General features: G+C 59.6%; 51 protein-coding genes and 1 pseudogene (1 of these 52 cut by a window edge). 16 read left to right on the top strand and 36 right to left on the bottom strand.

The window, feature by feature from the left end; genetic code table 11:
• From AB6803_RS27990 to AB6803_RS27980, 3 genes are all read right to left on the bottom strand, one after another.
• A protein-coding gene (locus tag AB6803_RS27990) for an ABC transporter permease (RefSeq protein WP_371111960.1) crosses the window boundary here: on the bottom strand, nucleotides 1-999 show its 5' portion. 123 nt of this gene lie to the left of the window's left edge; 999 of the gene's 1,122 nt are visible here — the first part of the coding sequence; it begins with the start codon at nucleotides 997-999; its stop codon lies off the left edge, out of view.
• A gap of 9 nt (nucleotides 1,000-1,008) precedes the next feature.
• A complete protein-coding gene (locus tag AB6803_RS27985) occupies nucleotides 1,009-1,995 on the bottom strand; it encodes an ABC transporter permease (RefSeq protein WP_007690398.1) in 987 nt (328 codons plus the stop codon).
• A gap of 129 nt (nucleotides 1,996-2,124) precedes the next feature.
• On the bottom strand, nucleotides 2,125-4,065 hold the full coding sequence (locus AB6803_RS27980) for an ABC transporter substrate-binding protein (RefSeq protein ID WP_371111959.1): 1,941 nt from the start codon (nucleotides 4,063-4,065) through the stop codon (nucleotides 2,125-2,127).
• 213 nt (nucleotides 4,066-4,278) lie between these two features.
• On the opposite strand from AB6803_RS27980, the gene AB6803_RS27975 reads away from it, so the two are divergent.
• The 7 genes from AB6803_RS27975 to AB6803_RS27945 all read left to right on the top strand — a co-directional run bounded on the left by AB6803_RS27975 (nucleotide 4,279) and on the right by AB6803_RS27945 (nucleotide 11,308).
• Complete coding sequence (locus tag AB6803_RS27975) at nucleotides 4,279-4,992, top strand: FadR/GntR family transcriptional regulator (RefSeq protein ID WP_371112005.1); 714 nt, start codon at nucleotides 4,279-4,281, stop codon at nucleotides 4,990-4,992.
• A gap of 98 nt (nucleotides 4,993-5,090) precedes the next feature.
• Nucleotides 5,091-5,990, top strand: a complete 900-nt coding sequence (locus AB6803_RS27970) for a dihydrodipicolinate synthase family protein (RefSeq protein ID WP_371111958.1) — start codon at nucleotides 5,091-5,093, stop codon at nucleotides 5,988-5,990.
• Nucleotides 5,991-6,067: 77 nt separating this feature from the next.
• Nucleotides 6,068-7,654 carry an ABC transporter substrate-binding protein gene (locus tag AB6803_RS27965; protein ID WP_371111957.1) on the top strand — a complete coding sequence of 529 codons (1,587 nt, stop codon included), beginning with the start codon at nucleotides 6,068-6,070 and terminating at the stop codon, nucleotides 7,652-7,654.
• A gap of 6 nt (nucleotides 7,655-7,660) precedes the next feature.
• Nucleotides 7,661-8,758: an ABC transporter permease gene (locus AB6803_RS27960; protein ID WP_371111956.1), complete on the top strand. Its 1,098-nt coding sequence runs from the start codon at nucleotides 7,661-7,663 to the stop codon at nucleotides 8,756-8,758.
• Nucleotides 8,759-8,763: 5 nt separating this feature from the next.
• Complete coding sequence (locus tag AB6803_RS27955) at nucleotides 8,764-9,699, top strand: ABC transporter permease (protein WP_371111955.1); 936 nt, start codon at nucleotides 8,764-8,766, stop codon at nucleotides 9,697-9,699.
• The gene (locus AB6803_RS27950) at nucleotides 9,696-10,553 is read left to right on the top strand and encodes an ABC transporter ATP-binding protein (protein ID WP_371111954.1); all 858 of its coding nucleotides are present in this window, start codon (nucleotides 9,696-9,698) and stop codon (nucleotides 10,551-10,553) included. Before AB6803_RS27955 ends, AB6803_RS27950 begins: the two co-directional genes overlap by 4 nt.
• On the top strand, nucleotides 10,550-11,308 hold the full coding sequence (locus tag AB6803_RS27945) for an ABC transporter ATP-binding protein (protein WP_371111953.1): 759 nt from the start codon (nucleotides 10,550-10,552) through the stop codon (nucleotides 11,306-11,308). Before AB6803_RS27950 ends, AB6803_RS27945 begins: the two co-directional genes overlap by 4 nt.
• A gap of 58 nt (nucleotides 11,309-11,366) precedes the next feature.
• Here AB6803_RS27945 and AB6803_RS27940 read toward each other — a convergent pair whose 3' ends face one another.
• From AB6803_RS27940 to AB6803_RS27915, 6 genes are all read right to left on the bottom strand, one after another.
• Nucleotides 11,367-12,155 carry an inositol monophosphatase family protein gene (locus AB6803_RS27940; protein ID WP_371112004.1) on the bottom strand — a complete coding sequence of 263 codons (789 nt, stop codon included), beginning with the start codon at nucleotides 12,153-12,155 and terminating at the stop codon, nucleotides 11,367-11,369.
• The gene (locus AB6803_RS27935) at nucleotides 12,155-13,027 is read right to left on the bottom strand and encodes a glycerophosphodiester phosphodiesterase family protein (protein ID WP_371111952.1); all 873 of its coding nucleotides are present in this window, start codon (nucleotides 13,025-13,027) and stop codon (nucleotides 12,155-12,157) included. Before AB6803_RS27935 ends, AB6803_RS27940 begins: the two co-directional genes overlap by 1 nt.
• Nucleotides 13,028-13,065: 38 nt before the next feature.
• Nucleotides 13,066-13,929, bottom strand: a complete 864-nt coding sequence (locus tag AB6803_RS27930; protein WP_371111951.1) for an ABC transporter permease — start codon at nucleotides 13,927-13,929, stop codon at nucleotides 13,066-13,068.
• Entirely contained in the window at nucleotides 13,929-14,783 is an 855-nt protein-coding gene (locus AB6803_RS27925; protein ID WP_371111950.1) for an ABC transporter permease, read from the bottom strand. Before AB6803_RS27925 ends, AB6803_RS27930 begins: the two co-directional genes overlap by 1 nt.
• Nucleotides 14,783-15,823 (bottom strand): ABC transporter ATP-binding protein, encoded by a 1,041-nt coding sequence (locus tag AB6803_RS27920; protein ID WP_371112003.1) that lies wholly within the window; start codon nucleotides 15,821-15,823, stop codon nucleotides 14,783-14,785. The genes AB6803_RS27925 and AB6803_RS27920 overlap by 1 nt, the downstream gene beginning before the upstream one ends.
• Nucleotides 15,824-15,898: 75 nt before the next feature.
• Entirely contained in the window at nucleotides 15,899-17,128 is a 1,230-nt protein-coding gene (locus tag AB6803_RS27915; protein ID WP_371111949.1) for an extracellular solute-binding protein, read from the bottom strand.
• 145 nt (nucleotides 17,129-17,273) lie between these two features.
• On the opposite strand from AB6803_RS27915, the gene AB6803_RS27910 reads away from it, so the two are divergent.
• Complete coding sequence (locus tag AB6803_RS27910) at nucleotides 17,274-18,422, top strand: ROK family transcriptional regulator (RefSeq protein ID WP_371111948.1); 1,149 nt, start codon at nucleotides 17,274-17,276, stop codon at nucleotides 18,420-18,422.
• A gap of 19 nt (nucleotides 18,423-18,441) precedes the next feature.
• On the opposite strand, the gene AB6803_RS27905 is transcribed toward AB6803_RS27910, so the two are convergent.
• From AB6803_RS27905 to AB6803_RS27885, 5 genes are all read right to left on the bottom strand, one after another.
• Nucleotides 18,442-20,529 (bottom strand): putative bifunctional diguanylate cyclase/phosphodiesterase, encoded by a 2,088-nt coding sequence (locus tag AB6803_RS27905; protein ID WP_371111947.1) that lies wholly within the window; start codon nucleotides 20,527-20,529, stop codon nucleotides 18,442-18,444.
• Nucleotides 20,530-21,213: 684 nt separating this feature from the next.
• Nucleotides 21,214-22,137: a diguanylate cyclase gene (locus AB6803_RS27900; protein ID WP_371112002.1), complete on the bottom strand. Its 924-nt coding sequence runs from the start codon at nucleotides 22,135-22,137 to the stop codon at nucleotides 21,214-21,216.
• A 5-nt stretch (nucleotides 22,138-22,142) separates the two neighbouring features.
• On the bottom strand, nucleotides 22,143-24,977 hold the full coding sequence (locus AB6803_RS27895) for a response regulator (protein WP_371111946.1): 2,835 nt from the start codon (nucleotides 24,975-24,977) through the stop codon (nucleotides 22,143-22,145).
• Nucleotides 24,977-25,360 carry a hypothetical protein gene (locus AB6803_RS27890; RefSeq protein ID WP_371111945.1) on the bottom strand — a complete coding sequence of 128 codons (384 nt, stop codon included), beginning with the start codon at nucleotides 25,358-25,360 and terminating at the stop codon, nucleotides 24,977-24,979. The genes AB6803_RS27895 and AB6803_RS27890 overlap by 1 nt, the downstream gene beginning before the upstream one ends.
• Before the next feature lie 142 nt (nucleotides 25,361-25,502).
• Complete coding sequence (locus AB6803_RS27885; RefSeq protein ID WP_371111944.1) at nucleotides 25,503-25,805, bottom strand: hypothetical protein; 303 nt, start codon at nucleotides 25,803-25,805, stop codon at nucleotides 25,503-25,505.
• A 589-nt stretch (nucleotides 25,806-26,394) separates the two neighbouring features.
• Here AB6803_RS27885 and AB6803_RS27880 point away from each other — a divergent pair.
• The gene (locus tag AB6803_RS27880; protein WP_371111943.1) at nucleotides 26,395-27,162 is read left to right on the top strand and encodes an SDR family NAD(P)-dependent oxidoreductase; all 768 of its coding nucleotides are present in this window, start codon (nucleotides 26,395-26,397) and stop codon (nucleotides 27,160-27,162) included.
• A 134-nt stretch (nucleotides 27,163-27,296) separates the two neighbouring features.
• Here AB6803_RS27880 and AB6803_RS27875 read toward each other — a convergent pair whose 3' ends face one another.
• From AB6803_RS27875 to AB6803_RS27850, 6 genes are all read right to left on the bottom strand, one after another.
• Nucleotides 27,297-28,367 (bottom strand): LLM class flavin-dependent oxidoreductase, encoded by a 1,071-nt coding sequence (locus tag AB6803_RS27875; RefSeq protein ID WP_371111942.1) that lies wholly within the window; start codon nucleotides 28,365-28,367, stop codon nucleotides 27,297-27,299.
• Between the two features lie 493 nt (nucleotides 28,368-28,860).
• Complete coding sequence (locus AB6803_RS27870; protein WP_371111941.1) at nucleotides 28,861-29,928, bottom strand: glycine betaine/L-proline ABC transporter ATP-binding protein; 1,068 nt, start codon at nucleotides 29,926-29,928, stop codon at nucleotides 28,861-28,863.
• Nucleotides 29,921-30,808 (bottom strand): ABC transporter permease, encoded by an 888-nt coding sequence (locus AB6803_RS27865; protein WP_371111940.1) that lies wholly within the window; start codon nucleotides 30,806-30,808, stop codon nucleotides 29,921-29,923. Before AB6803_RS27865 ends, AB6803_RS27870 begins: the two co-directional genes overlap by 8 nt.
• 99 nt (nucleotides 30,809-30,907) lie before the next feature.
• Nucleotides 30,908-31,909, bottom strand: coding sequence for an ABC transporter substrate-binding protein (locus AB6803_RS27860; RefSeq protein WP_371111939.1), 1,002 nt, complete (start codon nucleotides 31,907-31,909; stop codon nucleotides 30,908-30,910).
• A gap of 68 nt (nucleotides 31,910-31,977) precedes the next feature.
• Complete coding sequence (locus AB6803_RS27855) at nucleotides 31,978-32,772, bottom strand: pyrroline-5-carboxylate reductase family protein (protein ID WP_371111938.1); 795 nt, start codon at nucleotides 32,770-32,772, stop codon at nucleotides 31,978-31,980.
• A gap of 13 nt (nucleotides 32,773-32,785) precedes the next feature.
• A complete protein-coding gene (locus AB6803_RS27850; RefSeq protein ID WP_371111937.1) occupies nucleotides 32,786-33,415 on the bottom strand; it encodes a TetR/AcrR family transcriptional regulator in 630 nt (209 codons plus the stop codon).
• Nucleotides 33,416-33,561: 146 nt separating this feature from the next.
• On the opposite strand from AB6803_RS27850, the gene AB6803_RS27845 reads away from it, so the two are divergent.
• Both AB6803_RS27845 and AB6803_RS27840 read left to right on the top strand, forming a co-directional pair.
• Entirely contained in the window at nucleotides 33,562-35,598 is a 2,037-nt protein-coding gene (locus AB6803_RS27845) for an FAD-dependent oxidoreductase (RefSeq protein WP_371111936.1), read from the top strand.
• Nucleotides 35,599-35,646: 48 nt separating this feature from the next.
• Entirely contained in the window at nucleotides 35,647-36,249 is a 603-nt protein-coding gene (locus AB6803_RS27840; protein ID WP_371111935.1) for a dimethylsulfoniopropionate lyase, read from the top strand.
• Between the two features lie 151 nt (nucleotides 36,250-36,400).
• Here AB6803_RS27840 and lepB read toward each other — a convergent pair whose 3' ends face one another.
• From lepB to AB6803_RS27820, 4 genes are all read right to left on the bottom strand, one after another.
• Nucleotides 36,401-37,228, bottom strand: coding sequence for a signal peptidase I (lepB, locus tag AB6803_RS27835; protein ID WP_371111934.1), 828 nt, complete (start codon nucleotides 37,226-37,228; stop codon nucleotides 36,401-36,403).
• Nucleotides 37,229-37,419: 191 nt separating this feature from the next.
• Nucleotides 37,420-38,658: a phosphoglycerate dehydrogenase gene (serA, locus tag AB6803_RS27830; protein ID WP_371111933.1), complete on the bottom strand. Its 1,239-nt coding sequence runs from the start codon at nucleotides 38,656-38,658 to the stop codon at nucleotides 37,420-37,422.
• Between the two features lie 262 nt (nucleotides 38,659-38,920).
• Nucleotides 38,921-39,682 (bottom strand): EF-hand domain-containing protein, encoded by a 762-nt coding sequence (locus AB6803_RS27825; RefSeq protein WP_371111932.1) that lies wholly within the window; start codon nucleotides 39,680-39,682, stop codon nucleotides 38,921-38,923.
• A gap of 308 nt (nucleotides 39,683-39,990) precedes the next feature.
• Nucleotides 39,991-41,070 carry an ABC transporter substrate-binding protein gene (locus AB6803_RS27820; protein WP_371112001.1) on the bottom strand — a complete coding sequence of 360 codons (1,080 nt, stop codon included), beginning with the start codon at nucleotides 41,068-41,070 and terminating at the stop codon, nucleotides 39,991-39,993.
• A gap of 176 nt (nucleotides 41,071-41,246) precedes the next feature.
• On the opposite strand from AB6803_RS27820, the gene AB6803_RS27815 reads away from it, so the two are divergent.
• Entirely contained in the window at nucleotides 41,247-42,050 is an 804-nt protein-coding gene (locus AB6803_RS27815) for a methyltransferase domain-containing protein (RefSeq protein WP_371111931.1), read from the top strand.
• 67 nt (nucleotides 42,051-42,117) lie between these two features.
• On the opposite strand, the gene AB6803_RS27810 is transcribed toward AB6803_RS27815, so the two are convergent.
• From AB6803_RS27810 to AB6803_RS27765, 10 genes are all read right to left on the bottom strand, one after another.
• On the bottom strand, nucleotides 42,118-42,525 hold the full coding sequence (locus tag AB6803_RS27810; RefSeq protein WP_371111930.1) for a lysozyme inhibitor LprI family protein: 408 nt from the start codon (nucleotides 42,523-42,525) through the stop codon (nucleotides 42,118-42,120).
• 166 nt (nucleotides 42,526-42,691) lie between these two features.
• Nucleotides 42,692-42,853 carry a hypothetical protein gene (locus AB6803_RS27805; RefSeq protein ID WP_371111929.1) on the bottom strand — a complete coding sequence of 54 codons (162 nt, stop codon included), beginning with the start codon at nucleotides 42,851-42,853 and terminating at the stop codon, nucleotides 42,692-42,694.
• Between the two features lie 88 nt (nucleotides 42,854-42,941).
• Nucleotides 42,942-43,778 carry a helix-turn-helix domain-containing protein gene (locus AB6803_RS27800; RefSeq protein WP_371111928.1) on the bottom strand — a complete coding sequence of 279 codons (837 nt, stop codon included), beginning with the start codon at nucleotides 43,776-43,778 and terminating at the stop codon, nucleotides 42,942-42,944.
• A 57-nt stretch (nucleotides 43,779-43,835) separates the two neighbouring features.
• Nucleotides 43,836-44,057 carry a DUF1127 domain-containing protein gene (locus tag AB6803_RS27795; protein WP_371111927.1) on the bottom strand — a complete coding sequence of 74 codons (222 nt, stop codon included), beginning with the start codon at nucleotides 44,055-44,057 and terminating at the stop codon, nucleotides 43,836-43,838.
• 107 nt (nucleotides 44,058-44,164) lie between these two features.
• On the bottom strand, nucleotides 44,165-46,009 hold the full coding sequence (locus tag AB6803_RS27790) for a methyl-accepting chemotaxis protein (protein WP_371111926.1): 1,845 nt from the start codon (nucleotides 46,007-46,009) through the stop codon (nucleotides 44,165-44,167).
• A gap of 101 nt (nucleotides 46,010-46,110) precedes the next feature.
• Nucleotides 46,111-47,109: an ABC transporter permease gene (locus tag AB6803_RS27785; protein ID WP_371111925.1), complete on the bottom strand. Its 999-nt coding sequence runs from the start codon at nucleotides 47,107-47,109 to the stop codon at nucleotides 46,111-46,113.
• 2 nt (nucleotides 47,110-47,111) lie between these two features.
• Nucleotides 47,112-48,134 carry an ABC transporter permease gene (locus tag AB6803_RS27780; RefSeq protein ID WP_371111924.1) on the bottom strand — a complete coding sequence of 341 codons (1,023 nt, stop codon included), beginning with the start codon at nucleotides 48,132-48,134 and terminating at the stop codon, nucleotides 47,112-47,114.
• Nucleotides 48,124-49,674, bottom strand: coding sequence for a sugar ABC transporter ATP-binding protein (locus tag AB6803_RS27775; RefSeq protein WP_371111923.1), 1,551 nt, complete (start codon nucleotides 49,672-49,674; stop codon nucleotides 48,124-48,126). The genes AB6803_RS27780 and AB6803_RS27775 overlap by 11 nt, the downstream gene beginning before the upstream one ends.
• A 62-nt stretch (nucleotides 49,675-49,736) precedes the next feature.
• Nucleotides 49,737-50,741 carry a sugar ABC transporter substrate-binding protein gene (locus tag AB6803_RS27770; protein ID WP_371111922.1) on the bottom strand — a complete coding sequence of 335 codons (1,005 nt, stop codon included), beginning with the start codon at nucleotides 50,739-50,741 and terminating at the stop codon, nucleotides 49,737-49,739.
• A 175-nt stretch (nucleotides 50,742-50,916) separates the two neighbouring features.
• Nucleotides 50,917-51,195, bottom strand: a complete 279-nt coding sequence (locus AB6803_RS27765; RefSeq protein WP_371111921.1) for a DUF982 domain-containing protein — start codon at nucleotides 51,193-51,195, stop codon at nucleotides 50,917-50,919.
• A 472-nt stretch (nucleotides 51,196-51,667) separates the two neighbouring features.
• Here AB6803_RS27765 and AB6803_RS27760 point away from each other — a divergent pair, with 472 nt between their 5' ends.
• The 3 genes from AB6803_RS27760 (at nucleotide 51,668) to AB6803_RS27750 (ending at nucleotide 54,799) form a co-directional block, all read left to right on the top strand.
• Nucleotides 51,668-53,005 (top strand): MFS transporter, encoded by a 1,338-nt coding sequence (locus AB6803_RS27760; RefSeq protein ID WP_371111920.1) that lies wholly within the window; start codon nucleotides 51,668-51,670, stop codon nucleotides 53,003-53,005.
• Between the two features lie 129 nt (nucleotides 53,006-53,134).
• A complete protein-coding gene (locus AB6803_RS27755) occupies nucleotides 53,135-53,803 on the top strand; it encodes a TetR family transcriptional regulator (RefSeq protein ID WP_371111919.1) in 669 nt (222 codons plus the stop codon).
• Between the two features lie 126 nt (nucleotides 53,804-53,929).
• Nucleotides 53,930-54,799 carry a shikimate dehydrogenase gene (locus AB6803_RS27750; protein WP_371111918.1) on the top strand — a complete coding sequence of 290 codons (870 nt, stop codon included), beginning with the start codon at nucleotides 53,930-53,932 and terminating at the stop codon, nucleotides 54,797-54,799.
• Nucleotides 54,800-54,881: 82 nt separating this feature from the next.
• Here the strand turns inward: AB6803_RS27750 and AB6803_RS27745 are convergent.
• Nucleotides 54,882-55,782 (bottom strand): annotated as a pseudogene (locus AB6803_RS27745) (NAD(P)-dependent oxidoreductase); the annotation flags it as partial.
• A gap of 41 nt (nucleotides 55,783-55,823) precedes the next feature.
• The gene (locus AB6803_RS27740; RefSeq protein WP_371111917.1) at nucleotides 55,824-56,237 is read right to left on the bottom strand and encodes a VOC family protein; all 414 of its coding nucleotides are present in this window, start codon (nucleotides 56,235-56,237) and stop codon (nucleotides 55,824-55,826) included.
• Between the two features lie 97 nt (nucleotides 56,238-56,334).
• Between AB6803_RS27740 and AB6803_RS27735 the strand changes: the two genes are divergently transcribed.
• Nucleotides 56,335-57,060, top strand: coding sequence for a LysR family transcriptional regulator (locus tag AB6803_RS27735; protein WP_371112000.1), 726 nt, complete (start codon nucleotides 56,335-56,337; stop codon nucleotides 57,058-57,060).
• Nucleotides 57,061-57,187 lie beyond the last annotated feature (127 nt).

Below are 57,187 nucleotides of genomic sequence, written 5' to 3'. Positions count from 1 at the left end.
GTTCTGGGCCTCGCGCAGCAACACGCCCCAGGAGATCGTCGGTGGCTGCAGGCCGAGCCCCAGGAAAGACAGTGACGTTTCTGCTAGGATCATCGCCGGCACGGCGAGCGTGATCGACGCGATGATATGGCTGGCAAAGCTCGGCAGCATGTGACGAAAGATGATCCGGCTCTCACGGGCGCCGTCGAGCCTTGCCGCGGCCACGAATTCTTCCGTACGCAGCGACAGGAAGCGGCCCCGGACGACGCGGGCGAGCTGCGCCCAGCCGGTCAGCGACAGGATGATGGTGATCATCATGTATTGCAGTGCTGCCGGCCAGCCCTGCGGCAGGGCTGCCGCCATGGCGAGCCAGATCGGGATCGTCGGCAGCGACAGCACGAAATCGATCAGCCGCTGGATGAAGAAATCGAGCCGGCCGCCGTAATAGCCGGAGATGCCGCCAAGTACGATGCCGAGCAGCAGCGAGAAGAAGACGCCGACAAGGCCGATCGACAGCGAGATCTGCGAACCCTGTACCGTCCGGCTGAAGACATCGCGGCCAAGCCGGTCGGCGCCGAAGAGCAGGAGAGGGGTGGTTTTGTCGGATGAGGCAAGCAGATGGATGTTGGAGTTGAAAAGACCCAGCACCGAATATTCGTAGCCACGCCCGAACAGGCTGACATCGACCCGCTTCGTCCTGTCTTCCTTGAAGATGGCGGCCAGCGTTTCCGGGTCGCGGGTGAGCTTCAGCGGATAATAATGCAGGCCGAAGGAGAAGCCATTATCCGTATCGATGAAATGCAATTGCTGCGGCGGATGAAAGGTCGCCCGCGCATTTTGCAAAGTCGGGTCGTTGATGGCGAAGAAGCCCGGGATGATGGCGACGATATACATGATTACGGTGACGACGAGGGCCACCATGGCAAGCTTGTGCCTACGGAAGGCCCACCAGATCAGCTGCCATTGCGAGGCGACGGCGGCGCGGTCCGGCGGAATATTTGTGACGGCGATGTCGGCCATGGGCGGCTCCTATTCCAACCGGATGCGGGGATCGACCAGCGCGAGCAGGATGTCGCTGATCAGCGAGCCGATCAGCGTCAGCGCGCAGATCAACAGCACGAAGGCGCCGGCGAGATACATGTCCTGCGCCATCAGCGACTGCAGCAGCAGCGGTCCCGCCGTTGGCAGATTGAGGACGATCGCCACCACGACGGAGCCGGAAATCAGGTTGGGCAACAGCCAGGCAATCGTCGAGATGAAGGGATTGAGCGCGATCCTGAGAGGATATTTCACCAGCAGCCGGAACTCGGAAAGACCCTTCGCCCGCGCCGTCGTCACATAGGGCTTCGGCAGTTCGTCAAGCATGTTGGCGCGCATGACGCGGATGAGGCTTGCCGTCGAGGAGACGGCAAGGATGATGACAGGCAGCCATAGATGCGTGAGAAGGTCGAGCATCTTGGCGATGCTCCAGGGCGCGGTCTCGTATTCAGAGGAAAACAGGCCGCCAACGTCCTGGCCGAACTCCACGGCCGCGACATACATCAGCACCAGCGCCAGCAGGAAGGACGGAATGGCAAGGCCGAGGAAGGTGAAGGCGGTGAAGAGATAGTCGCCTATCGAATATTTCTTGACCGCGGAATAGACGCCGATCGGTAGCGCGATCCCCCAGGTGGCGATCAATGTCGCCAGCGCCAAAACCAAGGTCAGCGCCATGCGCTCCCAGATGAGGCCCGAGACCGGCTGTTGCCATTCGAAAGAGATGCCGAAATCGCCGCGCGACAGGATGCCCCATATCCATTTGATATATTGCACGATCATCGGCTGATCGAGGCCGAAGCGCTCGCGCAATTGCGCCGCTGTGTTCTGATCGACGACCTCGTTCGAGGAGGCGAGCGTGGCGATATAGGTCGTCACGTAGTCGCCCGGCGGCAGCTGGATCAGCACGAAGGCGAGAAAGCTGATCGCGAAGAGCGACGGGATCATCCACAGAAGGCGTTTGGTGATGAAGACCAGCATGAAGCGTCCCTATCCCTGCATTAAACGCCGCTCTTCGAAACTGGCAGGCCCAGGAAGGCCCATCATTGGCGTTGAGCGGCGCGCTTGAAAATGGCGCCGCCCGCGAGGGGCGGCGCTGGGTCGGCAAAATCAGCTTGTGAAGGTAAACTGCTGCGGCAGCGCCGGTCCCGGATTGGGCCATGACCAGCTGTCGGGCTGCTTCTCCGGCACATTGCGCAGATTGTTGCGGATGATGCCGAAGCCGCCGACGGCAAGGCACAGGCCGACGGTCTCGAATTCCTCTGCGGCGATATCGAAGATCTGCTTCATGGCCGCACCGCGCTTGTCGAGGTCGGCGGTTGATCGCGCTTCGTCGAAGAGCTTCATGCGCTTCTTCTGGCTCTCCGGCGGCTCCTCGCCCTGCTTGCCGTTCGACGTGTACCAGACCGACCATGGAATGGCGTAACGCGAGCCTTGCGGATGGAAGGCGAAGAAATCGCGTGGGTCGAGCATCGGATCGAGGCCGCCAGGCCCCGGCCAGACCTGCGCGTCATGGGCATTGTCGTCGCCGCGCGTATAGTAGAGCGCGCGCTCGATCGTGTTGACCTTCATGTCAATGCCGATCTGCGCCCAATGCGCCTTCACCAGTTCCAGCGCGTCGACGAGATCTGGATAGAGCGTCGGGATAACGTCGATGGCAAAGAAGATCTTCTGGCCGTCCGGCCTCAGTCGGAAACCGTTGCCGTCCTTCTTGTCGTAGCCTGCCTTGTCCAGCATCGCGCCCGCCTTGTCGGCATCATAGTCGGTGAACTGGCGCGCGAGTTTTTCGTGATACCAGGGATGTTCGGGACGCGGCCCGGCCTGATAGCCCTCGCTCTGGCCGAAATAGACGATGTCGATCACTTCCTGGCGGTTGATGCCGAGTGACAGCGCCTGCCGGAAGGACTTGTCCGCGAACATCTTGCGCATGGCCGGGTCTTTATGCGTGATGTTGAAGTAAATCTGGCATTGCTGCGAGGTGGAGGGCACGAGCGTCAAAAGGCGGTAATCGCCCTTCTTCATGTTCTGCGAGAGCGTCGGCTTGTTGGCCAACACGCTGATGTGGCGCTCCTGAATGTCGATCTTTCCCGAGATGACGTTGAGCATCAGGGATTCGACGTCCTGTGAAATGCCGAAGTTGATCTCGTCGATATAGGGAAGCTGGTTACCCTCGGTGTCGGCCTGCCAGAAATAGGGGTTGCGGGTCATGACGACGCGCGTGGCGCCACCGGTATAAGGCTCCTTCACGACCCAGGGGTCGAGTGTCGGCTTATCGACATTACCCCATCGCGACGGGATCTCGATATCGCCGCAGCGCGCGCGGAAAAGCTCGGGCCAACTGCTGACGCCCGCCTTCTTCGCGTCCTCGGCGACGTTCGGATTGTATTTCGGCAGGAACTGGCTGCAGTAATGTTTCGGAAACAGCGTCGGATGCTGGCCGAGCGGTGTTGCAAGGTTTTCCAGATAGAGCGCATTGGGTGCGGCAAAGGTGAATTTCACCGTGAAGTCGTCGATCTTCTCGACATTGACCACCTTGCCCGCGACCGACAACTGCGCAGGTGCTGCGCTGTAGAGATCTGTATTCTTGACGCAGTCTTCGATGGCGAAAACGACGTCGTCGGCGGTGAAGGGATGGCCGTCCGACCAGCGTGCGCCCTCGATCAGGTGGAAGGTGAATTGCGAGGCGTCGTCATTGACCTCCCAGCGCTCGGCAAGATTGGGCAGAACCTTGGTGAATTCCATGTTCCAGCGCACGAGGCTCTGATTGCCCACCATGCGCAGGATGCCGTTATGGTCCGACGAGCCTCGGAGGCCGCGGCGAAGGGTTCCGCCATAGGTGCCGACCTTTTCGAAAGGTGTCACGACCATCGGCTTTTTCGGCAGCCGGTCGGCGAGCGGCGGCAGCTTTCCGCCCTTGACGAGCTCGGCCAATGCGGGGGCTTCGCCGCCAGCGGCAGCGGCTCGGCCGGCAAGGGACAAGGCCGCAACGCCTGCCATGCCCCCGAGAACGGCGCGACGTGTCACGCCGCGAGACAGTATTTCATCGCGCATCCATATCCCTCCCGTTTGATGCCGGCATGACTTTGTCTGAACCGGCGCGACAGGCTCCCGACCCATCGCGAGGCGTCCTTTTGGCGCCGCGAGCAGACCATAGATACGTTCTCAGATAATTACAAGAGTTGACAGATATTAACAGATTTAGTAGCCCTGCCGCCTAGAAAATGGGTTGAACCTTGTCGCCGGGCGGCAAAACAAAGGATGATGATGACATTGTCGGCCGTCACTGCACCGGACGGGGGCGCAACGCGCTTCGGCGACATCATCTACGAGAAGATCGTGGGAATGATCGCGGACGGAAACTTCCCGGTGAACGAAAGATTGCCGTCGGAAGAAAAGCTTGCCGTCATGTTCGGGGCGTCGAGGCCGGTCATCCGCGAGGCGCTGGAGCGCCTGAGGGGTGACGGCCTGATCGTCTCGCGCAAGGGGTCTGGCTCCTATGTGCGGCAGCGGCCGGATTCGTCCGTGCTGAAGATGGTGCCGGTCGGCTCCCTGGCCGATGTGCAGCGGTTTTTCGAATTTCGCGCCGGCCTCGAGGCGGAAGCGGCCGAGCTTGCCGCACGCAACTGGCAGCCGGCGGACAAGGAACGAATTTCAGCCGCTCTTCTCAACATCGAGCAGTGCCTGAGCGACGGCAAGCTCGGCGCCGAAGAGGATCAGGCGCTGCACGATGCGATCGCTATGGCAACCGGAAACCAGTTTCACATCACGCTTCGCGAATGGTTCAAGCCGCATTTCGCCATCGGGCATTCCGTCACGCGAAGCCTGAGCCTCAAGCGCACGGCCGAACAGATACGCACCGTTCAGGACGAGCATGCGGTGATCGTCAAGGCGATCTTCGAACGGCAGGAAACCGAGGCGCATGACGCGATGAAGCGACACATATTGAACGCTCGCGCCCGCATGTTCCAGGGGGTCTGAGCAGCAGTGGGAGGAAGGGATGATGCGGCGACCGGCTATGACCGATGCTGCCGCCCTTCCATTTCGATCATCGGTGGAGAGCTAGCAAGGGGAAGAAGATGAGCATCGCAACCATACGCCAGGCGCTGAAAGGTGTGTCCGGTGTTCCCGTGACGGCCTATGACGATAGAGGCGAGGTCGAACCCCGGATCACCGCGAAGGTCTATAGCCGGGTCGCGGCTGCCGGCATCCACAATATTGTGGCTGCGGGAAATACCGGCGAGTTCTACGCCCTGACGCCAGAGGAAATCCGTCATGTCCACGAGGCGGCGGTTGCAGGCGTCGACGGCAAGGCACCGGTGACAGCGGCGATCGGCAGATCTCTGCGCGAGGCGATCGCAATGGCAAAGAATGCCGCTGTGATCGGTGCATCCGCGGTCATGTCGCATCAACCTGTCGATCCCTTTGCCGCACCCGCAGCCCAGATCGATTATTTCTGTGATCTTGCGGAGGCCTCGCCCTTGCCGCTGGTCGCCTATGTGCGCGCCGACGGCTTCAGTGTCGACGACATGGTGCGCCTTGCCGGCCACGCCAACATTGCCGGCATCAAGTTCGCGACGACGGATCTGATGCTGCTCTCCAGGGCCATAGCAGCCTCGGATCCGGCCGGCGCATTGTTCGTCTGTGGTCTCGCCGAGAGCTGGGCGCCGACCTTCACCGCCGCCGGTGCGCGCGGCTTTACCTCCGGTCTGGTCAATGTCGCGCCGCAATTGTCGCTCGCCGTCCTCGATGCGCTGGACAGGGGTGATTTTGCCGCGGCGCGTGCGATCGTCAACAAGCTCGAGCCGTTCGAACGCATGCGTACGAAATTCCGCAATGGCGCCAACGTCACGGTGGTGAAGGAGGCGGTGACCTATTCGGGTCTCAATGTCGGCCCCGTGCGCGTGCCGGGATTGCCGCAGCTCGATCGGAAGGACCGGGAGGAGCTGCATCGTCTGCTGAAGGACTGGGAGGGGTAAGCGTACCGAGCCTGTGCGCTGCTAGAGACTGCAAAGGCGTGGGCGCTGCCGGCGCGAAAAGATTGGGAGGTCTTGAAATGTTGAAGAGCTTGCTGACATCGGTGTCAATCGCCGCTGCCTTGATTGCTGCGCAGCCATCGTTAGCCGCATCGCCGCCGAACATGCTGGTGATCGGCACCAATCTGACCGGCATCCGCACACTCGACCCGGCGCAGAACAATGCACGCACGGTGTCCGAGCTGATCTCCAATCTCTACGACAATCTGGTGCAGCTCTCCCCGGACGACCTCCAGACGCTGAAGCCGATGCTCGCCACCAAATGGAGCGTCTCTCCCGACGGTAAGATCATCACCCTGACGTTGCGTGACGATGCGACCTTCCAGAGCGGCAATCCGGTGACGGCGGAAGATGCCGCATGGTCCATTCAGCGCGTCATCAAGATGGGGCAGGTCGGCTCGACCGATATCGCGCCCTGGGGCTTCACGGCCGGGAATGTCGACAAGCTGATCCGGGCCAAGGATGCTCACACGCTGGAGATCGAGCTGCCGCAGGCCGTCAATACCGATCTCGTGCTCTATTCGCTTGCCGGATCATCGATCGGTATCATCGACAAGAAGACGGCCATGTCGCATGAGGCCAACGGCGATTTCGGCGGTACATGGCTTTCCGCCAATTCGGCAGGCAGCGGGCCGTTCACACTGGCGCAGTGGCGGCCGAACGACGTCGCGATCTTCAATGCCCGCAAGAACTATTGGGGCGGCGCTCCGGCCATGACACGCGTCGTTGCCCGCCATATCCCGGAATCGGGCAATCTGCGCCTGCAGCTGGAGGCCGGTGACGTCGATATCGGGCAATATGTTTCAAGCGGCGATCTCGATGCGCTCGCCACCAACAAGGCGATGGTGATCGACAATGTTCCGGGCCTCGGCTTCTACTATATCGCGCTCAACCAGAAGGATCCGGATCTGCAGAAACCCAAGGTCCGCGAGGCGTTCCAGCATGCCTTCGACTGGAAGGCGATTTCCGACAACATCATGCGTTACACCGGCTTTCCCTGGCAATCGATGATCCCGAAGGGGATGATCGGGGCGCCGGAAAATGCGACATCGCGCTATGATTACGACCCGGCCAAGGCCAAGCAATTGCTGGCAGAGGCAGGCTATCCGAACGGGTTGAAGAAAGTGCTCAATCCATCGGCGGCGGCAACCTTGCCCTTTACTGAGGCGCTACAGGCAAGTGCCCGCGCAGCCGGGATCGATCTCGATCTGGTACCGGGCGAATTCATCCCCGCCTTTCGCGAGCGCAAATACCAGGTGCTCCTCGGCAATTCCGGCGCCCGGCTTCCCGATCCCTTCGCGGTTGCCACGCAATATGCCTACAATCCGGACAATAGCGACGAGGCGCGTCTCGGCAGCTATTATCTCTGGCGGGCCGGTATGAAGGTGGACGAGCTCAATACGCTCGTCGATCAGTCGATGAAAGAACGCGACACGGCCAAGCGTACCGACCTCTTCAAGAAGATGGACGGCATCTATGGCGGTATGGACTCCCCGCTGATCATCTTCTTCCAGCGCACCGATCCCTATGTCATGCGCACCAACGTCAAGGGCTACCATGGGCATACGACCTGGTCGACGCGCTGGCATGACGTGACGAAGGAGTAATCGCCCGTGACGAGCGCCGAGCTGACATCGAAACGTGATTCCCGAGGTCGTGTGGATCGGGATGCGTTCGCGGATACGCCGCCGCATCCGCTGGTCGCCCTCCTGCGGCGATTGGCGGGCCGCGTCGTGGCGATCGTCACCACGCTGCTCGGGCTACTATTTCTTACCTTTTCGATGGGACGCCTGCTTCCGGCCGATCCGGTGCTTGCCATTACTGGGTCGGAGGTGAGCAAGGCGGTCTATGATCGCGTCTATAACGAGCTCGGGCTCGGCCAGCCGATCTGGATGCAGTTCCTCACCTATGTTGGGAAGATCGCGACCGGCGATCTCGGCACCTCGGCCACGACCGGCCAGCCGATCCTGACCGATCTCCTGAGCATTTTCCCGGCGACCATCGAGCTTGCCATCATCGCCATGATCATCGGTATCGTCGTCGGCGTCCCGCTCGGCATCACCGCAGCCGTCAGGCGCGGCACGATCCTCGATCACATCGCGCGCATCGTCGCCCTTGCCGGCCATTCCATTCCAATCTTCTGGATGGGGCTGATGGCGCTTTTCATCTTTTACGCCAAGCTCCAGCTCGTCGGCGCGTCGGGCCGGGTCGATGTGCTGTACGAGGGGCTCGTAACGCCGGTCACTGGCTTTCTGCTGATTGATTCCGCCATGGACGGCCAGTGGGACGTGTTTCAAAGCGCGCTCGGCCATATCATCCTGCCGGGGGCGATCCTCGGCTATTATTCCGTCGCCTCTATCTGCCGCATGTCGCGCAGCTTCATGCTGGAGCAGCTCGGCCAGGAATATATCGTGACGGCAAGGGCAAAGGGGCTCGGACGGCGCAAGGTCGTCTGGCGCCATGCCTTTCGGAATATCCGTGTCCAATTGCTGACGATCATGGCGCTGACCTTCGGCGGATTGCTCGAGGGCGCGGTGCTGATCGAGACGGTTTTCGGCTGGCCTGGGCTCGGCCAATATCTGACGCGTGGGCTGCAGATGAACGACATGAATGTCGTCATGGGCGCCGTGCTGACGATCGGCGCCGTCTTCCTCACCATCAATATCATCTCGGATGTGCTTTATCGCATTCTTGATCCAAGGACACGGTGACGCCGATGACGATCTCCGCAGAACACACAGATCGCGCCAGCGGCAACAGCTTTCGCAAATGGCTGCTCGCGCCCGAGCCCCAGGGATGGTTCCAGTCCTCCGTGCAGCAATTCCATCAGGGCTGGCTGAAGTTCCGCCTGCATCCGCTCGGCCTTATCGGCCTTGTCATCATCGTCCTGCTGATCCTCGTTGCCATCGCCGCGCCCTTGCTGACGCGGTATGATCCGATCGTGCAGGACATGGCGGGGCGGCTCGCGCCGCCATCGACGCAGCATTGGCTCGGCACCGACAATTTCGGCCGTGATGTCTTTGCCCGCATCGTCTATGGCGGTCGCACGACGCTCTATATCATCACGCTCGTCTCGGTCATCGTCGCGCCCTTGGGCCTGCTGATCGGCACCTGCTCCGGCTATTTCGGTGGGATTGTCGATGAGATCCTGATGCGGATCACCGACATCTTCCTGTCTTTCCCCGGGCTGGTGCTGGCGCTGGGGTTCGCGGCGGCGCTTGGCCCCGGCATCACGAATGCGATCATCGCGATCTCGCTGACGGCCTGGCCGCCGATTGCCCGGCTCGCGCGCGCCGAAACGCTCAGCCTGCGCAAGGCGGATTTTATAGCCGCCGTACGTTTGCAGGGCGCGACGCCCTTGGCGATCATCACTCGCCACATTCTGCCGATGTGCATCCCCTCGGTGATCGTGCGTGTGACCCTCAACATGGCCGGCATCATCATCACCGCCGCCGGCCTCGGCTTTCTCGGCCTCGGTGCCCAGCCGCCCTGGCCGGAATGGGGGTCGATGGCGGCCACAGGCCGCGAATTTATGCTCGACAGCCCCTGGGTCATCGCCGCCCCCGGCATCGCCATCGCCCTGGTGAGCCTTGCCTTCAACCTCGTCGGCGATGCGCTGCGCGACGTCCTTGATCCAAGAGGTGCGGAATGAGTTCTTCCCTCATCGATATCAGCAATCTCGAAATTGCCTTCGGCGGTGGTTCCGTGCGGGCCGTGCGCGGCGTCAGCTTTTCGCTGGGGCAAGAAAAACTCGGGATCGTCGGCGAATCCGGCTCAGGCAAATCGACGGTCGGCCGCGCCATCATGCGGCTGCTGCCGCCGACTGCAATGGTCAGCGCCGAACGGATGAGTTTTCGCGACGTCGATCTGCTCAAGGCAGACGAGCGCAAGATGATGACGATCCGTGGGCGGCGGATCGGGCTCATCCTGCAGGATCCGAAATATTCGCTCAATCCGGTCATGCGGATCGGAGAGCAGATCGCGGAGACCTATCGCCTGCATTATCCCAAGGCGAGCGCGAAGCAGGCCTACGGCCAAACGCTGGAGATGCTCGAGGCCGTCAAGATCCGCGACGTCGAACGGGTGTCTCGCCTCTATCCGCACGAGATATCAGGCGGTATGGGCCAGCGCGTGATGATCGCCATGATGCTGATTGCCGAGCCCGAGGTTCTGATCGCCGACGAGCCGACATCGGCTCTCGATGTCACGGTGCGGCTGGAAATCCTTGCCTTGCTGGACGAGCTTGTCGCCCGGCGCAATCTCGGCCTGATCTTCATCAGTCACGACCTGAACCTCGTGCGGAATTTCTGCGACCGCGTGCTGATCATGTATGCCGGACGGGTCGTCGAGGTCCTTGAGGCGCGAGACCTCGACAAGGCCAGGCACCCCTATACGCAAGGCCTGCTCGCCTCGCTGCCGTCGATCGACGATCCACCGGCTCGGCTGCCGATCTTGAAGCGTGATCCATCCTGGCTCGACAGCAAGATCTTGGAGAGAACGCGATGATCGAAATCGACAATCTCACCATTCGTTTCGCCGCCGGCCAGAGGCCGGTCGTGAGGAATGTCAGCTTCGGCGTCGAGAAGGGCACGGCATTCGGCCTGGTTGGTGAATCCGGCTGCGGAAAATCCACGGTCCTGCGCGCTATCTCCGGTCTCAATCCGAATTACCAGGGCAGCATCGAGCTGGACGGCGATATTCTGGATCGGCAGCGTGACCGGCCGTTCTTCCGCCGGGTGCAGATGGTGTTTCAGGATCCTTACGGATCGCTCCATCCCCGCAAGACGATCCGGTCGCAGCTCAAGGAGCCGCTTCGTAACCAGGGGATTGCCACCGGCTCGATGGATGTCGATGCCCTGCTGCGCTCCGTCGGCCTCGATCCGTCGCTCAGCTACCGGTTTCCGCATCAGCTTTCCGGCGGACAACGCCAGCGCGTCGCCATCGCCCGCGCCCTGGTTCTGAACCCCGCCGTCCTACTGCTCGACGAACCGACCTCCGCGCTCGATGTCTCGGTCCAGGCCGAAATCCTTAACCTGCTGGACGACCTGCGCCGTGAGCGCGGCCTGACCTATCTGCTCGTCAGCCACGATCTTGCCGTCGTCTCCCACATGTGCAGCCGCGTCGCCATCATGGAGGCGGGGGAGATCGTCGAAGAGGTCGATATCGAAAGGCTGCGAAAGGGAGAGGTCGAGCATCCCTATTCGCAGCGCCTGCTACGGGCGAGCCGGATGTATGGTAGGCAGCGGGAAGTCCTTGCTTAAGAGGCAAGGCGGCGCTCTTCGGACCTTAACCATGCTCTTCCCGCAGCCTGCTATTTGATCAAGAGAGACCCTTATCCGTCCTGATCTCCGGCCAGAGCGGCTCAGTCGCCGCCAACAAAGTCGGTGTGCCTGCCGCGATCCACGGTATGCGGCTTTCGCAATTTTCACCGATCCGCACCTCGAGCCCGGCTTCGCGGGCAAGCACGGCGCCACCGGCGATGTCCCACATCGTCGTCACCTTCTGCAGATGCCCGTCGAAAATGCCGCGTGCGGCAAAGACGAGGGAAACGGATGTCGAATGGAAGGCTTCGACGACCCAGCCGGCGCGTCGTAACCCGGTTTGAAACCTGGCGGCATCGTCCAGATCTTCGGCGGGGTTGTCACCCAGCGACATGACGCGGACGTCCTCCAAGGGGCTGGTGCGTGCGAGCGGCTTGCCGTTCATCAAGAGGCCGGTACCATTGGCGGCCGCGTAGGTCTCGCCCATGACCGGCATGGCAACAATGCCGAGTTCGGGGTGGCCGTTACGCACGAAGCCGAGCGAAATTCCCCAGAGCGGTGAGCCACGAAGGAAGTTCGACGTGCCGTCGATCGGGTCGATGATCCAATAGGCGCCTTCCGACTGCCCGCCGAATTCCTCGCCGACGATCGCTTCTCCGGGAAAGGCGGTGGCGAGCCGATCGCGGATGAAGTTTTCAATGGTCGTATCAGCCTCTGAAACGAAGTCCTGCACGCCCTTGGCTCGGGTGGCCACCGTCTGATGCGCTGCAAAGAAATGCAGCGCCCTGTCGGCCGCTTCCTCGATAATGGCGCTCGCCTGCGAAAGACGCTCGAGTGCGATGGGCATCATGCTGTCCTCTTTGTCTCATGGCCGGCGAGCCATTGCTTGAATGGAGCAATCGTATCGGTCTGGACGGCGCCGACGCCTACCTCGGCCAGGGCGCCCCAGACCCCTTCGGGATCGCGGAGCGCCCGACTGTCATTGAAATCGAGGTTATGGGAGACATCGAGCGTATTGATCCACAGGCGGATGTTCTGGCGCTCCAGTTCCTCGCGCCCGCCGGCGAGATCGGCGATGTCGGAAAACTTGACTTCCACCATCGGTGCGCGCAGCGGCTCGATCAGCTTCAGGTCTTCGGCGAATTGTCCGGGCCTGACGCGAAACATCGGCATGTGCGGGATGGAGCCGAACCAGTCCGCATCGATCACCGGGAAATGGCCGGATGCCGGCTCGATATCGGTCTTGATGATGATCTGGTCCTGCATCTCGAGGCGCTTGATCGTGGCGATCACCAGCGGCAAGTCACGCGGATATTTCGTGTCGATATTGACGAAGATGCGCCCGCGGGCTTCTTCCAGCGCTTCTTCCAGCGTTGGAATGCGCTCGTCGGTGACCGTCGCCGTCTCTCCGCCGCCACCAGCGCGAAGACGTGCATTGCGGATTGTCGCGAGATCGCAGGCGCTGACAACGCCGGTGCCGGTCGATGTTCGGTCAAGCGTCGCGTCGTGAATGACGACAAGCTTTCCGTCCGCTGTCGCCTGCGTATCGATTTCGACGATTTCCACATTGAGCGCTGCCGCGTCGCGGATCGATGTCAGCGAGTTTTCCGGCGCGGCCGTCCACAGGCCGCGATGCGCGATGGTGAGAATATCCGGGTTGCTGCGCGAAACGAGCGAGAAAATGTCTGCGAAAGGGGAGGCAGCGGTCTGGCTGGGCATGGGGAGAACTTTCGGATGGTTGAGGTTTGGGGGGAGGATCAGATCTTGCCCATTCCCGCTGCCATCAGGTCGTCGCGCAGGATGCGTCCGGCAAGAACGAAGATGATCAGGGCAGGAAGGAGCAAGATGAAGGCGATGATCGACGCCAATGGCAATTGCATCGAATAGGGATCGAGGAACATGTAGAGCTTGATCGGCAATGTCTGAATGACAGGCGCGCCGACGATGAAGGACTTGTCGAACTCCTCGAAGCTCCCGATGAAGGAAAGCAGCCCGCCGGCGAGCAATCCGGGTATTGCAAGCGGCAGGATGATGTGTGTGAGAACGCCGATGCTTCCGGCGCCGAGCGACCGTGCGGCGTGAATGAGATCGTCCGGAATCGTCTCGAGCGAGGCGGTCATCAGCCGGATCATCAGCGGCAGAGTGCCGACGATCTGGACGAGAATGACACCCACCATTGAATAGGAGAGACCGAGCACCAGGAAAATCTGGCCGATGCCGACGGCAACGACGAGGCCCGGAATGATGATGGGAGCGAGGATGAATATTTCCACGACGCGTTTCAGCCGGAACGGAAAGCGCGCCATGGCCCAGGCCGACGGCAGGGCGATGATTGCGGTCGCGAAGGTCACGACAATGGCGATGACGAGGCTGTTCAGCGTGGCGCGCAACAGATTGGCATCTGCGAGAACGTCCAGCCAGCGGCTGATCGTGTAGTTTTGCGGCACGATATGCGGCGGGGCCCAGCCGTCGGCAACGCTCCAGAGGAACATCAGCGCCAGCGGCAGGGCAATGACGAGCGCCAGCATGAGGTAGAGCCCCACCGAGACGATGACGCGATCGTCCTCGGTGAAGGTGCGGCGTTGGGGCAGGGCGGGGGAGGTGTCGGCAAGCGTGCTCATCACGTATCCTTCTGCGCGGAGCCGAGGCCGATCCTGGCGGTCAGCGTGTAGTAGGCAATCAGCACGGCAATAGCGAAGAGGCTGAGAACCATCCCCATCGCATAGACCTGCGGAAACCTGCCCTGGCTGAATTCGGCGACCATCAGCACAGACAGCGGTCGTGCCACCGGCCGGCCGACGATGTCGGGAATGGCGTAGGAGCCCATCGAACCGATGAAGGTCAACAGGATCGCCGCGGTGATGCCCGGCATGGCGAGTGGAACTTCGACGAAGAGGAATGTGTTCAGCCGTGAGGCGCCGAGCGAGCGTGCCGCCAGGCGGATATCTTCCGGAACGGCGGCAAAGGCGCTGGTGATGATCAGCGTCATGAAGGGGATCTGCTTCCACACCGTCGAAAGGATGACGCCGACGCCCCAATCGTCGCGCACGAGCTTCGGCAGTCCAAGACCCAGCGGCGCCAGCAGCCGGTCGAGAAAACCACCGCGTTCGGCGACGATGATCACCATCAGTGCGACGATGATGCTGGGGACAGCCATCGGCAGCTTGTAGAGCCCGTTGAACAGCTTACGACCGAGGAAGCTCCGGCGAAGCAGCAGCGCAAGCGGAATGGAGGCCAGGAGTGAGACGGCGACCGGGGTGACGCCGTAATAGATCGAGACTGACAGTCCGCGCAGCATCGATGGCCGGGTGAAGATGCGCGTATACCATTGCAGCGTGAAGGAGCCATCATCGAGGTGGAAGCTGCCGATCAGCGCTGATAGCAGCGGCCAGCCGAAGAAGACGAGAAGGTAACCGATACCCGGCGTCAGCAGCAGAAGAAGCCTTGCGCGGTCGTTACCGAGGATGGCGCGCATCAGGCAGCTCCCGCGAATTCCCGCTCGTCGAGCAGGTGTGCAGCACCTTGGAAACCGATCGCGACACGGGTGCCGGGGGCGAGCAGTGCATCGCCGCCCGCCTGAGCGATCTTGAGCGTCACGTCACCAACGGCGACCGTATAGAGGGCATTGGCGCCCATGAACGAGACCGAAGTGACGACGCCGGGAGCGCGGTCATCTGATACAACCGACATGGCCTCCGGGCGGACGGAAACGCGGGCAGGCCCGGCGGCACTTGCGTCGAGCGCGATAGTCTCGCCCCAAGGCAGGCGTGCTCTAACGCCTTCGGCGGTAACGGAGAAAAGGTTTGTCTGGCCGAGGAAGCTTGCCGTGAATGCCTTTTTCGGAGCGCGGTAGAGTTGCTGTGGCGTGCCGGTCTCGACCACGCGGCCCGCATTCATGACGACGATGCGGTCGGACATCGCCATGGCTTCCGACTGGTCGTGTGTCACATAGATGCTGGTCGCGCCGATGCGGCGATGCAGCTCGACGAGTTCGTGGCGCAACGTATCGCGAAGTTTGGCGTCGAGATTGGAGAGCGGCTCGTCGAAGAGCAACAGGGACGGCTGCATGACAATCGCACGGGCAAGCGCCACGCGCTGCTGCTGGCCGCCCGACAATTGCCGCGGCATGCGGTCGGTAAGACCTGTCAGGTTGCAGATGTCGATCGCGTGTTCGATCCGCCGCGCCCGCTCGGGCTTGGCAACACGCTTCATCCGCAGGCCGAAGGCAAGGTTCTTGCCGACCGACATATGCGGGAAGAGCGCGTAGGACTGGAAGACCATCGCAATGTCGCGCGCCTCCGGAGGCAAGGCATCGATCCTTTGTCCGGCGAGATGGATTTCGCCGGCGCTTGGCCGGCTGATCCCCATCAGGATGCGCAGAAGCGTGGACTTGCCGCAGCCGGATGGGCCGAGGATGGTGACGAACTCGCCGCGCTCGACATCGATCGACACGGGATGGAGCGCGCGGCTTGTGGCGTAGTCCTTGGTAATATCTCTGATTTCAAGCGCGGTCATCATGGCATTCCGTCATTCTGGGAAGAGGGGTGGACCGGACGCCCCACGTCCGGTCCGGCAGCGGTCCGGCTTCCGCTACTGATTGAGCACTTTTTCATTGAGTGCTTCGGAAAGCGCCGTCGCCATATCCCAGAAGGCGGTCACCGACAGTCGCGGATAGACGCTGTCCGGCAGGACATGGCCCCGGGTCTCAGTCGAAATCAGATTGTCGCTAATATCCGTGCGCGGCGAACGAGAGGCCTTGTGCTCGAGTTTCCAGGTCTGGAAATCCTTGCTGAAGGCCATGTCGATCAACAGCAGGGCGGCGGCGACATGCTTGGCATTGGCGGGCACGAAGATCGCGTCGCCCGATCCGACCTGGCCGCCCTCGAGCAGCGTCAGGCGGAAGCTGTCGGGAAGCTGCTTGTTGGCGAGGAAGGTTATGGCCTGATCTTCCCAGACCGTGCCCATGTAGAGCTGCTGATTGTTGATGAGATTCAGCGTGTCGGCATTGCCATTCGTCAGTTCCGATACCTTGAGAAGCCTGCGGTAGTAATCCCAGACCGGCTCAAGGCACTCCGACGTCATCGCCCAGTCCTCGGCCTGCTCGAGGCTCAGCGAATAGTCCGTCAGCTTGGCGCGGCAATCACCCTTGAGATAGTTGAGCGCGACAGAGTAGATGAAACCGCTGCCGGAACCGCCCTTGGACGGCAAGGTTACGCCCAGCCGTTTCGGGTTCTTTTCGGCCCAGGCGAGCAGGTCGTCGAAATTCCTGGGCAGGTCGGCCTCCTTGACGAAGGCGGAATCGTAGCCGATCGCCGTCTGGTTCAGGTGCACCAGCGGAAAGGCGCCGCCATGCGGCTTGCCGAAGACAGTCTCGGCCAGAACGGGATCGTAGTGATCCATATTCGGCAGGATCTTCGTCAGCGCGATCTTGCCGACGACACCCGTGGACGACAGCAGCGGATAGCCTCCGCCTCCGGCGAAATAAACATCGACCGGGGCATCCTGGCCCGCCTTTTGCACGGCGATCAGCTGCTGGTTCGCCTGATCGCCGACAACGTCGGTATAGTTGACCTTGATACCGTATTTCGCCTCGAAACGGGTGGTCAGCTCCTTCCACGTATCGCCGAAACTGCCAGCGAAATTGTACATGGTGACGGTGCCTTCGGCTTTGGCGACGGGAACGACGACGTCATAGAAATTGTCACGGCTCACCTTGGAGAGATCGAAATCCTGGTTCTTCAAATTCGTGTCGGCCGCATGGGCCGGCAGCGTGGCGGTTGCCAGGATCAACGCGCCGATGGCGAGACATTTCATGGTCATCAAGATCTCCAACGAGAGGGAACATTGCTCTCGTCGCTATTAATACACTTTAAGTGTAATATTTGTGACAACTCCAGCAAAAAAAGCTCCCCTGGGCATTACCGGGTGGATTGCGAGCCTTCGTGCGAGCCGTTAAGCCAGAAGTATGACACTGCGGACTGCTTCCCCGACCAGGTTCGATATGTCGCCGCTTGCCAGCGACAACGAACGGATGATCCTTGATATCGTGCGCCGTCACGAGCCGATCGCGCGCTCGACGATCACGGCACATACCAATTTGACCCAGCAGTCCGTGCATCGCCTTGTGGAAACGCTGATGGAGCGCGGTCTTCTTCGCACAGGCGCGCCGCTGAAGGGAACGCGCGGCCAGCCGAGCCCGACGATCGAGCTGGTGAAAGAGGCGGTCTATTCCGTCGGCATCTCGATCAACACCGATTCAGCCATCCTGTATCTGGCCGATTTTGGCTGCAACGTGGTTGCTGAGGAAACCTTGAGGATGGTGCCGAGCGATCGGCAGGCAACCATTGCCACGCTTTTGGAAACCCTTCAAACTATCCTGAAAAAGCACGGCATATCGCATGACCGGCTCGTGGGGCTCGGCTTTTCGATGTCGGGTTTTTTCGTCATGGACAATCGCGAATTCAACGCGCCAGAGCCGCTGCGGGACTGGTCGCTCATTGATCTGCGTCCAGGTCTTGAGCGCGCTTTCGAGCTTCCCGTCTGGTTGGAAAACAACGGGACGACGGGCGCCATCGGCGAGAGCCTCCGGGGTGCCGGCCTCTGGTGCTCCACCTTCGCCTATCTTTCCTTCAACTACGGTTTCGGCGGCGGCCTCATCCTGGATGGCAAGCCTTTTCACGGCTTTCACGGCAATGCAGGCGAATTCAGCGGCATCTACAATCCGGAAGAATCGCCAAGGCGACCTGCCTTGCAGTATCTGATCCGGACGCTGCAGGAAAACGGCGTCGATATTCATTCGGTCAGTGAGCTGCACCAGCGCTTCGATCCGTCCTGGCCCGGCGTGGAAACGTGGCTGGAGCAGACGATGCCCTTGCTGGACCGGTTGATTGCGAGCTTGGTCGCCGTGCTCGATCCGCAGGCGATCGTGTTAGGGGGACAATTGCCGCGGGAACTCGGGCGGATGATGATCGAGCGGGTGCATATGCCGTCCTTGCGCCCGCACCGCTATGACGTCGGGCCGCGGGAGGCGACGCTGGTGCTGAGTGAAACGCGGGGGGATGCCGCTGCGATCGGCGCCGCTCTGTTGCCATTGAAGCTTCGCTATTTCCTCTAGCGGCTTAACCGCACGGGGTTCAAGCGATCGAGCGGCGCCTGATGCGGACGGGCGGGATACGGCCTGAAAAGGATGCCGGAAATTCAGCATCTATGGTTTCATCAGGCAGGAATATCTGCCCGACCGGTTTGGGTCGACCGAGGAAAAAGCCCTGGGCTTCGTCGCAGCCTTCGACGCGTAGGATTTCGAGCTGGTGGTTGGTCTCGACGCCTTCGGCAAGAACCGGAATGGCAAGGCTGCGACCAAGCGTCAGGACTGCCCGGACGATGGCTTTCGCCTGGACGCTGCCCTCTACCTCGCTCATGAAGGAGCGGTCGAGCTTGATCTTGTCGAAGGGGAATGAACGCAACGTATCGAGCGACGAATAGCCCGTTCCGAAATCGTCTATCGCGATGGTCACACCCAACGCCTTGATCTGGCGTAGCACGTGGAGTGTGCGGGTTTTGTCGGCGATGATGGTGGACTCGGTGATTTCAAGCTCCAGCCGGCTTGGCGACAAACCCGTTTCGAGCAAAATTTCGTGCACGAGCCGGGCAAGGTCGGCATGTGCGAACTGAACGGGCGAGAGGTTGACGGCGATCTTGTAGCGCTTGTCCCAGGAAGCAGCCTGTTTGCAGGCCGTGCGCAATACCCACTCGCCAATCGAAAGAATAGTGCCGCTCTCCTCGGCGATCGGAATGAACTCCGCCGGCGGAACCTTGCCGCGTTCGGGATGGTTCCAGCGCGCCAGCACCTCATATCCACAGACTTCGCCCGTGCGAACCGAGGTCTGCACCTGATAATGCAGCTCAAGCTGGTCCAGTTCGACGGCGCGGCGCAGATCCTGGGCGAGGGTATGACGCTCGCGGGCGGCTTCATCCATCCTGGATTCGTAGAAGCAGACGACGCGCCCGACATCGGCCTTGGCGCGGTACATCGCCAGGTCGGCATTGCTGACAAGACGCTCCTGATCCCGTCCATCGTCGGGATAGACGGCAACGCCGATGCTGGCGCCCGTCACCGTCTCGAAATCGTCGATCCTGATCGGTTCGAACATGGTCTTTTCCAGCCGCGCGACGAAGTCCAGCAGTTCGTTTTGCCTGTTGAACCGTTTAACGGCCGCAAACTCGTCGCCACCGACGCGGGCGACGAATTCGCCGTCCTTCACCAGACGTGCGAGCCGACGTCCGATCGCCTTCAGGGCCTGGTCGCCAGCCTTGTGTCCACGAAGATCGTTGATTTCCTTGAAGCGGTCGAGGTCTATGCCGATGACGGCAAGTTTCGCATTCTCGCGTTCCGCCTGCTCCATCTCATGGTTGAGATGGTCGGCAAAGCTGCCGCGGTTGGGCAGGCCGGTCAGCAGGTCGTTGAGCGCCATGTGCTGGAGCTTCTGGATGGATTCTTGCGTGGCGTGTTCATCAATCATGTAGCTGGCGACGCCGGTGCCGACGATGAGCAGGCCGACGCCAGCGACGGCAATGGCCATTGCCTGCAATACATGCGGGTCGGTGCCCGCGGCATCCGTCGCCAAAGGAGTGAGCGATACGGCGGCCATCGCCGTGAAATGAAGTGTCACGACGGCGAGGACGAAGAGAGCGAGCGCCAGGAGAGGCGAATGGCGCCAGGGACGACGGATGGCCTGGCTGAAGGCGAAGGACGCTATGACCATGGATAGTACGATCGAGCTGACGACGTAATCCATGCTCCATTCGACAATGCCGTCGACATGATAGGCCATCATGCCGGTGTAGTGCATGGCCGAGATCGCCAAGCCGATGATCATACCGCCGGCTTCCGGCGCAAGTCTCAAACCGCGCAGCGAGGCGGTCGTAAAGCCGAAAGCGCAGCCTGCCACGGCTACCAGCAGCGACACCATGGTCAGGGTCGGACCGAAGGTGATCGCCGCTTCGGTCTGATAGGCGAGCATGGCGATGAAATGGGTGCACCAGACCGAGGAGCCAGCCGCAACGGAGGTCAGGAACAGCCACCCGCCGCGTTGAAGGCCCTGCGTCGTCTCCGCTCGCCGCAGCAGGTTAAGGGTTATCCACCCGCCGCTGACGCAGACAAACGCCGCAAGAAGAACGAGCCACAGATTATGTTCCGTGGCGATACATGAAATGACGCGCACTCAAAAATCCCAAGCCTATGGATGGCAGCGGCCGTCGCTTTGACGGCCGTTCGCTGCACCGATAATCAGTGAGCCAATTCTTTCGGGGGCAAACGATAATATCGAGTAAAGACGGGCTGTGCCCGTTTGGGATAGGGGGCTCAGTGCGGCGAATTTCATCAATTCGTCATCGAGAATTTCTTCTATCAAGCATGTTGAAGCTGCTCAGAGATCGAGAGTTCTGGCTGTGAAAATCTGGATCGAGTGCTTGTTGAGGCGCTTAATTACATCCGCTCGGTGAAATCCGGTCTCTTTGGGGAGTTTTCTACGTCCAGAGGATGCAATAAGTAGCATGTTAAGTATTCTTGCTGATTTTATATGAATCTAACTTAAATTAGACCATCTCTATATTGCAAGGATGCTGACGGATGCAGCCGGACATTAAGAGCAAAAGCCTTCTGAAAGCGACTTGCCAATGCTTCTTACGATGTCATTTGCCGTTGCGGTCGAGGCTTTTTCATTCGCAAACCAGATAGGCATCCGGGGGTATACTCGCAAGCACAGGACGGAGTCGGACATGTGTTGTCCTGCAGTGTGTGATCGTCACAATTGCAGGTGACAAAATAAATGCGCTTGTCCGACCGTTCCAGGAGGCTGGCAGTCGAATAACCTCTGCCAAGATCCCTGCCTCCTCGCCCTGAATGTCTAAAAAGACATCAAAGCAGCCGGTTCGTATTCGGCGCCGTTGACGGTGTTTCGCCCGGCCGCCTTGGCGGCATAAAGCTGCCGATCCGCAGCCGAAATCCAGGATTGTGGGCGCGCACCTGGGGTGCAGATGGCTGTGGCGACACCCATGCTCACGGTGACATAGCTTGCGGCGTCCGAGGCGGAATGGGGAATGCCGAGGGCCGCGATGCGGTGCAGAATGCTTCGCGCGGTTTCCATGGCCTCCGCATGCGAGGTCCCTGGCAGCATGCAGGCGAATTCTTCGCCACCATAGCGTACCGCCAGGTCACCGGCTCGCAGCATGGCGCGGTTCAGCGCGGCGGCAACCATCGACAGGCAGCGGTCGCCTTCCGTGTGGCCATAGATATCATTGAACCGCTTGAAAAAATCGACATCGAGGATGATCACCGAGAGCGCATCCCCGCGCAGCGACAGTGTCGCTATTTCCCGCGTCAGCTGGTTCTCCATCCGGCGACGGTTGCCGAGGCCAGTCAATGCATCGGTAACGGCAAGGGTGGCCAGCTCATCGCGCATGCGCTTCATATCGAGGTGATTGCGCACCCTTGCCCGGACCACGATCGGCACCAGCGGCTTGGTGACGTAGTCGATGGCGCCCATCTGCAGCCCCTTGGCTTCCGCTTCCTGGTCTCCCAGGGCGGTGGTGAATATGACCGGAATATCCACCAAGGCAGGATCGCCTTTCAGTTGGCGGCAGACCTCGTAGCCGTCGATTTCCGGCATCAGCACGTCAAGTAGGATGAGATCGGGCATGCTCATGCGGGCAACCTCAAGCGCTTCTTCACCTGATGTCGCGAAGCAGATCTCGTAGTCGTCTTCCAATACCGCGTTCATAATCTCAATATTGGTAACTTCATCGTCTACGATCAGTATGGTTGGACGCACCAAGACTAGATTTCCTTTTTCTTCAGCACGAACATGGCTGACCATTCTTCCAGCGCAGCGGCGGCCGAGGCGTAGTCGAGCCTCGAAATTGCCTCACGCACGATCTCAAATTTTTCCCCACCCGCTTGAGGCCCAAGCATCTGTTCCAGCACCTCGAATACGCGCCGAGCGCGCAGCTGGCGCCGCTCGATCAAGCCATGTAACTCGGTCATCAGGTTTTCCACCACGGCAGTCTCCATGGCCGTGATGTCGCTCGCGGCGGCGATCGGCAAGGCAGGCTGAACGAGGCGAGCAATGGCAACGAAGGCGGGGCGTAGCGCATCGGCCAATGCTGACAGCAAAGGAGATTCGGGTGGTGGAACCGGGTGGGCCAGCCGCGCCTCCAGCATCGAGGCCCTGGTTGCGACTTCAGGCAGCCCCAGCGTTGCGGAGACGCCTTTCAGCGTATGAGCGAGAATACGCCCCTGCTCGAAATCGCCATTTTCGATATGGCGGCTCAGAGTGGGTACGACATCGGCAAATTTTCGGCCGAAGTCGACGATCAGCTTGCGTAGCAGCGCCTCCTTGCCGTTCACCCTGACAAGTGCTGCCTCAAGGTCGAAAGGCGGGAGGGCAGACGGAAGTCCGCCGGAGGGCGGAATGATGACTTGTGGTGCCGACGCAGCACCGGAGAGTGCCGGGCCTGCTGTCACGAGTGGCAGTCGAATCCAACGGCTCAACACGGCCAGCAGCTGTGTTGGATCGACAGGCTTGGATATGTGATCGTTCATGCCCGCCGAGAGGCAATTCTGACGCTCGGCCTCGTAGGCATGTGCGGTCATGGCTATGATAGGCAGCCACTGATCGGCCAACCCCGCGCGTATCTCGCGCGTTGCATCGATGCCGCCAAGCTCTGGCATCTGCAGATCCATCAGTACGGCATCGTAGCGATTGCCGGCCTCAAGCACTTTTCGCACCGCGATCAAGCCGTTTTCGGCAGTATCGACGTTCAGGCCGCCATCGGTCAGGATAATCTGGGCCAATTCGAGATTGATCTCGTTGTCCTCGACCAGCAGGACACGCGCGCCTTGCAGCGCGGGCGCGATCATCGGCGTATTCTCGGCGTTATCATTGGAGGGCAGATGGCCGGTATGGGCGAATATCCACATCAGCATGTCGAACAGGGAGGAGGCGCTGACGGGCTTCGACAGGAAACCGTCTATGCCGAGTGTTTCGGCTTCACCGACAGCCTGCTCCTGTCCGTAGGCGGAGATCATGACGATGCGTGGCCAGTCTTCACTTGGCAGAATGGATTGGAGCACCTTGATTGCTTCCATGCCGTTCATGCCCGGCATCTTCCAGTCGAGCAGGACCAGATCGAAGGGACGGTGTTCGGCAATGGCACCGCTGATCGCCGCCAGCCCTTCCTGCGCGGAGGCCGCCAGCTCCGGGATGATCGACCATGTCTCGCAAAAGCCCTGGAGAATTTCCCGCGACCCCTCGTTATCGTCGACCACCAGCACACGCAGATTGGCGAACGCGTCCGACTTTCGCTCCACTGCATGCCGACGGGTTTCATCTTCCTCCAGCGCGACGGTAAAAGTGAAGGTACTGCCTTGGCCCTCTTTGCTTTCCACCGAAATGCCGCCATCCATGAGGGTGACGAGTTGACGGCTGATCGCAAGCCCCAGCCCCGTGCCGCCGAAGCGTCGCGTGGTGGAACTGTCGGCTTGGGTAAAGCTGTCGAACAGCCGCGCAACCTGTTCGGATGACATGCCGAGACCGGTATCGCGCACCACACCCTCGATCACGCAGCGGCCTTCCCGACGTTCGCGTAAGTTGAGCTTAAGGGTAACTTCACCGCTGCTGGTGAACTTTATGGCGTTGCTGACGAGGTTCAGCACGATCTGGCCCAATCGAAGTTCGTCGCCGCGCAGCATGGCCGGGATTGCCGGGTCCACCTGCCAGCCGATGGCGATGCCTTTCTCTTGCGCCTTCAAGGCGGAGATTTCCATGGCGCGTTCCATCATGGCCCGGGGATCAAAAGACGCTTTTTCCAGCGCCATCTTGCCGGCCTCAATTTTGGAGAAATCCAGGATGTCACTGAGCAGGCTCAGCAACCGGTCGCTCGCACTACGGATCTTGGTGACGTAATCGTGCTGTCGCGCTGTGAGTTCCGTTCGGCCGAGAAGATGGCTGAAGCCGAGGATGGCATTCATCGGAGTACGGATCTCGTGGCTCATATTGGCCAGGAAGAGGCTCTTGGCCGCGTTGGCTTGCTCGGCTTCGTGCGTGCGGACTTCGAGCGTCTCGTTCTGTAAGGTGAGAGCATGACCCATATTCTCGATGCGCTCGAAGGCGTTGACCAGCTTGTTGCTGAGCCAGACCAGCACGGTCGTCTGGAAAACAACGATGCTCGCATGCAACACTACCCGGTTGATGCCCGCGTCATTGACGAAAACCGCCGCTGGCACGGTATAGTTCAGAACGAGATGGTGCAGGGCAATGGCGGTGGCTGCCAGCAGCAGGCTAGGCGCATCGAACCAAGCGATCAAAAGGGCCAGGGTGGCAAAGAAATACATGTGCATGTCCATCTGCCAGCTCAGGCCGGATGTCAGATAGACCAGCAGGGCCGGCTCGCCCATCAGTGCAACCGAACTCAGATAGCGTGTGACCGGCGCACTGCCTTTAAAATGCCAGGACAAATGTGTGGTGGCCGCAAGCAGTCCGGCCAGCAGAACCGGCATGAGAACGGGTTTGCCGACATAGAGCGCGATCGCGGCGAGGAGGGGGACATGAAGCCATAGCAGGGGAACAAGCAATCGTCCGAAACCAGTGCGCAGGCGTGCGATTTCATTCATCAGATTGCCCCTTTGCCATTGTCGACAAGACCAAGACAGCTACGTTGCGTCGGCGCGTCGAGGACCAGCCAGGCGCCGGCAGCATAGAGTGCGGCGACGAGGTCCTCCGGTTCGCCAGGGCGGCGCTCGCCTTCGGGCGCACGGCGCACGACAATGATATTGGGCAGCGCTCCGCCGGCAATCATCCGTCCGCCGGCCGCTGCGACCAGGGAGGCCATCCGGTCTTCCTTCCACCATGGCGGTCCGATGACGGCCATCTGGGCATCGGGTGCCGGATTGCCATAGGTCATGGCGCCGATGCTGAAGGCACTCACGAGCAGAAGTGCCAGAGCCGGTAAAGTCGCCACCACTCCGCCATTTTCGGAGCAAGTCCCAGATGTCATGATTTATCCGTTGAGCGCCAATAAAGTAATCTAATAAATGCTACTCTAAATAATACGAAGCTAAGCACACGTCTATTGGCCTGGATCAGAATTCAGCTGAGTTTATCGATCTAAGATTTGAAAATTCCGGCTGTTTGACAATTTAGTCTTTTGGAACCGGTGATTCGACCGATCCTGTGATGTCGACGTCGTCGGGGAGTGTGTCCGGGATTTCGACGAGTTTTTCAGCTTCGATCAGAAGGTAGTCCATCTGTTTTTTGAGCTCGACGAATTGTGTGATCTGCGTGGCAAAGGACACGTTCTTATGCAGATCATAGAAGCTCGCGATTGTTTCGCGGCGCTTCCGTCGTGCCTCTTCTAGGACGCCTTTCAGTGTTTTCAATTTGTGCTTTGTCGCAAAATACCGCTGCATCGTCTCGATCAGCTGCAGGGTCTTGTGGAGCATTGGCATTCTTCCCCTCCATAGCGTCAAGGCGCCGGCCTATTCAAAGGAATGTGCTGGGCCTGTCGCTTTGAGGGGATGACGAGCATGTCGCTGAAGAGCGTCGTAACAAAGGAATATTGGAGAGGTAATCGTTGCAGACATGTTTCTCATAATCCAGAGCGATAGAATTTTAGCCATATGCGAGACAGTGAGCTCAATGTGAGGAGCTTCAGCCGCGTTCAGGCAAATGCCGAAGAGGTCTTTGACTGGCTCGCCATCAGCGGTTGGGCTCTGGCGTCTTGAGGGCAATCACAGGCAGGCCATCGCTTTTGGCTGACGATAACTCGCTCATTGGTTGATTATGAGAGTATCAGCGATAGCAAATAGATAGTTTGCCCAATGTTTCGCGAATGCGGAATTTTTGCGGATTTTTGTAAACAAAGCTGACCGCCAAGACGAGGACGGTAACCGGCTTCAATTCCATCGGGACGATGCTAGCAAAACCCAATGGGATGTCGGAACGGGCAGCAGCACTTTCCAGCCTTGCTGTATTGGCCTAACTCGTAGCTGACCCTAGTATGGCGAAAATCATGGCAAGCGAGGCAAGGGCATGACCGACAGGCTAAAAGGCAAGATTGCAATCATTTCCGGTGGGGCGACGGGCATGGGAGGGGCCGCCTCCCGACTGTTCGCGCAGGAGGGTGCGAAGGTCGCAATCATCGACCGGAACGGCGAGGCGGCCGCGCAAACAGTCGAGGATATTCGCGGCGCCGGAGGTATAGCTGCGCACTGGGTGGCGGATGTTTCGGACGAGGCGGCAGTTGCCGGCGCGGTGAAAGGGGTGGAAGATGCATTCGGACCGATCACCGTACTGTTCAACCATGCGGGAACGATTGTCATCAAGCCGTTTCTGGAAACGACGGTTCAGGAGTGGGATTGGCTGCACGCCGTCAATGTCCGCTCCATGTTTCTGATGACGCGGGCAGTGCTGCCAGGAATGATCGCTGCCGGCGGCGGCTCGATCGTTTGCACATCGTCGATTTCTGCGGTGGCCGCTACACCGATGGAAGTCCTGTATGACACCACGAAAGGTGCCGTTCATATGTTCGCTCGCGCGATCGGCGTCGAATTCCGTGACCGCAACATCCGCTGCAATGCCGTGTGCCCGGGGTTCATCAGGACTCCGCATGGTCTCCGAGAGGTTTCTGAGCTGCAAGCTTTGGGCGTCGACGTGTCGGAGGCGGCCATCGCTGCCCAGCAAGGCCGCATCGGCGAGCCGGAGGATGTGGCGCAGGCCGCGCTCTATCTTGCCAGCGATGAATCCCGCTTCGTTAACGGCGCCCACCTCTTTGTCGACAACGGCTTCACCGCGATTTGACATCGCAGGATCCGCACGGCAGCGGCGCGTCTTTCAACTGTGTTCCATCCGGCGATATGTAGGCAGGACTATCCCGCGGCCGCTGCTTGTCATTGTCGACGCTCAGCAAGCACGAACTCACTGCGGCTCCGCCCTCAATCGCGTAATAGCGGAAGCAGTTGATCGCCCTGTCGTTTGATCTCGGACAGATACGGCGTGTCGGAGAGCACGAAATGCGTGATGCCCAGATCCCGATACTTGCGCAGCGAACGGGCGACGTCATCAGCCGAACCGACCAGCCACGTGGTGCCAGCGCCGCCGCCACCGAACTTGCCCGGCGCCGTATAGAGGTTGTCGTCGAGAACCTCGCCGCGCTCGTGTAGATCGAGCAACCGCCGCTGGCCCACCGCGACGGCCTGGCGGTGGTCGTTCCAGCCGGCGCCCTTGCTCCTGGCCATCTCGGCAACCTTGGCCTCGGCATCGGCCCAGGCCTGCTCCGTGGTGTCGCGCACCAGTGTGGTGATCCGCAATCCAAATTCGAGGGGAGGGAGGTCGCGGTCCAGCTCCTTGCCCAGCGCCTTGAGCCGGCCGATCCGCTCCCGGACGCCGTCAAGCGGTTCCCCCCAGAAGAGTTGGACGTCTGCTTCGGTCGCTGAGACCCGTTCGGCCGCCTCCGAGGCGCCACCGAAGTAGAGCTTGGGGTGTCGACGGTTGTCACGCGCCTCGAGGCGCGGCGCCACGGTGGACTCGCTGACCCGGAAATGCTCGCCTGCGTAGGTGACATTTTCCTCGGTCCACAGCCTGCGAACCAGCCGCATGAATTCCTTGGTGCGGCCATAGCGATGCGCCTGATCGCCCTCGCTGTCGCCATATGCCGCAAGGTTATCCTGGCCCGACACGATATTGACGCGCACCCGGCCGCCGGTCAGCTGATCCAGCGTGGCGGCGGCGGAAGCGAAGTTCGCCGGTCGCCAATAGCCTGGGCGGATCGCGATGAGCGGCTCGAAGGTGGTGGTCCGGGCGGCGAGCGCGGCTGCGACGGTGAAGGTGTCAGGCCTGCCCCAACCGGTGCCGATGAGTGCGCCTTTCCAGCCGTGCGCTTCCAGCGCTTGCGCGTGGCTGGTCAACGTCTCCAGGCTATTGTGGTTTTCAACAGTGGAATCGCCGCGGTGGCCGGACTTCACGTCGTTCGGGATATACCAAAGAAATTCGGATTTGCTGCTCATCTGATGCCTGCATGTCTAAAGGTAGGGATAGTATGCGAGATGGCTTAGTTTAGTCTATAAAACTTATAGACTGCATGGCAGCATCGGGCGAAGAAATTTGCCGATATGCGGCGATCCGTAAAAAAATTGGCCTGGGGATCGTAGGCTGCGGCCCTCGATAGTTCCAACCTCTTAGGAGGCTCTAGTGTGAATACGGGCCGCCGTTTGAGCTGATGGGAGCCATCGCGCTTGACGGCGTGGTGGCATAGGCACGACAGAACAGAAAGAAGGGCTCTCGGCCTAGACCGGAGCCCTTTAAGTTTGAAGGTAAAACCTCCAGAGGGAACAGCCAACGCAGCGAGACCGGGAGGAGGGAAACGCCGATCGCGTCGACTGTGATCATAATGCGTGCGCCGGCCCCACAAGGCGACATATGGAGCGACCGATTTTGTACCGGGTTATGATATATATATCTAATATTTAGCGGAAACTTGAAAAATGCCGGCGTCGTGGCTCATTGCGCCGCGACCGCAGGCGAAGCCGAGGTATGCGAATTGACCATGGCACCAGCGAGCTCGCGCAGGTTGACCAGTCCCAAGGCGTCTCCTGCCGCCGAGGTCACCACGACATCGCCGTCCGGAGCCGAAGTCAGCAATCGCATCGCCTCTTCGACCGTTGACCCCGCCGCAATCCTGGCTCCGGTCGACGCCGTGCCCGCCTGCAAAGGTCTCATAATCGCTTCGACATGGACCACCCGGCCGCGATTGACCTCCTTGACGAAATTGGCGACGTATTCGTCGGCCGGATGCAGGACGATGTCCTGGCTGGTGCCTTGCTGAATGATTTCGCCGTCACGCAGGATGGCGATCTGATCGCCCAGGCGAAGCGCTTCGTCGAGGTCATGAGTAATGAAGACGATGGTTTTCTTGATCTCCTTCTGGATGTCGAGGAGAACCGTCTGCATGTCCATGCGGATCAGCGGATCGAGTGCCGAAAAGGCCTCGTCCATCAGCAGGACCGGCGCATCGTTGGAAAGAGCGCGCGCCAGGCCGACACGCTGCTGCATGCCGCCGGAAAGCTGGTTGGGATATTTTTGCTCGAAGCCTCGCAACCCAACCCGTTCCAGCCAGCGCATGGCGACGTCGCGTGCCTTCGACCGTTCGATACCTTGGACTTCGAGGCCGAAGACCGTGTTGTCGAGAACGTTGCGGTGCGGCAGCAGCGCAAACTTCTGGAAGACCATCGCCGTCTGGTGGCGACGAAAGGTGCGAAGCTCGGCTTCGTTCATCTTGACGACATCGGCTCCATCGACCAGCACCTCGCCGGCCGTCGGGTCGATCAGCCGATTGATGTGCCGGATGAGGGTCGACTTGCCTGAGCCGGAAAGACCCATGATGACCTGGATACAGCCCGACGAGATCTCGATATTGATGTCTCTCAGCCCGAGCACATGTCCATGTTTTTCGTTCAGCTCGGATTTCGTCAGCCCTTTCTGAACGGCATCGACGTGAGCCGCCGGGTTAGGGCCGAAAATCTTGTAGAGGTGGCGGATCTTGATCCCGCCGAAATGTTGATCAGCCATGAACGATCTCCCGATGCTTCTGGAGCCGCTTGCCATAGGCTTGGCTGACCCGGTCGAAGATGACGGCGATGCCGACGATGGCAAGGCCGTTGAACATTCCCAAGGTGAAGTACTGGTTGGCGATCGCCTTCAGGACCGGCTGGCCGAGGCCCTGCACACCGATCATCGAGGCGACGACGACCATAGCGAGGGCCATCATGATGGTCTGGTTGATGCCGGCCATGATCGTCGGCAAGGCGAGCGGCAGCTGAACCTTGAAGAGCTTTTGTGCGTTCGAGGTTCCAAATGCGTCCGCGGCTTCCAGCACGTCCTTGTCGACAAGCCGGATACCGAGGTCGGTCAATCTAATCATCGGCGGGATGGCATAGATGACCACGGCGATCAGGCCCGGCACCTTGCCGATGCCAAGCAGCATCACGACCGGGATCAGGTAAACGAAACTCGGCATGGTCTGCATCACATCGAGGATTGGATTGATGATCCTTTGAACCGCGTTGGAGCGCGCCATCAGGATTCCGATCGGAATGCCTATGGCGATCGACAGGATGGTGCAGACGAAGATCATCGAGACCGTCCGCATCGTGTCGTCCCACATGTCGAAATAGCCGATCAGCAGCAGAATCACGAGACAGCCGAATACGATCTTCAGGCTGCGGGTTGCAAACCAGGCAATGACAAGAATGATCAGAGTAATGATTGGCCACGGCGTCTGCGTCATGAAGCGATCGGCGGCAATCAGAAAGCGTTGCAGCGGTGAAAACAGGCCTTCGATCGTATCGCCATAAGCGCGCGTAAAGCCGCGAAAGCCGTCGTCTATCGCCTTCTTCAGGTTGCGCAGCGCGTCATCGTCCATGTGAGGAAATTTATAAAACCATTCCATTCGGTTCCCCTTCTTTGTGCAAGAAGCCGTGGCTCAAGTCTTTTTGATTTTGTCGGCTGTCGAGAAGCGGTGCGCTTTCGCGCACCGCAGGATAGACGTTTACAGGGCAGCTTCGATCTTCTTGGCGGCTTCCGGCGAAACCCACTTCGTCCAGACGTCCTTATTTTCCTTCAGGAAGTGCTTAGCGCCATCTTCGCCGCTTGCCTGATTGTCGGTCATCCAGGCCATCAGCTTGTTGACGGTCTCGTTGCTCCAGGAGCGCTTCGCGAGGTAGTCCATGACTGCGGGGCCGGCCTTTTCAGAAAAGGGCTTGGCCGTGAGGGTGACGATCTTGTCGATCGGCCATGCATTCGGCTTCGGATCAGGGCAATCCGCCACTGTGTTGCAGCGCTTCCACTCCGCGGCGTCAGCAGGAACGCCTGCCTCCAGCTTCACCATCGGATACTTGCCGAGGAGGGCTGTGGGCGCCCAGTAGTAGCCGACCCATGCCTTCTTGCTTTCATAAGCCTTGGCGATCGAGCCGTCGAGACCGGCGGCTGATCCTGTATCCACCAGCGTGAATCCGGCCTTTTCCGCTCCAAACGCTTTGTAGAGCTGCGAGGTGACGACGGTGCCGCCCCAGCCCTGCGGGCCGTTGTAGATAGCTCCCTTTGACGGATCTTCTGGATCCGGGAACAGCTCTGGATGCTTCAGCAGGTCAGGAATCGTCTTGATATCGGGATGGGCGTCAGCAAAGTATTTCGGGATCCACCAGCCCTGATTGCCGCCATCCGGCAACGGGGAGCCGACCGCAACGATCTTGCCTTCCTCCGTTCCCTTCTTCACGACGTCTGGAAGCAGATCGACCCATGCTTCCGGCGCGATATCCGGCTGGCCTTTTTCCGCCATGGAGGTGATTGTCGGGACGGTGTCGCCGACCGTGATTTCGGCCTGGCAGCCGTAACCTTCGTTCAGGATGATCTTGTCGAGATTGGAAAGAACCTCTGCGCTCTGCCAGTTCATGCTGGCAATGGTGACGCTGCCGCATTCGGCGGCGTTGGCAAAAGAGACTCCGCCGAAGAGGCCGGATATCAGGATTGTGGACGCAAGTAATTTTTTCATTCTCGTTCCCTTTATTGTGCGGCTTTCAGAGCTGAGTGGGGCGCCGCAGAACACCCACTCGACGGTTGTCAGGAAGCGTCTCCCATACTTACCAATTTCTTGAATGCGGCTGATAGCCCGTTCGCGACGGAAGCGTCGAAGCCTGCGGCACGCATGCCTTCAATGGCCGCCGCTGTGGTGCCGCGGTAGTCGAGAAAGGCTTTAACGATGTCGTCGGGACAGTCCTCTCTGTGCTCGATCAGGCGCCCGGCACCCGCCAGCACCGTCGTGACCGCCCGCCGGGCAATCTCTTCGGAGAGCCCATAGGCAATCGCGTCACGCATCATCGCGGATGCCAGCAAGGCGGGAAAAGCCGGTCCGGACCCGGAAAGCCCGGTGAGGTAGTCAATATCCGTCTCGCTTTTGACCTCGTCCTGTGATCCGCATGCATCGAAGATGGCTCGGACGATGGTGCGATCATCGTCATCGACCTCATTTGAGGCGATCCAGGGCGTATAGGATTTGCCGACTTCAGCGCCGGCATTCGGAACAGAGCGGATCACGCGCCCCGTATTGTGCCGCTCGGACAGTGCGCCCAGACGGATCCCAGCCATGACAGAGATGACAAGCTTGCCCCGGGCGTCGACCGTCAGGCCACTCCAGTCGGCCGGACGGACAGAGAGAATGACCACATCCGATCGGTCGGCAAGCGCCTGATTGTCGGTCGTCCAGAACACATTCGCAAAACGTTGCGGCTGCTCCTTGCGATAGGACAGTGAGAGCCTAATCGGCTCGACCAGGCCTGTGTCCAGAAGCGAGCCGGCGATGGCTCCGCCAAGCCAGCCGCCGCCGCCGACAATGCCAATTCTCAGGGAGCCGTCCATATCTGCGCTCCTCCTAGTCAGGCTTGTAGTTGTGCCGGGAGAAGAAGCGGTCGAGCTCCCTCTGCTGCGGCACCTGACCGGTGTAGATCTCGATATATTCGGGAATGCGCTTCATACGGACGGCGAGGTCTTCCTGCGACTGCATGGAGATATAGCCGATCTGCACCAGGTACGTCGTTCGCGCCCTCACATCGGCGTTGATCTCCGAGTTGCCGAAGCGGATGAACATGCGCTTCAGGGCTTCTATGCGCGTCTGATCGGCTTCTCGAACCTGTTCGAGGATTTCGCCGGATTGTAGCGCCCAGCTGCGGACCGCAAATTCGAATTTTGAATCGAACAGCTCGTTGTTGAGCCAGCAGTCGAAGACGTTGAGCATCGCCTCGGCCAGCGATTCCGCATAGGCCTCCGTTTGCTTGACGATCCCACCGGTATTCTTGTCGCGCCAGCGCGCAACGAGCGCGGCCAGCAATTCCTCGCGGTCCTTGAAGAACCAGTAGAAGCTTGTTCGTGAGAGATTGAGCTTTTTCGCGAGCGGAAGGATTTTCACCGAATCTACGCCGGAATCGAGCAGGGAGTGATAGGCGGCCTCGAGCCACCCTTCCTGCGATCCTCGCCAACCGGTGTCGTTCAACGTCTGATCCATAGGTGACTTCGTAACAAATTGTCAGCGGTCGCACAACGCGAATGTACAGAAGTGTCGACAGGAGTGACATATCTGTTTTCGTCGTTGACACATGTGTACATTGCACCTAGCGTCGGCTCCGGCGTTTTTTATTCCGGAGCATGGCCATGTCGAACGATCCCCTCCTTCAGCCCTATAAGCTCAAGCATCTGACCCTACGGAACCGCATTATCGTGACCTCCCACGAGCCGGCCTATCCGGAGGACGGCATGCCGAAGGGGCGCTATCGCGCCTATACCGTCGAGCGGGCAAAGGGTGGCGTGGCGCTGACGATGACGGCGGGATCGGCGGCAGTCTCGCGAGACAGTCCTCCGGTCTTCAACAACCTGCTTGCCTACAAGGACGAAATCGTTCCCTGGATCAGGGAAATGACGGATGCCGTGCACGAACAGGGCGCCGCGATCATGATCCAACTCACGCATCTTGGCCGGCGTACGCGCTGGGACAAGGGCGACTGGCTCCCCGTTCTAGCGCCATCCCATCATCGAGAGGCAGCGCACCGGGCCTTCCCGAAGAAATTGGAGGATTGGGACATCGAGCGCATCATCAAGGACTTTGCCGATGCGGCGGAGCGGATGAAGGCGGGCGGCATGGACGGTGTGGAACTGGAGGCCTATGGCCACCTGATCGATCAGTTCATGTCTCCGGTCACCAACGAGCTCGACGGTCCTTATGGCGGCTCGCTCGAAAACCGTATGCGTTTCTGTCTCGACGTATTCTCGGCGATGCGAAAACGGGTAGGGGACGATTTCATTCTCGGTGTTCGCTACACCGCCGACGAATGTCTTCCCGGCGGAACGGACAAGGCCGAAGGCATCGAAATCTCTAGACGCCTGAAGGAAAGCGGCCTGATCGACTATCTGAACATCATTCGTGGTCATATCGATACGGACCCCGGCTTGACCGACGTCATCCCGATCCAGGGCATGGCCAGCGCGCCGCATCTCGATTTTGCCGGTGAAATCCGTGCGGCAACGAATTTCCCGACCTTCCATGCCGCCAAGATCCAGGATGTGGCAACCGCCCGCCACGCCATCGCCGCAGGCAAGGTCGATATGGTCGGCATGACCCGCGCCCACATGACTGACCCGCATATTATCCGCAAGATCATGGAGAAGCGGGAAGACGATATTCGCCCCTGCGTCGGTGCCAACTACTGTCTCGACCGCATCTACCAGGGCGGCCTCGCATTCTGCATCCACAATGCGGCGACGGGCCGCGAAGAGACCATGCCGCATGTCATCGAGAAGGCCGATGTTCGCAAGAAGGTCGTGGTCGTGGGGGCTGGCCCGGCCGGCCTGGAGGCCGCTCGCGTTGCCGCCGAGCGCGGCCATGAGGTCGTCGTATTGGAGGCTGCCAACGATGCGGGCGGGCAGATCAGGCTGACGGCGCAGAGCGAACGCCGCCGCGAAATGATCAGCATTATCGACTGGCGCATGAGTCAGTGCGAGAAGCATGGCGTCGTTTTTCGCTTCAACACCTGGGCGGACGCCGAAACCATTGCAGCCGAAAATCCCGACGTCGTCATCGTGGCCACCGGCGGCCTCCCGCACACCGAGGTGCTGTCGAAGGGCAACGAATTCGTCGTTTCCTCCTGGGACATCATCTCAGGTGACGTGAAGCCGGGCAGCAACGTTCTGGTCTTCGACGATGCTGGCGATCACGCCGGCCTTCAGGCCGCGGAATTCCTCGCCAAGGCCGGCGCCAAGGTCGAGATCATGACGCCGGACCGTTCCTTTGCCCCGGAAGTCATGGCGATGAACCTGGTGCCCTACATGCGTTCCTTGCAGAAGCAGGATGTGACCTTCACCGTCACCTACCGGCTGGAAGCGGTGGAGAAGAGCGGCAACCAGCTGGTGGCCCATGTCGGCAGCGATTATGGCGGGATTTCCAAGCAGCGAAGCTTCGACCAGATCGTCGTCAATCACGGGACCATCCCGCTGGATGAGCTCTATTTCGAGCTGAAGCCGCTCTCGAGCAACCTCGGCGAAATCTCGCATGACGAATTTCTGAACGGTCGGCCTCAGTCCGTGGTTCGCAATACGGACGGAAAATTCCAGCTGTTCCGCATCGGCGACGCTGTTGCCGCACGAAACACGCACGCCGCCATCTACGACGGGCTGCGTATCGCTAAAGATATCTGACGGTGTGGGCGGGCCGGTTCGTCGGGCCTCATTTCTGGAGATGGTGATATGACCGACCGCAGTAAATCCCTGCAGTCTTTTGTGGATGCGGCATTTGCGGCGTTCGACCGGTTCGCCACGGCACCGGAGGCCCGCCGTTCCATCCCCCGGATCTTTGCACTGCTTGAGCACCCGGGCTCCGGACGGGATAGGCCTGGATGCCGTCTTCCTGTCTGCAAGAACCTAGACGAGGCGCTTTCCATCGCTACCTCAGAGCCCTCGCTTCAGCAGTTGGTCGAAGGTTTCAAGGGGATCGAGCCGAACCTCGAATGGCGCCAGCGGACCAGATGTGACGGTACGGAGAGTGCAAACTTCGCCGATGGGCATGCCAATGCAATGGTCATCGGTCCTGGTGGGCTGGAGGAACGAGATGACCTGTGGATTGGCGTCACCCTGATGGTGCCCCATGTGCGTTATCCGGATCATGATCATGCGCCAGAGGAGGTCTATCTTGTCCTCTCAAAGGGGGAGTTTCAGCAGGGGGACGGGGACTGGTTTTCTCCCGGCATCGGCGGGTCGTTTTACAATGAGCCCGGGATCAAACATGCCATGAGGTCGGTCGAAACATCGTTCCTCGCCTTTTGGGCGCTGTTAGCCGAGAGACAGCACTGAGCTGCGGGGGATGTCGATGCTTGCTTATAACCGATACGGGACGCGAGGCTGGCCATGTGCGTAGATGCCAGACAGGCGAAATTGCTCAGTGAGATTGACGGGCACTCCTCAATACGCTGCGGCACGTTGAAATCGGACAACCCGGTCCGCTTCACAATTGCTTCCCGACCCGATCCGGATCCTTGGACACCAAAACCGATAGGGCTACCCCTAAGATGCTTTCCTTCCGGACCAGGCCATCGCCGTTGAAGTCATGCGGGTAGCGGCTATCCACGGAGCTGTGGCGATTATCGCCGAGTACGAAATAGCTGTCTTCTGGAAGAGTAACGGGCCCGAAGTCGTTCACCACGCCTTGAGGCATTTTGGGCGAAAGCAGCGTCGCGTAACTGCGGCCTTCGGGCGTGGTTTCCGTATAAACCTCTCCGGAGACAAATTCCTCCTTGATAAGTTGGCCGGTGGCCGCGGTGATCATTTTCTCTTCATTGATGAAGACATGGCCGTCTCGCATTTTCACCGTCTCACCTGGCAGACCGATGATCCGCGTAAGGGCAACGGTTTCGTCACCACCCTGGAACCTCGCCTTGTGCACGATGATATCTCCACGTCTGACAGGCTTATAATCCAGCACCTGTGCGGCGATCATTTCGTTTTCCCGCACACTCGGTGACATCGAGGACGAAGGAACGTTGAAGAGTTTTATGCCGCATATATCCCGTTTCATGCGGGCCACATCGCAATCCGCCGGCAGCTGTGCGGCCAGGCCGCCGATCGCGTGTTCCGTCATGGCTTTCATAAGCTGCATATCGGTGGTCCAAGCCTTCGCCTGCGCCAGCCATATTGGGTAAGCTGGTTCCACGAGCGTTCTTGCAGCGCTTTCGCGTTCGGTCTCGGCCAGCGCGACGGGAGTGAAAGCCACCATTGTGAAAGGAACCGACAAAAGGAGAGTGCCTATTGATGTCGTTATTTTTGCCGAGCGCACGGCTTTCCTTTCTCCTTCCCGTTCAGAGGCTGCGATGGCAGCTGTCCACAATAGCGGATATGCTCCAGTTTATAGATCAGACAACCGTCCACGCCGCGCGCCCGTTCTTTCATTCGGCGTTGTTGTACTACCTTACGACCTGCGTCACAGACTTATGCAGCGACTGCGAGAATGCCAATTTCCCACCGGCGTCAGTAGAGCAATCGAGTTCGTATCGTTCCCGGGATCTGGCGAAGCGCATCCAGTATGTCATCGGCTGTCTGGCCAACGCCCTCGGCTTCAATGACCACGTAGCCAGTGTCGCCGTGCGTCTGCAGGAACTCACCGACGATATTCAGTGCGCGGGACGAAAAAATCGCATTCAGACTGTTGAGCATGCCAGGGCGGTTTTCGTGAACGTGGATGAAGCGCGTGCCGTTTGGACGTGGCGGCAGTTGAACCTGGGGAAAATTGACGGCGCCCAGCGTCGAGCCGACGTCGGAATATTCCACAAGCTTCCTGGAGACTTCCCCACCGATGCGCTCCTGGGCTTCTTCGGTCGAGCCGCCAATATGCGGCGTCAGAATGACATTGTCCAAACCCTGGAGCGGCGTTTCGAAACGCTCGTTGTTTGATGCTGGCTCCCTCGGGAACACGTCCACGGCCGCGCCTGCGAGGTGTCCCTCTTTCAAAACCTTCGCAAGCGCTTCGAGATCCACCACGGTTCCGCGGGAGTTATTGATGAAAATGGCTCCCTTTTTCATTCGGCGCAGTTCGGTCTCCGTGATCATGTTTTGCGTCGAACTGGTTTCGGGAACATGCATCGTCACGAAATCCGAGATTTCGAGAAGCTCGCCAAGCGTCGCCATCGATTCCGAGTTGCCGTGGCGAAGCCTGTCTGAAGGATCGAAATAACGCACCTTCATACCCATGCTTTCCGCAAGAACGCTAAGCTGCGAACCGATGTTGCCGTAACCCACGATACCCAGCGTTTTTCCGCGCACCTCACGACTGCCGACGGCGGATTTGTCCCATCCGCCCTCATGAGCAGACGCCGAACGCGGAAAAATCCGCCGGGTCAGCATTATGATCTCACCGATCACAAGCTCGGCGACCGAGCGGGTGTTCGAATAGGGAGCGTTGAATACGGGGATGCCGCGTCGGCGGGCCGCATCCAGGTCGACCTGATTTGTCCCCACGGAAAAACAACCGACGGCAATCAGCTTTTTGGCGGAGCTGAAAATTTCCTCCGTCAGCTGGGTGCGTGAACGAATTCCGACAATATGCGCCTCGGCTATGAGCCTTTTGAGATCCTTGTCATCCAGAGCCTTCGGCAGATGAGTCACATTGACGTAGCCGGACGACGAAAAGTAGTCCACGGCGCTCTGGCTGATGCCTTCAAGCAGAAGGACGGAAATCCGCTCGCGCGGGAGAGAAAGTTGTCGGGTCATTGAATTGCTTTCAGTTCTCGAATTCGATTAGGCCGAGGTCGCTTGTCGGCCATAAAAGTGCGCAGATATGGCAAAATGTTTAGCGACCAACCAACGGGCAGCGCAAGAACAAACTCCGCTCCGACGGCGGATAGTGAGAAAGCGCGGATGATGGAAGCGGCACGAAAAGGGCGGCAGGCTTGGGCTGAGGTCCCAACATCTCTTGCCCAAGTCGCCGCCCGTTTTCACAGTGTCGCAGACGAACGATGATGACCACTGCTTATCAGAGGGAGAGCAATTCGTTTGTCGTATCGGCTTGGTCGCTCGAGGCATATAGGCTGCCAAAGTCGAGCGGCTGCGGTGGTTGTTGTGCCTTCATGGCGGTCTCGAACTGGCTTTGTGTCAGCGATCCGGAACTGGACGTGTCGAGGCTCTCGAAGAAGGATGTTGCCTGATCCTCGCTGACGTCAGACGGGCGCGCGGCGACGAATTCCGCTTCGCTGACGCTACCGTCTCCGTCCGTATCCATCGCCTTGATCATATCGGTCTGGCCGCTCTGATAGCTGCTGCTGGAGGTTCCTTGCGTGCTCGAGGCGCTGCTGGTGGAGGCGGTATCCGAGCTTGAGCTCGAATCATCGTCACTGCTGCCAGACTGCAGATTGAGCATCATCGACATGAGCTGCGCCGCCAACTGCTCCGCCGTCATCGTCAGAGACTGATCGTCGGAGGAGGAAGACGAACTGCTGCTGGACGATCCGCCACTTAAGAGAGAAGAAAGAGAATCGTCCGACGAGGATGATGACGAGCGAGATCGCTGGTATTGATAATAACTACTTGACGTAATTGAACTGATGCTCGTCATGGGGGCCTCCGGATGCGAGCGTTGAAATGACTCCGGTTTCTTACGCTTACTCGTTATGAACATATTGCCATCGCGTCGGGCCGCCTGATCTGCGGCAGCACGATCTTTGATGTCGATATGAGCGGAGGGACTTGCCGAATACTGTAAACCCAGCATTCTTCGCATCTCTGCTTTGATGCTCACGCGTGCCCCCGCAACGCATTAGCTCAAGATTGAATACGACAGATGAACGCCATCATGGCGCTATCGGCATCCGCACACTTCGATCTGGCAATTCCCAACGAGCTACTGATGCACAAGCAAACTTGTGCGTAGCTTATAGGAGCCGGGCGCTTGCTCCCGGGTGCAGTTTCTTCTTTGGATTGTTCGATCGGCTCCAAGGCATTGGAAGCCGACATATGTCCGTCGACGGCAGTCTCATAGGTGGACTGGTCAAATTCGGCACATCAAACCAAACCTGCGGGCGACAAGTCGCCCGCAGGTTTGTCGGATCAAAGGCTGGCGTTCAGCGATACGAAGTAACCGGAACGGTATGCGACCGGCAGGAAGCGCTCGTGCAGTTCCTTGAACGTCGCTTCTGGATCGAGATCCTTGAACAGGTCCGGATGCAGCCACTTGGCGATCTGCTGGATGGCGACGAACTGATAGGGATTGTTGTAAAACTGATGCCAGATGGCGTGGACATTGCCGGTCTTGACTGCGGTGATGTCGGTAAAGGCCGGGCGGTGCATCAGCTTTTCCAGCTTCGAAGTGGCCAGGGCCTTGTCTGCGCCGGGACCGACGCCGACCCAGTCGCCGCCAGGAACATAAAGTTCCCAGTTCGCGCCGGTAACGATTACCTGGTCCGGGTTGGATGCGATGATCTGCTCCGGATTGACCGTGCCGAATGTCCCGGGAATGATGTCCTTGGCGAGATTGATGCCACCGGCCATTTCGACCATCCGGCCGAAATTCTCGTTGCCGAAGGACATGCAGCAATCATCGCTGTAACCGCCGGCGCGCTCGATGAAGACCATCGGCTTCTTGATGTCTCCAGCCTTGGCAAGCACGTCGGTGACGCGCGCCAGCTGTTCGTCACGGAATTTCACGAATTCCTCGGCGCGTGCCTCCTTGCCGAACAGCTTGCCGATCAGGCGCATGGACGGCGTGGTGTTTTCCATCGCCTTTTCGCGGAAGTCGACATAGACGAGAGGGATGCCCACTTTTGCAAGCTTCTCTATATAGCCGCTTTCTTCCGTCGCCGACTTGGCGTCGATGTTCATGATGATGACATCGGGCTTCAGCGTCACCGCCTGCTCGATGTCGAAGGTGCCGTCCTTCATGCCGCCGAAGGTCGGGATCTTCTTCATCTCCGGATATTTTTCCAGATAGGCGTTGTAGCCGTCGAGATCGGCCTTCTGGAAGTCGTCTCGCCAGCCGATAATGCGCTTGAACGGTGCCTCGGTATCGAGAGCGGCGGTGAAGTAGATCTGCCGCCCTTCGCCGAGAATGACGCGCTCCACCGGAATGCTGACCTGGACGTCGCGGCCTGTAATATCCTTGACCGTGACCTTCTCACCGGCGATAGCCATGCCGGATAAAAGGGCGAACACGAGCGTGGCGACCGAAGCCACCTTGTTGACGTTGAACACTTGTCTCTCCTGAGCGATAAATTCGGACGCGATTTATGTTTTTATGACTTTTACAGTCAAGAATTATCTTTTAGAAGCTTTCTATGCTTGGTTGTTCTCTTGGAAAGAAATAGGAAATGCAGACACTTAACCTGCGCTCCAATCACGATTTGCGCGATGAGATAAAGGCCTATTGGTCGATCCGGGCCGAGACCTTCGACAGCCAGCCGGGCCATGAGATCTTTTCGGAGGAGGAACGTGCAGCATGGCAGGCGCTGCTGCGGCGCCATCTCGGTGACGGTGCGGGCCAGGCGGCCCTCGACCTTGCCTGCGGCACGGCGGTCGTCTCCCATCTGCTCGATGACCTCGGCTACAGGGTGACAGGCATGGACTGGGCGGAACCGATGCTGGAGCGGGCGCGCGCCAAGGCGAAGGCACGGGGCCGCTCGATCCGCTTCCTGATGGGGGATGCCGAAAACACCATGGAGCCGGATGGCGCTTATGATGTGGTCATCAACCGGCATCTGGTCTGGACGCTGGTTGATCCGCTCGCCGCCTTCAAGGAATGGCATCGTGTGTTGAAGCCAGGTGGGAAACTGCTGGTCATCGATGGCGACTTCGTCAGTACCACCCTTGTCGCGAAGATTACCGGTAGGCTTGCGGCCCTTATGGCATGTCTTCGTGGTCGAAATGCCCGGCCACAGAACGGGCCGGGTGCGGCACTTGCCGAAACCCACCGCAGCATTCTCTCCCGCGTCTATTTTTCCGAAGGCGCGCGCGCCGAAGCGGTGGCCGACCTCCTGAAGGCTGCCGGCTTTTCATCCGTGATTATCGATATGGACATGGGCGCCATCCACCGGACACAGCGCAAGAACTTTGATTTCCTGAAAGGGCTAGAGCGCGCCGCGCAGCACCGCTACGCTATCTGTGCCGGCAAATAGGGCGGGTTTGATCTGCTATCTCTGATTTTCGATCGCGGTCGTTTGAAATTTTCTGCCGGACCGCATCTCAATTGGCTGATGGGACCGGACAGTCCAGGTCCCCATCGCCGCACTTCAGATATCCTTTGAGATCTTCGATACGGCCCCGTGTCATGTTGTTGAGGCAGGAGCTGGAGATGAACGGATATACGGTGCCGCCCGTGACTTTAGAGCTTGAGAAATTGCATTCGGCGTCGCGATAGCCGACCCAGGCTTTCTGCGTCGATACCAATAATTTTTTGGTATCGGCGTCGTCCTTCAACCGCGCCTCGATCTGCTTATAGAGCACATTCAACTCGGCGTCCGATTTCGCATAGGCTTTGCCAGTGCAAATATTCATGTCGGTTTGGGTCGTGAGGTCGCCACAATTTTGCTCAGCAAGCGCAAAGGTGGGCGTTGCCAAAATCAGCGCAGCAGCAAAGGCTGTAATTCTCATTCGTATTCCCCCCCCCACTTATGTCGATAGCAAACGATATTTCACTTGCGCCGAATACATAGAACCATCTTTCGGTTGCAAGGATCGCTGCCTCTTCCGCAAATGTCGGTCGAACCAGAAATAATGGCATCCGCCGCGACAGAGGCAATGTCGCGGCAGATGATTTTCAACCTTTACCGTCTGTGGTCGCGCTTATTGCCGCTTCCGCTTCGTTGAGCGCCTGGGCGCATTCCTCGCAGCAGACCTCGACAGTCTTGCCGCCGAGCTTGACGTTGATTGTCTCGGCATCGAGTTCGCAGTCGCAGGCAGCACAAGTACGTTGAGACATGTCAGTTCCTCCGTTTGATGTCCCCGGCTTGGGGATGCTGGGAGGAAACCATTTTACCGGCACTGCCGCTGTCGGATTCTTTAGCGATCTATCGCGCCCGCAAATGAGCAAGCCGCTGGAATTCGGCGGGCGTACGGTCATAGGCCTGCTTGAAGGCGGCGCTGAAATGGCTGTGGCTCGAAAAGCCGAGATCCAGGCCAAGGGCGGTCAGGTCGTCATATTCGCCGAGGAGGTCGAGCGCCCGCGCCAGCCTCAGACGCAGCTGGTAGCGGTAGAGCGGAATGCCTTCGACCTGCTGGAAGACCTGGGTGAGATAAACCGGGGAGACGCCGACATCGTGGGCGATGTCGGCCAGGGTCCAGCGGCGAGCAAGATCCGAAGACAATACGAGTTTCGCCCGATCGACCAGTTTTTGCCGTCCGGTCGTCGCACCGGCGGCGTGCGAGGTACGCTCGCCGAGCGAACGCCGCACCAAAGTCAGGGCGAGCGTTTCCGCCTCGAGCGTCTCGGCGGCGCCGCGTTTGAGGCTGTGCCGCAGCAGGGCGACCAACGCCTGCGCGCGTGGGTCGATCCGCCGGCGCTGGCGACGGAAGATCAATGCGTCCGCCGTCTGCGCCTGATCTTTCGGGGTCAGTTCGTCGAGCAATGCCTCGTCGATCGAGACATCGATACAGGCATCGCCACCCTCGATCGGGTGGCTGATCTGGTATTCCTGCTCTCGGTTGAAAAACAGGACCTGGTTTGCCTCGGCCACAACATCCTTGCGCCCGACATGGCGCATGAAGACGCCGCGATAGGGATAAACAAGGCTGGTCGAACGCGCACATTCCTCGGCGCTTTTATGCCGGCATGCCCCATCGCAGACGACATCTCTTATCGTGACGGTCTTCGTCCCGAGCAAAAGGTCGATTGAAAAACCTGACATGGCCTATTCCGATATCATCCGCGCGCAAGCCTCTCGGCTGGTTGTATCCTAGCACAGTTATCTGTAGCGCGTGTAGATGTGCTCGTGACTATAGGCTTGACCGCGCGACAGGCCTATGTCCTTTAACTGGTCATCGGATAGTTCAAGCAAGGCATTTCGATTGCTTCGTGCCTTCAGTTTTGCGGCAATCCGCATTGCTATGGCCAACAGCCATCGCAATGCCGGGTAGGTTTCTCGTCCTGTCCGGCGAAAAGATATCTGGGTCGTCGTCGTGGTCATTGTCGTCTCCATCGAGCTTGTTTCGATGAGACGAGTTGACCATTTGCCGGAAATTTCCGCTGTCGGATTCTTTAGCGATTATTCGGGCGAAATTCTGCCTGTGCGGGTCAGGCTGCCCGTCTTGTCCGACGGTCGTCCTGCGTCGCACCTTCGATGCGGAATTGTTGCAGCAGGTTCATCAGAATATCGGCTTCCTCGGCCAATCCGCGGCTGGCTTGCGTCGTTTCTTCGACCATCGCGGCATTCTTCTGGGTCATCTGATCCATCGCATTGACGGTACCGTTGACTTCCTGCAGGGCAGTTGCCTGATCCCGGCTGCCTGTCGCGATGGTCTCGACGTGTTTGCTGATCGCGACGATTTCCTGGCTGATGGAGGCAAGCATGCCGCCGGTTTTCTGTACCAGCTCTGAGCCGGCGGTGACTTCCTGTGTCGATTTTTCGATGAGGCCCTTGATCTCGCGCGCCGCCATGGCCGAGCGCTGCGCCAGCTCGCGCACTTCCTGTGCAACGACGGCAAAGCCCTTGCCCGCATCTCCGGCACGGGCAGCTTCAATGCCGGCGTTCAGCGCCAGCAGGTTCGTCTGGAAGGCGATGTCGTCGATCACCTCGATGATCTGTTCGATCTGTCGGGACGCCTGTTCGATGCGGTTCATGGCGGCGACCGCATCGCCGACGACTGCATCCGAGCTGTCGGCCGTTTTCTTGGTAAGCGCTACGGCATTGTTCGCCTCACGGGCGCGTTCGGCCGAAGAGCGGACCGTAACGGTGATTTCCTCCACGGCGGCGGCGGTCTCTTCCAGATTGGCTGCCTGCGCCTCGGTGCGTTTGGAGAGTTCGCCGGCCGACGACCGCATCGCGTTGCTGTTGTGATGGATTGTCGTCGCGCTGTTGCGGATGCGGGACAGGGTGTCCTGCAGGCGAACAAGCGAGGCGTTGAAATCGATGCGAAGCTGCTCAAGGCGCCCCACGAACGGGGTCTCGATCGTCTGGGATACATCTCCTTGTGCCAGACGGCCGAGGCCGACTGCGATCTGGTTGACCGCAAATTCGATCTGGTCGTCGAGCGTGCGCTTATCGGTATCGTTGCGGCTGCGTTCGGCTTCGGCAAGGGCACGCTGGTCGGCTGCCTGGGTTTCCAGATCGCGGCGCGCGCGAGCACTGTCGCGGAAGGCTTCCAGCGCGCGGCCGATCTCGCCGAATTCATTCTTCTTCTCGACGCAGGGAATGCTGCCGCCAAGATTGCCCGCTGAGATCGTATGGACCGTCGTCGTCAAGGCTTGCAGCGGTCTTATCGTACGGCGGATCGCAAAGAAGGCGAAGAGGCCGACGAACGCCATCACAGCGCCCCCAGCAGTCAGGACGAGAAGCTGCAGATTGTTCAGTCGCGCGTAATAGACCTCCATCGGAATGCCGATGAACAGAATGCCGATATTGGCGCCGGCGGCATTCTTGACGGGGAAGTAGCCGGTCATAAAATTGCGGCCGAAAAGCTGGGCCGGACCGTAATAGGCCTCGCCCCTGGCAAGCACGGGCTGGGCGGGATGATCGGCGGCCAGCTTCGTTCCGACGGCGCGGCTGCCATCCTGCTTCTTCACATTGGTGGACACGCGAACATAGTCGCTGTCCTGCTTTTCGAAGATCGTTGCCACGCCCGCGATCGACTGTGCCGCCCGGTCGACAAGGTCGTGATCGCTGAAGGCCGGAATTTTTTCCTCGGTGACGGAGGCAAGCTCGGTATCCTTGAGCGCGATCTTCGCGCCATCGTCACCAGCAGCGTATAGGATCGCCATCGCGCGGCTCGCATCCCGGGCGTCGGCCACCGCGCTGTCCATCACGTCACGGCTGAGGTTGTAGTAGGTCACCGCAACGATTGCGGCCGTGCTGACGGCGAGCAGACCGAGGGTGATCGCAACGACCTGGCGCACGATGGATGTCGATAGAAAACGCAGCATGAATATCTCCGGTGATATAACCGGAGCCAGACTAAGCGGAAGTCATTAAGATTCTGGCCAATGCTCGGAGTTTGGGGCAGGCAGGCATGGGCGGCGGCTATTCACGCGCCGCCGGCCCTCTTGTTGACGAAGCTGAAGGCGAGCACGGCAAAGATCAGTACGCCGGTGCCGACCTGCTGCCAGTAGAAATTCAGACCTGTGAGAAGCAGGCCGTTGGCGACGATGCTGAGCAGAAGTACGCCGAGCACGGTCCCCGCGACATTCGGCCGGCCGAGCGGCGAAAGTGTCGTGCCGATGAAGGTCGCGCCGATGGCGTTGAGGAGAAAGGCGTTGCCGGAGAAGGGGATATAGACCGTGACCGTTGCCGTCAGGATTAGGCCGGCAATGGCGGCGATCAGGCCGACGAGAATGAAAGTCACGGCAACGTGGCTCCGCAGCCTGATGCCGGAATAGCGTACGACGCTTGCCTGAATGCCGATCGACAGCACCACGCGGCCGAAGCGGGTGCGGGCAAAGAGCATGGCGGCGGCGGAAATGATGATAATCGCGATGATCAGCGGCACTGGAATGCCGGCAATCGCGCCGTGGCCGAGAAAACGGAAAGCTTCCGGTACGCCGGTTGGCGGCAGGTAGACCGGATTGCCGCCATTCGTCAGCAATTGCTGGATACTGCGGCCGATGAAGAGCGTGCCGAGGGTCGCGAGGAACGGCGACACGCCGATCCCAGAGATCAGAACGGCGTTGAAGGCACCGACCGCGGCGCCAGCTGCCAGGCCCGCCAGCGCGGCAAGTGCCACCGGCTGGCCGGCAAGCACCAGCGAGACGAAGGCGAAGCTCGCGAAATCCACTGCCGTTCCGACTGAAAGGTCGATCCCGCCGGAAGAGACGGCAAAGGTCATGGCGATTGAGACGATAGCAAGCAGCGTGAAGTTGTTGACGAGAATGCTTTGCAGATTGCCCGGTGTCAGGAAGGTCGGTGTCGCGGCCGAGAAGATTGCGAAGACGAACAGCAGCGCCAGGATCAGGCCATATCGCGTCAGCACGGCGACCGCGCGGCGCGGCCATGCCGGAGATGGGGTGGCGGAGTTCGAAAGCGACATGGTCAGATTTCCCGTTTACGCAACAAGGTCGTTGCCGAAACGACGATCAGGATGAGAAGGCCCTGAATGCCGTTGACCAGCGTGCTTGGAAGATTGAGAAGCTGGAAGCCATTGACGAGGAAGCCGACGAGCAGGGTAGAGAGCAGTGCGCCAGCGATTGTCGGGACCAGCCGTCGTGAAAAGACCGAGCCGAGCAAAGCGGCGGCCACGACTGGCAACAGCATTTCGCCGGAGCCGGTGGTGCTGCCGCTGAGATAGGACACGGAAAGAATGCCGGCGATACCGCCGCAAAGGCCGCTGGCGAGAAAGGCGCCTGCAAGCAGGCGCTTGAGCGGCAGGCCGGCGGCACGCGCCGCGTCCGGAAACTCTCCCACGGCATAAAGCCGGAGGCCGAGCGGCGTATATTGCACGATCGCTGTCACGATTGCGGTAAAGCCGAGGAGCACATAGGCGAGGACCGGAATGCCGAAACTGTCGGATGCCGAGAGCAGCGTCAGGAAATCGGTGGATGCCGGCAGCACTGTATTCTGCGTCAGCACCAGTTCGAGGCCTGCGACGATATTCATCACGGCGAGCGTGGCGAGCAGCGGCACGATACCGGCAAGCACGACGGCAGCGGCATTGACGGCGCCGATCGCAAGGCCGGTCAGCAATGTGCCGGCAATCGCCACAGCATCGCCATAACCGAGCTGCGTCAGCGTCGCATAGACGGCCGCACTGAGACCCATATTGGCGGCGAGCGACAGATCGATGCCGCCGGTGACGACATTGGCGCCGCCGGCAATGAGCACGATGGTCAGTCCGATCGCCAGCACGCCGGAAATGGCGGACTGGCCGAGTACATTGCCGATATTGCCGATGCTGAGGAAATAGGGTGCAGTCAGCGAGAAGACGATAAGGATCAGCGCAAAGGTTATCAGCGAGCCAAAACGCAGGGCGGTTGCCGCGATATTGCCGCCTGTCCGGCCCGTCGTCTTGGCGGCCTCAAAGCCTGCAACGGGAGCGTATTGAATGTCAGCCGACATGGCGCAAGCCTCCCGAGGCGCCAGACGATTCCGCCAGCACCTCATCCGTTGTGGTTTCCGACGAGACGAATTCTCGAGTCACGCGGCCGCGGAAGAGCACGAGAATACGATCGGTGATGCCGATCAGTTCGGGCAGGTCCGAGGACAGCACGATGATGCCCGCGCCGCGGGCGGCGAGTTCGCCGATCAGCGTATAGATCTCCACCTTGGAGCCGATATCGACGCCAACAGTTGGCTCATCGAGCAGGTAGATTTCCGAATGCCGGCTCAGCCATTTGGCGATCGCCACTTTCTGCTGGTTGCCGCCGGAGAGCGTGCGCACCAGCGCTTCGCGTCCGGCTGCCTTGATTTGAAGGCGCTTGATGAGATCGTCGGTGTCGCGGCGTTCGCGCTTGCGATCGAGGAAGCCGAAGCGCGTGTAGCGGGCAAGGCTTGATAGCGTGATGTTTTCGGAGACGCTCAGATCAAGCGCGACGCCATGGCCACGCCGGTCTTCCGGCACCAGGGCGATCTGCCGTTCCACAGCCTCCGTCGGGCTGACGCCGCGTGCCGGTTTGCCGGCGACCGCGATATGGCCGGAGGAGGGTTTCTCCAGGCCGAAAAGCGTGCGGACGAGATCCTTGGCGCCGGAGCCGAGCAGGCCGGTGATGCCGAGCACCTCACCGCGACGAAGGGTGAAATTGATATCGGTGAAACGGTTCTGTGCCGTCAGTCCCTCGACCTTGAGGATCTGCTCGCCAAGTTCGATCTGGCGCTTCGGAAACATGTCGGCAATGTCGCGCTCGACCATCAATCGTGCGATGGCCGCAGCCGACGTCTCGGCAATCGGCAGCGAGGCGACGTCAAGGCCGTTGCGCATGACGGTCACATGGTCGCACAGCGCTTCGATCTCGTTGAGATAATGCGAGATATAGATGATGGTCACGCCTTCGTCGCGCAGGCGCCGGATCAGCCGGAAGAGGATATCGGCCTCGCGCCGGATCAGCGCCGCCGTCGGCTCGTCGAAAACCAGAACCTTCGGCTGGTTCAGGAGGGCGCGGGTGATCTGCACGATTTGCTTTTCGGCCGTGGACAGCTCGCTGATCAGGGCCTTGTTCGGCAGGTTGACGCCGAAATAGTTGGCGAGCAGATCGCCCGCGCGTCGCTGCATGCGACGGCGATCGAGAAAGGGCGTGCGGCCGATGCGTGGTTCGCCACCAAGGAAGAGTGCTTCCCCGACAGTGAAGGTCGGCACCAGCAACCGGTCCTGATGAATGAAATGGATATCGAGTGCTTCGGCGAGATGCGGCGTCAGGTGATCGAAAGATTGCCCCTCGACTTCGATCCGGCCTTCATCCGGCCTGTGCAGGCCGGCGAGCAGCTTGATCAGCGTCGATTTGCCGGCGCCGTTCTGGCCGACGAGACCATGGACGGTGCCGCGGCGCACGGCAAGCGAGGCGCCGGCCAGCGCCTGGGCGCCGCCGAAATGTTTGATGACGTGATCGAAGCGAATAACATGGTCATCCGACTGTGGTGGCGCCGAAGGCGATGATGCCGTCATTGGAAGACTCCGATGGAATCATGGTGATGCGGCCGCCAGCGGCCGCATCACCAAAGGAAAAATCAACCGATGCCGAGTTTCTTGACGACTTCGGCGACGTTGGCTTTGTTGGCCAGAAGCGCCGACACATAGGTCTCACGCGGCAAGGTCTGGCCGGCCAGAAGCTTGGCGACATTGCGGATCGCCGTTCGGCCGATCTCGGCCGGCTGTTGTGCCGCATCGGCACCCGCCGGCGAATTCGGATCGGCAACCAATTGGAGCACTTCCGGGCTTCCATCGACACCATAGGTACGGATTTCGGTGCGGCCGGCGGCGGCAATCGCTTGCGTTGCGCCAAGCTGCGGAATGTCCCAAGCGGACCAGATCGCCTTGATTGAACCCTTCTCAGGATATTTGTTCAATAGTGCCGTGATCTGGGTGAAAGCGTCCTGGACGGTGTTCGGGATCACGTCGCGCAGTTCCGGCTGGATGATCTTCACCTTCGGGAAATACTTGATGACGTTGACGAGCTGGTCGTAGCGGATCGCGCAGGGCGTGACGCCATAAAAGCCGTTGAAGGCGAGGATATTGCCTTCGCCGCCGATGTCGGACACCAGCTGCAGGGCGAGATCCTTGCCGATGCCCCAATTGTCGGAGGTCGTATTGTTGATCGAGTTGGTCGAGCCGACATCCACGGTCAGCACCGGAATGCCAGCATCGCGGGCCTTCTTCAGCCAGGGATCGATAACGCTGAGCGTGCCGAGGATCTGCACGATCGCATCGGGCTTCTGGGCGATGAGCGTCTGCAACTGCGAAACCAGCTTGCCGTCATTGCGGCCGGCATCGACGGCGATCGGCTCGCCGCCGAGGCGTTTGACCTCGGCGATCTGGGCATTGTAGGCCTGAAGGTCGAAATAGTGGTCGGTGCCGGTCGCGCTGATGGCGATGCGCTTGCCCTTCAGCGACAGGCCATCGTCGGCTGCCGCCTGGCTGGCAAAAAGGCCTGCGCCGGCAAATGTCGCGCCGGTAACGGCTGCGAGCTTCAGGATTTCCCTGCGGCCAAAGCCGAAGCGATCTTGTTCTGTCATGGAATGTCCTCTCCGTGTCTTATACCCCACAAAATATATGGATTTATAGGGTTTGAGAGGAACAGCATTCCAAAAGAGGGCGCTCGAAAGAAAAGTTCTCTGATCAAGGGCAATGTCGCTGCAACAACAAAATTCCAAGCCGCCAAATTTCCGAGAGAAGCGGAATGGCGGCGAACTATTCCGGATAAGCAGACGCAACCACTGAAATATGCGAAATTCTCTCCTCGTTGGCGGCACGGATCAGGGCTTCCCTGACTGCTTCCGGAGGAACGACATTGTGCAAGGCGTCCAGACAGGTTCTGACTGCCACGACGTATTCTTCACCATCATCGCTCGGCCAATCCGAAATCAGCGTTACCGCAGCATCTCGGACCGATTTGATGACCCTGTATTTTTCTCTGCCACGCACGAGGAGCCTCAGCGCGGGAAACTGATGCGAAGTGTGCCATTTCATAACGCATGGTCTCCGGATCGTTAGAACATTGGTAACTAAGCAAGAACTGTTCCAGCCAAGTCGCTGCGCAAGAATGATTTGGCAGCCGACATCTACTGACGAAAGACGGTCAAGCGCATTGCTGATGATCGGTGAGGAATGGGCCACGCACATCAGTGTGGAGACCGAGGTTCGACATCTTTGACGAAGCACAACCGCCGATATACAGCCTATGATAAAAATCTTTGACTTAAATACTACACTTCTGGATGCATTTGAAGCTCTATTCGACAGGTTGCCATAGCGGCTACCCAAAGCCGCAAAATGAGAGTTTACAATACGAACTAGTTCGTACATTATTGCGATGGGAGCTTGGGAGGGGTGCCGTCTGGCCGGTCGTGCGTTGGAGGGCCGGCGTCATATCAATCCTTCCATTCACCGTCGGCTGGCTTGGCGCGACGGTTTATCCAATAGTCCATTGGGAGGAGACGTCATGCAGACATCAACGGGAATAAGGACACCGAAGCGCGCAGCGCTTGCAAGCTGGCTGGGCAGCGCGGTGGAATATTACGACTTTTTTATTTACGGCACCGCGGCGGCCCTGATCTTTCCGAAGATCTTCTTTTCGTCCGCGGATCCGCAAGCAGCCGCTATGGCATCGTTCGCGACTTTCGGCGTTGCCTATATAGCGCGGCCGTTCGGCGCGGTCATCCTGGGTCATATCGGCGACAAGTTCGGCCGTAAGAAGGTTCTGACCTTCACGCTGCTGCTGATGGGCTTTTCGACCTTCATCATCGGGTGTTTGCCGACTTACGATCATGTCGGTGTCCTCGCTCCGATCCTCCTTGTCCTCGCACGATTGCTGCAGGGGATTTCGGCTGCTGGAGAGCAGGCCGGCGCGAACTCGATGACGCTCGAACACGCGCCCGAGCATCGACGAGCATTTTTCACCAGTTTCACACTCAGCGGCACGCAGACCGGCCTCATCCTTGCGACCTTGGTGTTCATACCGATCTCCAGGCTGTCGGAAGAAGACCTTCTGGCGTGGGGGTGGCGCATCCCGTTCTTCCTGAGCATTGTCGTCGTTTTCGTCGGCTTCTGGGTGCGCCGGACGCTTGCGGAAACGCCGGTCTTCGTTGAGGAAGCCAAGAAGGGCGAGGTGGAAGGCGTGCCGCTGATAACGCTGTTCAGCAATTACTGGATGGATGTGGTTCGTATCATCTTTGCCGCGCTGATCTCCGTTGTCAGCACGATCTTCAGCGTTTTCACGCTGTCTTATGCCGTTAATACCATGCACATTGATCGATCGCTGATGCTGACGGTGCTCGTTCTTGCGAACATTGCCGCGCTGGTGGCAATTCCTCTCTGGGCGCTGCTGGCGGACCGGATCGGCCGCAAGCCGGTCTTTATCTTCGGGGCCCTGGGTTGCGCCGTTCTGATCTGGCCTTACATCTGGGCGATCAGCCAGGGCGAGCTGACGCTGATCTTCGTCCTCGGCATCCTGCTGTCCGGGATCATCTATAGCGCCTCTAACGGCGTATGGCCGGCGCTTTATGGCGAAATGTTCGATACGCGTGTGCGCCTGTCGGGCATGGCGATCGGCACGCAGATCGGCTTCGCTCTTGGTGGTTTCGCACCGACCATCAGCGCGGCGCTGCTGGGCACAGGCCCGACCGGCTGGATGCCGGTTGCTGCCTTCACCTCGATCACGGCCGTGATCGCCGCGATTTCCGCCGCCACGGCATCGGAGACCTTCAAGATCCCGATGGCGCAGCTTGGCAGGCAGAAGAAGCAGGTCCTGCCGGCACCGGCAGGCAAGCAATCCATCTGACGACAGAACTATTGGCGCCGTTATCATTGCGATGACGGCGCCCGTTCGGGCATGCCTTATTTGACTGGTTGCCAATGCTGGGGATACTCGTGTGAATGGTTCGATTCCACCCCTTGAGACGAGTTCAGCATGCGCAAGACCCAATCGGTGAAAACTGAAAGCCGGTCCAGAAAAAACGATCCCGACGCCACCAAGGAAAACATTCTTCGCATAGCGTCTGAAGAGTTCGTTGCCTCTGGATTTGCGGGCGCGCGCGTCGACGAGATCGCCGAGCGCACGAAGACCTCGAAGCGGATGATCTACTACTATTTCGGCGGCAAGGAAGGGCTCTATCTTGCGGTTCTGGAGCAGGCCTATACCAAGATCCGCAGCTTGGAGGGCGCGCTCGATCTGCAAAACATGCCACCCGTGCAGGCGATGCGGAAACTGATCGAAAGCACCTTCGACCATGACGATCAAAACCCAGATTTCGTCAGGCTCGTCAGTGTCGAAAACATCCACCGCGCCGAGAATATGAAACGCTCGAGCGTTCTGTCCGAGATGAATATCGTCGTCATCGACATCATCTCCGATATCTTGCGGCGCGGCTATGAGGACGGCAGTTTCCTGCGGAAGGTTGATCCCATCGATCTGCATATGATGATTAGCGCCCAATGCTTCTTTCGTGTTTCGAATCGCTATACGTTCGGCGCCATCTTCAATCGTGACCTCACCGAAGAGGGTACAAAAACGCGCCATAAATCCATGATTTGCGACGCCATCATCGCCTTTCTGAAAACACCCGGAACTGGCGAATAGGACCTCCTTTCTCCTGGGTAGTGCGCTCACTTTGACGTGTCTCGCATTGACAATACGAACTAGTTCGTACATTTTTCAACATCATCATTTTGCTGATGATGCCTGGGAGAGAGTTGGAGGATAGTCGTGTCGGAAGTACTTATCGCACCGCAGGTGCTGCATGTTGGCCTCATTGGATCGGGTATCGGCGGGTCGCTTTCGCCGGCCATGCATATGCAGGAAGGCGCGCGTCTCGGGCTGGACTATACTTACGACATCATCGACCTGCAGCAACTCGGCTGCACCGTGTCGGATCTCCCCAAACTCATCGAAAATGCCGAGAAAAGCGGTTTTGCCGGGCTCAATATCACCCATCCCTGCAAGCAGGCCGCGGTCACGCTTGTGGACGAGCTGTCTGCGGACGCCGCCGTGCTGCGCTCGATCAATACGGTCGTCTTTCGAAACGGGCGCCGGTTCGGACACAATACCGACTGGTGGGGCTTTGCCGAGAGCTTCCGACGTGGGTTGCCGGGCGTCTCTCTTGAACGTGTCGTCCAGCTTGGCGCCGGCGGGGCGGGCGTTGCCGTCGCGCATGCCGTTGCCGGCATGGGCGCAAAGTCCATCGAGATTTATGATCTCGATCAGGCAAAGGTCCGCACGCTGATTTCGCAAATTCAATCGGCGCATCCGCATTGCGTCTTCGTCGCGGGCAAGGATCTGCCCGCCGCGCTGCGGGAGGCGACGGGGCTGGTTCACGCCACCCCGACCGGCATGCTCGGCCATCCCGGTTTGCCGCTCGACGAGACGCTGATCGATACGCGCTTCTGGGTCGCCGATATCGTCTATTTCCCGCTTGAGACCGAGCTCGTCAAAGCCGCCAAAAGCAAGGGGTGCCGGGTATTGGATGGCGGCGGCATGGCTGTTTTCCAGGCCGTCGGCGCCTTTGAGCTGTTCACCGGCAGGAAGGCGGATTCGAGCCGCATGATCGCGCATTTCAAATCGCTGCAAGCGCGATAGACTGTCGGAACTTAAGCTGCACGTTATAGTCGGCAGCGGATGGCAGGCCCCGCCATCTTCCCGGTGGGCTATGCTCCATATCCCTGGCGATATCGATGGTCCGCGAGATCGCATGTGTCTTGCGGTGAGCTCGTATATTGTCCACGAGAATCCGGCTTGCCGATTGCAGGTCGATTGGCGTGGAAATATGCGGCGGGATGGTAATGTCCGAATGATCCCACAGGCGAGATTCCTCGGGCAGCGGCTCCTGGTCGAAGACATCGAGCACGGCATGGCTAAGGCGCCCCGCACCCAGATGCGCTATCAGCGCGGAGACGGCGACAATCCGGCTGCGCGCGAAATTGATAAGCGAGGCCCTATCCTTGATTCAGGCGAGCCGGTCGGCCTTCAGAAGGCCGAGCGTGTCTGTGGTGAGCGGCAACAGGCAGACGACGATATCCAATTGGGACAGGAGCTGCTGTAGATATTCATCGCCGTGAAGACATTCGATGCCGTCAATCGACTTCGGTGACCTGCTCCAGCCGCAAACGACAAAGCCGGCCCGGTTAAGCCGATCCGCTGCGGCAGTCGCGAGCGCGCCCAGACCAAGGAGCCCGACCTTGACGGTAGGGGCGGTAGACTTGCCGCTGCCATAGCCTTGCCGATTGCTGCCGGCGATAGAGCGGCATGTCCCGCTGCAGATAATAGGTCCAGGCGCGTACGGCTTCCGCCATGGCACGCGACAGCTCTGGATCGACCAGCCGCAGGATCGGTGGCGCGCTATCGCCCAGTTCCGACACTAGCCTCTCCACGCCGGCCCAGAGGCTGTGGAGCCAGACGAGCCCGGGGCAGCGCTGCGACCTCGGCAGAGTCGGGGTTCGCCACGTGGCTATTGCGACGGCCTGCCGCTCCTCGCCGCTCATGTCGCGAAAGGACAGGGTGCGCTCCCCAGCTAGAAGGGCGGAGATCTGATCCCGCCATTCCGCTTCCTCTGTCGTGTCCAGGCGCGTCACGACCCCAATTGGCTAGCTCATCGCGAGGGTTCCTACTGCGCGAAAACGCTGTCGAAGTCCTTGAAGCCCTTGACCTCGATTGGATTTCCGCTCGGATCGAAAAAGAACATGGTCCGCTGCTCGCCGGGCTGTCCTTCGAAGCGGACGACCGGTGGTATGTCGAAGGTAGTGCCCGCCTTTTCAAGCCGATCAGCCAGCGCGAACCACTCTTCCAGCGGAAGAACGACGCCGAGATGCGGCATCATTACCATATGATCGCCAACCTTTCCGGTACGGGTCACTTCAAAAGGCCTTCCGAGATGCACCGAGATCTGATGGCCGAAGAAATCGAAGTCCACCCAGGTATCGGTGCTGCGGCCTTCCTTGTTGCCAAGAACGCCGCCATAGAAAGCACGCGCCTCATCCAGGTCGGTCACATGATAGGCGAGGTGAAAAAGGGATTTCATCGGAGTCTCCTGCATCTGATTGACCCTTCAATAGGGCGGTCATAAGAAAAGAAAAACTACTTTTTCCTATCTCACAGCATAAGAATATCTATTCGACATCCGCTCCCTCGAAAGCCTGATCGCCGTTGTCGAAACCGGCTCGATTGCCGGTGCCGCGCGATCCGAAAAACTGACGCCGGCCGCCATCAGCCAGCGGATCCGGGCGCTGGAGATCAGCTTGAACTGCATCTTGCTGACGCGCGCCTGGCTCATCCTGCAGGAGGCCGGTTGTCTGAAGGACGATATCGCGGGTGGAGAACTGGCCGGAGAGCTGAAGATCGGCGCGATCTCGACCATGCTGACGGGCCTGCCGCCCTTCGCCGTCGGCGAGACGGTCCGGTTGGCTCAGCTGCTCAAACTGCTGCTGGCGCCGCGAGCATCACACGTCCTGTTCGAACAGCTGTTAGCCGGCGAACTCAACTTCGCCATCCTCGTGGAGCCGCCCTTTGCCTTGCCGAAATCTATCGTTGGTCACGTGCTGCGCGAGGAACCTCTGCGCTATCTGACTCAGGCGGAACTCGCCGGCTCGGACATCATCAAACACATCACAACCGCGCCCTTCATCCGCTACGATCCGTCCTCCTGGGGAGGACGCCTGGTGTCACGCTACTTGGAAGCCTCGAAACTGACCCCTGATGTTCTCTGTGATCTCGATGCGTTTGCGACCATAGCCATACTGGTCTCTCAAGGCCTCGGCAACGCATTGGTGCCGGCATGGCCAGGGCTGGAGGCGAAGGGGCTGAATGTTGTGCTTCGCGCCCTCCAATGCAGCCTATGTGCGTAGGATCATGCTCGTATACCCCGCCATTCCGGTCCGGCCCGAGGCGGTACTCCTACTAGGACGCGGACTCATTAGCTGAAGCGATCCATATCCTCGTTGCGGCGAGTTTGAGGCCGGCAAGGTAGTTGTC

Origin of the sequence: Rhizobium sp. RCC_161_2 (assembly GCF_041355235.1) — a bacterium.
Lineage (GTDB): Bacteria > Pseudomonadota > Alphaproteobacteria > Rhizobiales > Rhizobiaceae > Rhizobium.
This window is presented reverse-complemented; position numbering and strand designations above follow the sequence as displayed.

Bases quoted from the DNA above. Each gene is read 5' to 3' on its own strand.
- AB6803_RS27790 (WP_371111926.1), bottom strand. From the start codon at position 46,009: ATGCTGCGTTTTCTATCGACATCCATCGTGCGCCAGGTCGTTGCGATC.
- AB6803_RS27815 (WP_371111931.1), top strand. From the start codon at position 41,247: ATGCAGACACTTAACCTGCGCTCCAATCACGATTTGCGCGATGAGATA.
- AB6803_RS27765 (WP_371111921.1), bottom strand. From the start codon at position 51,195: ATGAAATGGCACACTTCGCATCAGTTTCCCGCGCTGAGGCTCCTCGTG.
- AB6803_RS27895 (WP_371111946.1), bottom strand. From the start codon at position 24,977: ATGAATGAAATCGCACGCCTGCGCACTGGTTTCGGACGATTGCTTGTT.
- AB6803_RS27975 (WP_371112005.1), top strand. From the start codon at position 4,279: ATGACATTGTCGGCCGTCACTGCACCGGACGGGGGCGCAACGCGCTTC.
- AB6803_RS27780 (WP_371111924.1), bottom strand. From the start codon at position 48,134: ATGTCGGCTGACATTCAATACGCTCCCGTTGCAGGCTTTGAGGCCGCC.
- serA (WP_371111933.1), bottom strand. From the start codon at position 38,658: ATGACCCGACAACTTTCTCTCCCGCGCGAGCGGATTTCCGTCCTTCTG.
- AB6803_RS27940 (WP_371112004.1), bottom strand. From the start codon at position 12,155: ATGCCCATCGCACTCGAGCGTCTTTCGCAGGCGAGCGCCATTATCGAG.
- AB6803_RS27890 (WP_371111945.1), bottom strand. From the start codon at position 25,360: ATGACATCTGGGACTTGCTCCGAAAATGGCGGAGTGGTGGCGACTTTA.
- AB6803_RS27970 (WP_371111958.1), top strand. From the start codon at position 5,091: ATGAGCATCGCAACCATACGCCAGGCGCTGAAAGGTGTGTCCGGTGTT.
- AB6803_RS27800 (WP_371111928.1), bottom strand. From the start codon at position 43,778: ATGTCAGGTTTTTCAATCGACCTTTTGCTCGGGACGAAGACCGTCACG.
- AB6803_RS27965 (WP_371111957.1), top strand. From the start codon at position 6,068: ATGTTGAAGAGCTTGCTGACATCGGTGTCAATCGCCGCTGCCTTGATT.
- AB6803_RS27985 (WP_007690398.1), bottom strand. From the start codon at position 1,995: ATGCTGGTCTTCATCACCAAACGCCTTCTGTGGATGATCCCGTCGCTC.
- AB6803_RS27870 (WP_371111941.1), bottom strand. From the start codon at position 29,928: ATGGCTGATCAACATTTCGGCGGGATCAAGATCCGCCACCTCTACAAG.
- AB6803_RS27915 (WP_371111949.1), bottom strand. From the start codon at position 17,128: ATGACCATGAAATGTCTCGCCATCGGCGCGTTGATCCTGGCAACCGCC.
- AB6803_RS27950 (WP_371111954.1), top strand. From the start codon at position 9,696: ATGAGTTCTTCCCTCATCGATATCAGCAATCTCGAAATTGCCTTCGGC.
- AB6803_RS27820 (WP_371112001.1), bottom strand. From the start codon at position 41,070: ATGGCTATCGCCGGTGAGAAGGTCACGGTCAAGGATATTACAGGCCGC.
- AB6803_RS27810 (WP_371111930.1), bottom strand. From the start codon at position 42,525: ATGAGAATTACAGCCTTTGCTGCTGCGCTGATTTTGGCAACGCCCACC.
- AB6803_RS27955 (WP_371111955.1), top strand. From the start codon at position 8,764: ATGACGATCTCCGCAGAACACACAGATCGCGCCAGCGGCAACAGCTTT.
- AB6803_RS27945 (WP_371111953.1), top strand. From the start codon at position 10,550: ATGATCGAAATCGACAATCTCACCATTCGTTTCGCCGCCGGCCAGAGG.
- AB6803_RS27760 (WP_371111920.1), top strand. From the start codon at position 51,668: ATGCAGACATCAACGGGAATAAGGACACCGAAGCGCGCAGCGCTTGCA.
- AB6803_RS27740 (WP_371111917.1), bottom strand. From the start codon at position 56,237: ATGAAATCCCTTTTTCACCTCGCCTATCATGTGACCGACCTGGATGAG.
- AB6803_RS27920 (WP_371112003.1), bottom strand. From the start codon at position 15,823: ATGACCGCGCTTGAAATCAGAGATATTACCAAGGACTACGCCACAAGC.
- AB6803_RS27795 (WP_371111927.1), bottom strand. From the start codon at position 44,057: ATGACCACGACGACGACCCAGATATCTTTTCGCCGGACAGGACGAGAA.
- AB6803_RS27805 (WP_371111929.1), bottom strand. From the start codon at position 42,853: ATGTCTCAACGTACTTGTGCTGCCTGCGACTGCGAACTCGATGCCGAG.
- AB6803_RS27865 (WP_371111940.1), bottom strand. From the start codon at position 30,808: ATGGAATGGTTTTATAAATTTCCTCACATGGACGATGACGCGCTGCGC.
- AB6803_RS27935 (WP_371111952.1), bottom strand. From the start codon at position 13,027: ATGCCCAGCCAGACCGCTGCCTCCCCTTTCGCAGACATTTTCTCGCTC.
- AB6803_RS27980 (WP_371111959.1), bottom strand. From the start codon at position 4,065: ATGCGCGATGAAATACTGTCTCGCGGCGTGACACGTCGCGCCGTTCTC.
- AB6803_RS27785 (WP_371111925.1), bottom strand. From the start codon at position 47,109: ATGTCGCTTTCGAACTCCGCCACCCCATCTCCGGCATGGCCGCGCCGC.
- AB6803_RS27850 (WP_371111937.1), bottom strand. From the start codon at position 33,415: ATGGATCAGACGTTGAACGACACCGGTTGGCGAGGATCGCAGGAAGGG.
- AB6803_RS27845 (WP_371111936.1), top strand. From the start codon at position 33,562: ATGTCGAACGATCCCCTCCTTCAGCCCTATAAGCTCAAGCATCTGACC.
- AB6803_RS27840 (WP_371111935.1), top strand. From the start codon at position 35,647: ATGACCGACCGCAGTAAATCCCTGCAGTCTTTTGTGGATGCGGCATTT.
- AB6803_RS27875 (WP_371111942.1), bottom strand. From the start codon at position 28,367: ATGAGCAGCAAATCCGAATTTCTTTGGTATATCCCGAACGACGTGAAG.
- AB6803_RS27910 (WP_371111948.1), top strand. From the start codon at position 17,274: ATGACACTGCGGACTGCTTCCCCGACCAGGTTCGATATGTCGCCGCTT.
- AB6803_RS27755 (WP_371111919.1), top strand. From the start codon at position 53,135: ATGCGCAAGACCCAATCGGTGAAAACTGAAAGCCGGTCCAGAAAAAAC.
- AB6803_RS27860 (WP_371111939.1), bottom strand. From the start codon at position 31,909: ATGAAAAAATTACTTGCGTCCACAATCCTGATATCCGGCCTCTTCGGC.
- AB6803_RS27880 (WP_371111943.1), top strand. From the start codon at position 26,395: ATGACCGACAGGCTAAAAGGCAAGATTGCAATCATTTCCGGTGGGGCG.
- AB6803_RS27770 (WP_371111922.1), bottom strand. From the start codon at position 50,741: ATGACAGAACAAGATCGCTTCGGCTTTGGCCGCAGGGAAATCCTGAAG.
- AB6803_RS27885 (WP_371111944.1), bottom strand. From the start codon at position 25,805: ATGCTCCACAAGACCCTGCAGCTGATCGAGACGATGCAGCGGTATTTT.
- AB6803_RS27930 (WP_371111951.1), bottom strand. From the start codon at position 13,929: ATGAGCACGCTTGCCGACACCTCCCCCGCCCTGCCCCAACGCCGCACC.
- AB6803_RS27855 (WP_371111938.1), bottom strand. From the start codon at position 32,772: ATGGACGGCTCCCTGAGAATTGGCATTGTCGGCGGCGGCGGCTGGCTT.
- AB6803_RS27775 (WP_371111923.1), bottom strand. From the start codon at position 49,674: ATGACGGCATCATCGCCTTCGGCGCCACCACAGTCGGATGACCATGTT.
- AB6803_RS27925 (WP_371111950.1), bottom strand. From the start codon at position 14,783: ATGCGCGCCATCCTCGGTAACGACCGCGCAAGGCTTCTTCTGCTGCTG.